This is a genomic window from Micromonospora sp. IBHARD003 (assembly GCF_056106285.1).
Window position 1 is genome coordinate 459748 of sequence record NZ_JBWBBX010000001.1, and the last position, 55822, is coordinate 515569.

General features: G+C 71.7%; 56 protein-coding genes, 1 pseudogene and 1 riboswitch (2 of these 58 running past the window's edge). Of the genes and pseudogenes, 28 read left to right on the forward strand and 29 right to left on the reverse strand.

All coding sequences use genetic code 11. From position 1 onward, the window contains the following. Positions 1-1141 carry the 3' portion of an MFS transporter gene (locus ACTWOL_RS01840; RefSeq protein ID WP_474293584.1) on the forward strand. 464 nt of this gene lie to the left of the window's left edge, so only the last 1141 of its 1605 coding nucleotides appear in the window; the start codon falls outside the window, past its left edge; the stop codon is at positions 1139-1141. A 27-nt stretch (positions 1142-1168) separates the two neighbouring features. Here ACTWOL_RS01840 and ACTWOL_RS01845 read toward each other — a convergent pair whose 3' ends face one another. The 4 genes from ACTWOL_RS01845 to ACTWOL_RS01860 form a co-directional block, all read right to left on the reverse strand. After that, complete coding sequence (locus ACTWOL_RS01845) at positions 1169-1639, reverse strand: universal stress protein (RefSeq protein ID WP_474293586.1); 471 nt, start codon at positions 1637-1639, stop codon at positions 1169-1171. Positions 1640-1764: 125 nt separating this feature from the next. Next, the gene (locus ACTWOL_RS01850) at positions 1765-3600 is read right to left on the reverse strand and encodes a GMC family oxidoreductase (protein ID WP_474293588.1); all 1836 of its coding nucleotides are present in this window, start codon (positions 3598-3600) and stop codon (positions 1765-1767) included. Continuing rightward, a complete protein-coding gene (locus tag ACTWOL_RS01855; RefSeq protein WP_474293590.1) occupies positions 3597-5075 on the reverse strand; it encodes a hypothetical protein in 1479 nt (492 codons plus the stop codon). Before ACTWOL_RS01855 ends, ACTWOL_RS01850 begins: the two co-directional genes overlap by 4 nt. After that, a complete protein-coding gene (locus ACTWOL_RS01860) occupies positions 5072-5758 on the reverse strand; it encodes a FadR/GntR family transcriptional regulator (protein WP_474293592.1) in 687 nt (228 codons plus the stop codon). The genes ACTWOL_RS01855 and ACTWOL_RS01860 overlap by 4 nt, the downstream gene beginning before the upstream one ends. Positions 5759-5982: 224 nt before the next feature. On the opposite strand from ACTWOL_RS01860, the gene ACTWOL_RS01865 reads away from it, so the two are divergent. The 14 genes and pseudogenes from ACTWOL_RS01865 to ACTWOL_RS01930 all read left to right on the forward strand — a co-directional run bounded on the left by ACTWOL_RS01865 (position 5983) and on the right by ACTWOL_RS01930 (position 19914). Then, complete coding sequence (locus ACTWOL_RS01865) at positions 5983-6471, forward strand: DUF1269 domain-containing protein (protein WP_474293594.1); 489 nt, start codon at positions 5983-5985, stop codon at positions 6469-6471. 79 nt (positions 6472-6550) lie between these two features. Beyond that, positions 6551-7648, forward strand: a complete 1098-nt coding sequence (locus ACTWOL_RS01870) for a baeRF3 domain-containing protein (RefSeq protein WP_474293596.1) — start codon at positions 6551-6553, stop codon at positions 7646-7648. Between the two features lie 242 nt (positions 7649-7890). Continuing rightward, positions 7891-8340: a lamin tail domain-containing protein gene (locus tag ACTWOL_RS01875; RefSeq protein ID WP_474293599.1), complete on the forward strand. Its 450-nt coding sequence runs from the start codon at positions 7891-7893 to the stop codon at positions 8338-8340. 313 nt (positions 8341-8653) lie between these two features. Beyond that, positions 8654-10108 carry an MFS transporter gene (locus ACTWOL_RS01880; RefSeq protein ID WP_474293601.1) on the forward strand — a complete coding sequence of 485 codons (1455 nt, stop codon included), beginning with the start codon at positions 8654-8656 and terminating at the stop codon, positions 10106-10108. A 273-nt stretch (positions 10109-10381) separates the two neighbouring features. Further along, on the forward strand, positions 10382-11374 hold the full coding sequence (gene dhaK / locus ACTWOL_RS01885) for a dihydroxyacetone kinase subunit DhaK (RefSeq protein WP_474293602.1): 993 nt from the start codon (positions 10382-10384) through the stop codon (positions 11372-11374). A 36-nt stretch (positions 11375-11410) separates the two neighbouring features. Further along, a complete protein-coding gene (gene dhaL, locus ACTWOL_RS01890) occupies positions 11411-12031 on the forward strand; it encodes a dihydroxyacetone kinase subunit DhaL (RefSeq protein ID WP_474293604.1) in 621 nt (206 codons plus the stop codon). Continuing rightward, on the forward strand, positions 12028-12426 hold the full coding sequence (locus ACTWOL_RS01895; RefSeq protein WP_474293606.1) for a PTS-dependent dihydroxyacetone kinase phosphotransferase subunit DhaM: 399 nt from the start codon (positions 12028-12030) through the stop codon (positions 12424-12426). The genes dhaL and ACTWOL_RS01895 overlap by 4 nt, the downstream gene beginning before the upstream one ends. Positions 12427-12484: 58 nt before the next feature. Beyond that, positions 12485-12705: riboswitch (cobalamin riboswitch) on the forward strand. Positions 12706-12735: 30 nt separating this feature from the next. After that, positions 12736-13437, forward strand: coding sequence for an energy-coupling factor ABC transporter permease (locus ACTWOL_RS01900; protein ID WP_474301073.1), 702 nt, complete (start codon positions 12736-12738; stop codon positions 13435-13437). Further along, positions 13434-13739: pseudogene (locus tag ACTWOL_RS01905) on the forward strand (energy-coupling factor ABC transporter substrate-binding protein); the annotation flags it as partial. The gene ACTWOL_RS01900 and the pseudogene ACTWOL_RS01905, both read left to right, overlap by 4 nt. 138 nt (positions 13740-13877) lie before the next feature. After that, positions 13878-14627 (forward strand): cobalt ECF transporter T component CbiQ, encoded by a 750-nt coding sequence (gene cbiQ, locus ACTWOL_RS01910; RefSeq protein WP_474293608.1) that lies wholly within the window; start codon positions 13878-13880, stop codon positions 14625-14627. Beyond that, on the forward strand, positions 14624-15490 hold the full coding sequence (locus ACTWOL_RS01915; protein ID WP_474293610.1) for an ATP-binding cassette domain-containing protein: 867 nt from the start codon (positions 14624-14626) through the stop codon (positions 15488-15490). Before cbiQ ends, ACTWOL_RS01915 begins: the two co-directional genes overlap by 4 nt. 198 nt (positions 15491-15688) lie before the next feature. Beyond that, the gene (locus tag ACTWOL_RS01920; RefSeq protein WP_474293611.1) at positions 15689-17704 is read left to right on the forward strand and encodes an oxidoreductase; all 2016 of its coding nucleotides are present in this window, start codon (positions 15689-15691) and stop codon (positions 17702-17704) included. Between the two features lie 56 nt (positions 17705-17760). Then, a complete protein-coding gene (locus tag ACTWOL_RS01925) occupies positions 17761-18333 on the forward strand; it encodes a PadR family transcriptional regulator (RefSeq protein WP_474293613.1) in 573 nt (190 codons plus the stop codon). 138 nt (positions 18334-18471) lie between these two features. Beyond that, on the forward strand, positions 18472-19914 hold the full coding sequence (locus tag ACTWOL_RS01930) for an FAD-dependent oxidoreductase (RefSeq protein WP_474293615.1): 1443 nt from the start codon (positions 18472-18474) through the stop codon (positions 19912-19914). Between the two features lie 13 nt (positions 19915-19927). Here ACTWOL_RS01930 and ACTWOL_RS01935 read toward each other — a convergent pair whose 3' ends face one another. Next, entirely contained in the window at positions 19928-21145 is a 1218-nt protein-coding gene (locus ACTWOL_RS01935) for a threonine synthase (protein WP_474293617.1), read from the reverse strand. Positions 21146-21381: 236 nt separating this feature from the next. After that, positions 21382-22953: an NADP-dependent succinic semialdehyde dehydrogenase gene (locus ACTWOL_RS01940; protein ID WP_474293619.1), complete on the reverse strand. Its 1572-nt coding sequence runs from the start codon at positions 22951-22953 to the stop codon at positions 21382-21384. Here ACTWOL_RS01940 and ACTWOL_RS01945 point away from each other — a divergent pair. The 8 genes from ACTWOL_RS01945 to ACTWOL_RS01980 all read left to right on the forward strand — a co-directional run bounded on the left by ACTWOL_RS01945 (position 22942) and on the right by ACTWOL_RS01980 (position 27959). After that, the gene (locus ACTWOL_RS01945; RefSeq protein WP_474293621.1) at positions 22942-23703 is read left to right on the forward strand and encodes a LolA-like protein; all 762 of its coding nucleotides are present in this window, start codon (positions 22942-22944) and stop codon (positions 23701-23703) included. The two genes, ACTWOL_RS01940 and ACTWOL_RS01945, sit on opposite strands and share 12 nt — an antisense overlap. 80 nt (positions 23704-23783) lie before the next feature. Continuing rightward, positions 23784-24257 carry an NUDIX hydrolase gene (locus ACTWOL_RS01950; RefSeq protein WP_474293623.1) on the forward strand — a complete coding sequence of 158 codons (474 nt, stop codon included), beginning with the start codon at positions 23784-23786 and terminating at the stop codon, positions 24255-24257. 33 nt (positions 24258-24290) lie between these two features. Then, on the forward strand, positions 24291-24986 hold the full coding sequence (locus ACTWOL_RS01955; protein ID WP_474293625.1) for a glycoside hydrolase family 75 protein: 696 nt from the start codon (positions 24291-24293) through the stop codon (positions 24984-24986). 58 nt (positions 24987-25044) lie between these two features. After that, a complete protein-coding gene (locus tag ACTWOL_RS01960; RefSeq protein WP_474293627.1) occupies positions 25045-25413 on the forward strand; it encodes a VOC family protein in 369 nt (122 codons plus the stop codon). 19 nt (positions 25414-25432) lie between these two features. Then, positions 25433-26476 carry a PHP domain-containing protein gene (locus ACTWOL_RS01965; protein ID WP_474293629.1) on the forward strand — a complete coding sequence of 348 codons (1044 nt, stop codon included), beginning with the start codon at positions 25433-25435 and terminating at the stop codon, positions 26474-26476. Between the two features lie 129 nt (positions 26477-26605). Continuing rightward, entirely contained in the window at positions 26606-26989 is a 384-nt protein-coding gene (locus ACTWOL_RS01970; RefSeq protein WP_474293631.1) for a hypothetical protein, read from the forward strand. A 104-nt stretch (positions 26990-27093) separates the two neighbouring features. Beyond that, entirely contained in the window at positions 27094-27435 is a 342-nt protein-coding gene (locus ACTWOL_RS01975; RefSeq protein WP_474293633.1) for an ArsR/SmtB family transcription factor, read from the forward strand. Continuing rightward, the gene (locus tag ACTWOL_RS01980) at positions 27432-27959 is read left to right on the forward strand and encodes an SRPBCC family protein (protein ID WP_474293635.1); all 528 of its coding nucleotides are present in this window, start codon (positions 27432-27434) and stop codon (positions 27957-27959) included. The genes ACTWOL_RS01975 and ACTWOL_RS01980 overlap by 4 nt, the downstream gene beginning before the upstream one ends. 335 nt (positions 27960-28294) lie before the next feature. Here the strand turns inward: ACTWOL_RS01980 and ACTWOL_RS01985 are convergent, their stop codons facing one another. The 9 genes from ACTWOL_RS01985 to ACTWOL_RS02025 form a co-directional block, all read right to left on the reverse strand. Next, a complete protein-coding gene (locus tag ACTWOL_RS01985; protein WP_474293637.1) occupies positions 28295-28741 on the reverse strand; it encodes an SRPBCC family protein in 447 nt (148 codons plus the stop codon). A gap of 263 nt (positions 28742-29004) precedes the next feature. Next, the gene (locus ACTWOL_RS01990) at positions 29005-30234 is read right to left on the reverse strand and encodes a cytochrome P450 family protein (protein WP_474293639.1); all 1230 of its coding nucleotides are present in this window, start codon (positions 30232-30234) and stop codon (positions 29005-29007) included. Continuing rightward, positions 30231-31520, reverse strand: coding sequence for a cytochrome P450 (locus ACTWOL_RS01995; protein WP_474293641.1), 1290 nt, complete (start codon positions 31518-31520; stop codon positions 30231-30233). The genes ACTWOL_RS01990 and ACTWOL_RS01995 overlap by 4 nt, the downstream gene beginning before the upstream one ends. Further along, positions 31517-32059, reverse strand: a complete 543-nt coding sequence (locus ACTWOL_RS02000) for a GTP-binding protein (protein WP_474301074.1) — start codon at positions 32057-32059, stop codon at positions 31517-31519. The genes ACTWOL_RS01995 and ACTWOL_RS02000 overlap by 4 nt, the downstream gene beginning before the upstream one ends. 160 nt (positions 32060-32219) lie before the next feature. Next, positions 32220-32579 (reverse strand): DUF742 domain-containing protein, encoded by a 360-nt coding sequence (locus ACTWOL_RS02005; protein WP_474293643.1) that lies wholly within the window; start codon positions 32577-32579, stop codon positions 32220-32222. Next, positions 32576-33031 carry a roadblock/LC7 domain-containing protein gene (locus ACTWOL_RS02010; RefSeq protein WP_474293644.1) on the reverse strand — a complete coding sequence of 152 codons (456 nt, stop codon included), beginning with the start codon at positions 33029-33031 and terminating at the stop codon, positions 32576-32578. Before ACTWOL_RS02010 ends, ACTWOL_RS02005 begins: the two co-directional genes overlap by 4 nt. Next, positions 33028-34323 (reverse strand): ATP-binding protein, encoded by a 1296-nt coding sequence (locus ACTWOL_RS02015; protein ID WP_474293646.1) that lies wholly within the window; start codon positions 34321-34323, stop codon positions 33028-33030. The genes ACTWOL_RS02010 and ACTWOL_RS02015 overlap by 4 nt, the downstream gene beginning before the upstream one ends. A gap of 156 nt (positions 34324-34479) precedes the next feature. Beyond that, entirely contained in the window at positions 34480-35349 is an 870-nt protein-coding gene (locus ACTWOL_RS02020; protein WP_474293648.1) for a class II fructose-bisphosphate aldolase, read from the reverse strand. A 2-nt stretch (positions 35350-35351) separates the two neighbouring features. Further along, positions 35352-36236 carry an SIS domain-containing protein gene (locus tag ACTWOL_RS02025; protein WP_474293650.1) on the reverse strand — a complete coding sequence of 295 codons (885 nt, stop codon included), beginning with the start codon at positions 36234-36236 and terminating at the stop codon, positions 35352-35354. A 260-nt stretch (positions 36237-36496) separates the two neighbouring features. Between ACTWOL_RS02025 and ACTWOL_RS02030 the strand changes: the two genes are divergently transcribed. Continuing rightward, positions 36497-37276: a DeoR/GlpR family DNA-binding transcription regulator gene (locus ACTWOL_RS02030; RefSeq protein ID WP_474293652.1), complete on the forward strand. Its 780-nt coding sequence runs from the start codon at positions 36497-36499 to the stop codon at positions 37274-37276. A 213-nt stretch (positions 37277-37489) separates the two neighbouring features. Here the strand turns inward: ACTWOL_RS02030 and ACTWOL_RS02035 are convergent, their stop codons facing one another. Next, positions 37490-39007 (reverse strand): right-handed parallel beta-helix repeat-containing protein, encoded by a 1518-nt coding sequence (locus tag ACTWOL_RS02035; protein ID WP_474293654.1) that lies wholly within the window; start codon positions 39005-39007, stop codon positions 37490-37492. A gap of 181 nt (positions 39008-39188) precedes the next feature. On the opposite strand from ACTWOL_RS02035, the gene ACTWOL_RS02040 reads away from it, so the two are divergent. Beyond that, the gene (locus ACTWOL_RS02040) at positions 39189-39551 is read left to right on the forward strand and encodes a DUF952 domain-containing protein (protein WP_474293655.1); all 363 of its coding nucleotides are present in this window, start codon (positions 39189-39191) and stop codon (positions 39549-39551) included. A 31-nt stretch (positions 39552-39582) separates the two neighbouring features. On the opposite strand, the gene ACTWOL_RS02045 is transcribed toward ACTWOL_RS02040, so the two are convergent. Together ACTWOL_RS02045 and ACTWOL_RS02050 are read right to left on the reverse strand one after the other, a co-directional pair. After that, positions 39583-40569 carry an MASE1 domain-containing protein gene (locus ACTWOL_RS02045; RefSeq protein ID WP_474293657.1) on the reverse strand — a complete coding sequence of 329 codons (987 nt, stop codon included), beginning with the start codon at positions 40567-40569 and terminating at the stop codon, positions 39583-39585. 122 nt (positions 40570-40691) lie between these two features. After that, positions 40692-41534, reverse strand: coding sequence for a PP2C family protein-serine/threonine phosphatase (locus ACTWOL_RS02050; RefSeq protein WP_474293659.1), 843 nt, complete (start codon positions 41532-41534; stop codon positions 40692-40694). 264 nt (positions 41535-41798) lie between these two features. Here ACTWOL_RS02050 and ACTWOL_RS02055 point away from each other — a divergent pair, with 264 nt between their 5' ends. From ACTWOL_RS02055 to ACTWOL_RS02065, 3 genes are all read left to right on the forward strand, one after another. Next, positions 41799-42728, forward strand: coding sequence for an NAD(P)-dependent oxidoreductase (locus ACTWOL_RS02055; RefSeq protein ID WP_474293661.1), 930 nt, complete (start codon positions 41799-41801; stop codon positions 42726-42728). 138 nt (positions 42729-42866) lie between these two features. Beyond that, a complete protein-coding gene (locus ACTWOL_RS02060) occupies positions 42867-43745 on the forward strand; it encodes a YhjD/YihY/BrkB family envelope integrity protein (RefSeq protein ID WP_474293663.1) in 879 nt (292 codons plus the stop codon). 100 nt (positions 43746-43845) lie between these two features. Further along, a complete protein-coding gene (locus ACTWOL_RS02065; protein ID WP_474293665.1) occupies positions 43846-46635 on the forward strand; it encodes a SpoIIE family protein phosphatase in 2790 nt (929 codons plus the stop codon). A gap of 110 nt (positions 46636-46745) precedes the next feature. Here the strand turns inward: ACTWOL_RS02065 and ACTWOL_RS02070 are convergent, their stop codons facing one another. From ACTWOL_RS02070 to ACTWOL_RS02120, 11 genes are all read right to left on the reverse strand, one after another. After that, positions 46746-47006 carry a DUF6296 family protein gene (locus ACTWOL_RS02070; RefSeq protein ID WP_474293667.1) on the reverse strand — a complete coding sequence of 87 codons (261 nt, stop codon included), beginning with the start codon at positions 47004-47006 and terminating at the stop codon, positions 46746-46748. Positions 47007-47256: 250 nt separating this feature from the next. Further along, positions 47257-48399: a hydrogenase expression/formation protein HypE gene (gene hypE / locus ACTWOL_RS02075; RefSeq protein WP_474293669.1), complete on the reverse strand. Its 1143-nt coding sequence runs from the start codon at positions 48397-48399 to the stop codon at positions 47257-47259. Beyond that, positions 48392-49516, reverse strand: a complete 1125-nt coding sequence (gene hypD, locus ACTWOL_RS02080; RefSeq protein ID WP_474293671.1) for a hydrogenase formation protein HypD — start codon at positions 49514-49516, stop codon at positions 48392-48394. The genes hypE and hypD overlap by 8 nt, the downstream gene beginning before the upstream one ends. Beyond that, the gene (locus ACTWOL_RS02085) at positions 49513-49845 is read right to left on the reverse strand and encodes a HypC/HybG/HupF family hydrogenase formation chaperone (RefSeq protein WP_474293673.1); all 333 of its coding nucleotides are present in this window, start codon (positions 49843-49845) and stop codon (positions 49513-49515) included. The genes hypD and ACTWOL_RS02085 overlap by 4 nt, the downstream gene beginning before the upstream one ends. Positions 49846-49926: 81 nt before the next feature. Continuing rightward, on the reverse strand, positions 49927-52386 hold the full coding sequence (gene hypF, locus ACTWOL_RS02090; RefSeq protein ID WP_474293675.1) for a carbamoyltransferase HypF: 2460 nt from the start codon (positions 52384-52386) through the stop codon (positions 49927-49929). Next, positions 52383-53078: a hydrogenase nickel incorporation protein HypB gene (gene hypB / locus ACTWOL_RS02095; protein WP_474293677.1), complete on the reverse strand. Its 696-nt coding sequence runs from the start codon at positions 53076-53078 to the stop codon at positions 52383-52385. The genes hypF and hypB overlap by 4 nt, the downstream gene beginning before the upstream one ends. A 2-nt stretch (positions 53079-53080) precedes the next feature. After that, a complete protein-coding gene (gene hypA, locus ACTWOL_RS02100; RefSeq protein WP_474293679.1) occupies positions 53081-53473 on the reverse strand; it encodes a hydrogenase maturation nickel metallochaperone HypA in 393 nt (130 codons plus the stop codon). Between the two features lie 158 nt (positions 53474-53631). Continuing rightward, positions 53632-53748 carry a DUF6893 family small protein gene (locus ACTWOL_RS02105; protein WP_474293681.1) on the reverse strand — a complete coding sequence of 39 codons (117 nt, stop codon included), beginning with the start codon at positions 53746-53748 and terminating at the stop codon, positions 53632-53634. A 16-nt stretch (positions 53749-53764) separates the two neighbouring features. Further along, positions 53765-54292, reverse strand: coding sequence for a hydrogenase maturation protease (locus ACTWOL_RS02110; protein WP_474293682.1), 528 nt, complete (start codon positions 54290-54292; stop codon positions 53765-53767). Then, on the reverse strand, positions 54289-55698 hold the full coding sequence (locus ACTWOL_RS02115; RefSeq protein ID WP_474293684.1) for a hypothetical protein: 1410 nt from the start codon (positions 55696-55698) through the stop codon (positions 54289-54291). Before ACTWOL_RS02115 ends, ACTWOL_RS02110 begins: the two co-directional genes overlap by 4 nt. Next, positions 55695-55822, reverse strand: the 3' portion of a protein-coding gene (locus tag ACTWOL_RS02120) for a DUF6084 family protein (protein ID WP_474293686.1). Its footprint extends 673 nt past the window's final position; only the last 128 of its 801 coding nucleotides appear in the window; its start codon lies off the right edge, out of view; the stop codon is at positions 55695-55697. Before ACTWOL_RS02120 ends, ACTWOL_RS02115 begins: the two co-directional genes overlap by 4 nt.

Sequence of the window (55822 nt, forward strand, 5' to 3'; positions counted from 1 at the left end):
CTATCTGACCTGGCGGTTGGTCTTCGCCGGCGAAGTCGTCGTGGTGGTGGTCATCCTGTGCTTCTTCCGCTGGATCGAGGACCATCCCCAGCCGGGCCCGAAGGTCCGGCTGGACGTCGTGGGCGCCGCGCTGTCGGGCGCAGGCCTGGCCCTCCTGGTCCTGGGCGTACTGCAGAGCAGCACGTGGGGGTGGCTGAAGCCGCGCAGTGCACCGTTCACGGTGTTGGGTTTCTCGCCCACTTTGTTCGTCATCGCGGCCGGAGGTGTCGTCCTGGGACTCTTCCGCGCCTGGGAGCATCACCGGCAGGCCCAGGGGCGCGACCCACTCGTCCGGCTATCGCTCTTCGGCATCCCGGCGCTGCGGTCCGGGCTGTGGCTGCTGCTCTGCCAGAACCTCGTGCTGCTCGGCCTGTTCTTCGTGATCCCGCTGTATCTCCAGGTCGTCCAGGGGCTCGACGCGTTCCAGACGGGTCTGCGGCTGCTCCCGGTGTCGGCGACCATGCTGGTCGCGTCCATGAGCGGCCCTCTCGTCGGCCGATTCGCCGGGCCGAGGACGATGGTCAGGGGCGGCCTCGCGGTACTGCTCGTCTCCATCGTGTGGCTGATCGCCGGGATCGAGCCCCGGCTCGACGACGTGCATTTCGCGGTGGCCATGGCGCTGCTGGGACTGGGCATGGGGCTGCTCGCCTCACAGCTGGGCAATGTGGTGCAGTCGAGTGTCGGGGAAGCGGAGCGCAGCGAGGCCGGCGGACTGCAGTACACGGCACAGAACCTCGGGTCCTCGCTGGGCACGGCGTTCATCGGTGCCCTTCTGATCACTGCTCTGGTGAGCGTGTTCACGACCCGGATCACCGACGATCCCCGGATTTCGGACGCCGTGCGCTCGCAGACCGGTGTGGCCGTCGAAGCGGGGGTCAGCTTCGTGAGCACGGATCAGGTGCGTTCGGCGGCCGTGGCGGCCGGGCTGCCGCCCGGTGAGGTCGACGCGGTCGTCGGCGCGTACGCCGACGCCCAGATCGGCAGTCTCAAGGCCGCGATCCTGGCCACGGCGGGCGTGGCACTCGCCGCGTTCGCCTTCACCCGCCGGCTGCCCGACGAACGGCTCACAGGGGCTGCGGGCGGTGGCGGTGAGGGCGCCTGAAGAGGTGGTCGAAACCAACCTGTGGTGTCAGGTGCCGCCCGCCGCCCCGGTGGTCTTCTCGGTCGCCGGGCGGACGATGACGACGGGACAGGTGGCGTGCTGCGCGACCTGCTGGCTCACGGAGCCGAGCAGCATACGGGCGAAGCCACCGCGGCCCCGGCTTCCCACCACCAGCAGTTCCGCTCCGTCCGAGGCGCTGAGCAGCACCTCGGTGGGGTTGCCGTGCATCAGGTGGTGGTGCACCCGGGTGTTCCCTGTGTCGCCCAGCACGGTACGGAGCTCCTCGGCGAGGGCGGTGCGGGCGTTCTCCTGGTCGAGGTCGGCGTCCACCGCGGGGGCGGACCAGCCGTGCTCTCCCGGTACCTCGTAGGCCCCGACCGCCTCCACCGTGGCTCCGATGAGGCCGGCGTGCCGGACCGCCCAGCGCAGTGCGGCGTGCGACGAGGGTGAACCGTCGACGCCCACCACGACGCGCAGGCCCGGTTCGTGCGTGCTCATCCTGTCCACCTTTCTCGCGGTCCCCGCATCCACGCTGCGCGACGCGGGCGCGGTCCGCCAGGCGAGGGCCGCCATGAGGTACCGGAAGCAGCAGCGGCGAAGGGCGTCAGAAGCGGCGCCGAGGCTCACCGCCCGAGTTGTGCCTCGGTGATCGCGAGCGCCGCCGCCATGATGCTCAGCTGCGGGTTGACCTCGGGACACCCGGGCAGCGCCGACGCGTCCGCGATCAGCACTCCCGCCACGCCGCGCAGCCGTCCCGTACCGTCGGCCGGGAACCGCTGCGGGTCGGCGCCCGCGGCCACGGTTCCGGTCGGGTGGTAGGCGGACAGATGCAGTTGCCCGGGGCCGACCCGTGCGAGCACGTCGTCGAGTTCCCGCAGCGTTCCGGCCCGGGGGGCGACGGGGATCCCGGTGAGGACCTCCTCCGCCCCCGCGGCGAACAGCAGCTCCCCCATGGCTCGTACGGCCCGCATCAGCCTGCCCGCGTCACGGCGGTCCAGGTCGTAGCGGAGCAGGGTGCGGTCGCGGCCGATCACACGGCCCGAGGGACGGTCGGCGATCATGGCTCCCAGGGTGGCGAGCCGGTCCGCTCCGTCGAGTTCGTCCCGCAGTTCGCGTCCGAGGCCGGGCAGGACGAACGAGCCCATGCCCGGCGGGGTGGCGGTGGCCTCGATCAGTACGCCGTCGTGGTGGTGCTCCTCCACACCGACGCTCTGCAGGACGCCCTCCCATGCGGTGACCGGTTCCGCGAAGCGTCCGGCGACGCTGGTGGCGGGGTGGACGCTGAGATTGCGGCCGGTCCGCGGATGTCCGCCGAGGCCGGAGCGGCGCAGCAGCGGCGGCGACTCCAGAGCGCCCGCGGCGACGACGACCAGCGGGGTGAGGATCTCGAACGCGCTGCCGTCCTCGCGGCGTACGTGGACGCCCGCCGCACGCGAGCCGCCGGGGCGGTCCCGGTCGACGAGGATCCTCCGTACCCGGGCGCCGGTGACGATGCGCGCCCCTGCGGCGCAGGCGTCGGGCAGCACGGAGAGCTGGACGCTCTGCTTGGCACCGGTCGGGCAGCCGACCACGCACTGGCAGGAGCCCTTGCAGCCGGGGGCGTTGCGGCGCAGGGGGGCCGCCTCCCAGCCGAGCCGTTCGGCTCCGGCGAGAGCGAGCCTGCCGTTGTTGCCGAGGACGTCGAGGGGCTGGGTGGCCACCTGCAGGGTGCGTTCGGCTTCGTCCAGCCAGGGATCGAAGCCCTCGGCCGGCGCGAAGCCGAAGTCCTTCGCCCAGCGCGTGAGGACATGGCCGGGTGTGCGGTAGCAGGTGCCGGAGTTGACGACGGTGGTACCGCCGACCGCCCGGCCCACCGGCAGCAGCAGCGGCTGCCGGCCGAGGGCGACGGTGGCGCCGCCGTCCCGGTAGAGCTCGGCGAACCGGTCGAGCGGAGTACGCCGTCCGAACGACTCGGTGGTGTGGTGGTGTCCCTCCTCCAGGACGACCACGCGCAGTCCCGCGCGGGCCAGGGTCCGCGCGGCCATGGCGCCGCCCGCCCCGGAGCCGATCACCACGGCGTCCGCGGTGGACCGAGCGGGCCACTCGCCGGACGGGGTGCAGTCGAGCGGAGGGTCCTTCCGCGTCAGCAGGGGTGCCGGGAGGCCCTGCTGGAGCATCCGCTCGGTGCCGGCTGCGAGCAGGACGGGCACTTTGAGCACATCGAGCAGCGGCGCGAGTGCCTGCCGGGAGCCGAGAGCGGCGAGTACGGATTCCCGCTCGGCGCCGGTCAGTGCGGTGAGTCCGCGTCCGGTACGGACGACGGCGTAGGCGTCGACGGCCCTGGCGGCTGCCCGCACCCCGGCGCGGGCGGGCAGCGGCATCGTCCCGAGGACCGTCTCCAGCCGCCGGGGCACGCGCGCGGGCCATTCGGCGGTTCCGTCGTCGGCGATCAGCGCCGCCACAAAGCCCCCGAGACTCATCGGGTCCCCACCTCCGCGTGTGCCGTGCCCGTCAGTGTCCATTCGGCTTCGGTGCGCCAGCCGCCCCACCACCAGCGCTCCAGCAGTACGTGGGCGTCGGCGCGTTCGCTGTTGCGGCAGACCGCGTGAGCGCCGTCCGGGTCGGTGTAGTCGAGCGCGAGGGTGCGCTCGTCGGGCTGGGTGACCTCGACCCGGACACGGCGCAGCCCCGCGCGTCCGGTGACCGTCCAGGTGGGCAGTCCGATGGCGGCGCGGAAGCGCCCGAGCCCGGCCCAGCCGAGTGCGGGGCGTTCGGCCCGCCGCGGCCAGGTGCGCCCGCCCCGGCGCAGTCGCAGGAAGACCGTCGGCGGCAGCCTGCGCAGTCCGGGGCGCATGGAGACGGCCGCGACGATCTCCAGGACGTCTCCCCCGCCGAGGTCCGCGTGCAGCCAGGACCAGCGGCGGGCGTTGCCGTGGCCGTAGATCCGGGCGGATGCGCCGGGGGCCGCGCCGAGTGCCAGGGTGGTGTCCCCGTACGAGAACGTCCCTTCGTACGAGGCTCGTGCGGCCGGGAGGATCTGGGCGGCGGGGAGCAGCGGGCGGCGCCAGGACCAGCGGGGGAAGGTGAACAGCGGGGTGTCCGTGGCCTGTTCGGCGAGGTCCCAGCTCAGGGTGCCGGCGGAGCCGGTGAGCCGGCCGGGTCCTGCGGTGATCCCCTCGGCGGCGAATCCGGATTCGTCCCCGGTCCACTTGGCGGGCCCGAAGCGGGCGTGGCGCACCGGCTCGTCCTCGGGGAACACCGCGGCCCAGCCGTGTGCGTAGGGCTCGGACCCGTCGCTGGGCGCGACGAGTTCGTGGTGGAGCCAGATGCCGGTTCCGGTCGCCGGGTCCGTCAGGGTGGTGTACCAGACCTCGGTGCGGCCAGGTTCGCCCCGCCAGCGCGGTGCCATCAGGGGGGCGCCGTCCTCGCGGCGCGGGAAGCGGAAGCTCGCCAGGAACGGTACGAGGCCGGTGGCCACGGGGAAACGCAGGGTGCCCGTGCCGATGCGGGCCCCGTCCTCGTACAGCGCGAAGGGCAGCACGGTCATCGAGGCGAGCGGCCGCCGCACGGTGACGGACTTCCAGCCGTCGAGGGTGAGCCGGCGGCCGCCGGCGGTGAATGTGAGGCGGTAGCGGATGCGGCGCCGGGCGAGCGGCGAGATCTCCAGCTCGCCCTCGGTGTGCGGGTCGTCCGCCCAGCCCGCGATACGTATCCGGCCGGTGGTGCGTGCCTGGGTGGTGCCGAGGAGCCGCATGACGCGGTCGGCGGACACCCGCAGATCGAGGCGGACCCGGCGGGTGCGGTCGTCGCCGTCGAGCCTGACGGTGCCGAGCATCGTCTCGCCGAAGAGTGTGCCCCTGGCTCCGCCCCGGGTCCCGGTGCCGGAGTCGCCGGTTGCGGAAATGCCGGTCCTGCCGGGCGTCGTCGTACTGCCGCTCCGCGTGCTGCCGCTCATGCGAGGCCCTCCAGCATGATCCGCTCGGTCACGGTCAGATACTCCTCGGCGGCGCGCCGCGCCGTGCCACGGTCCCCGGCCGTCACCGACTCCACCACGGGCGCGAGCCGTCCGTGCGCGACGGCGGCGTCCGTGAAGGGGCCCACGAGGGCGGCCCGTACGGGGAGATAGGCGTTGAAGAGGGTGTTGGTGAGCAGGACGTAGACCCGGTTGCCCGTGGCGCGGGAGAGCGCCCGGTGCACCTCGATGTCGGCCAACTGCACCTCGTCAGGGCTCCCGGCCGCCCCCACGGCGGCCAGCAGGGTGCGCAGTTCGGCCCGCTGCCCGTCGGTGGCGCGGTCCGCCGCCCGTTCGGCGATCAACGCCCCGATGCTGCGGCGTACTTCGAAGATCTCACCGATCCAGTCTGGGCTGTGCCGGACCAGCATCGGCAGCAGATCGGCCCCGCCGAGCCGCAGATAGTCACGCACTCTGGTGCCCACACCGTGCCGGGTCTCCAGGAGGCCGGCCTGGGCGAGACGGCCGAAGGCGTGCTTGAGGGTGGTGCGGGTGACTCCGTAGCCGTCGGCCAGTTGCCGTTCCGGCGGCAGCAGGCTGCCGGCGGGGTGGCGTCCCGTGAAGATGTCCTCGCGCAGGCGGCTCTCGAGGACGTCGACGATCGTTTCGCGGGGCAGTGCCTCCACGCGGTCCCTCCCGTTGACTCAATTCCAGTGGCTCAGTGGATGAGCCACTCAACCAATAGGCGTTGGCAAAAGTCAACGGCCATGCCTTCCCGACGCGCCCGTCACCCCCGGGAGACAGCACACACGGAACGCGATAGATGGGACATACACCCGGAAGCGGTCACCCTGAATCGGACATATGGTTCAGACATACCGGTGCTGCTCCGAAGATCGAGGAGGCGCTGATGTCCGAGCTTGTCGTCATCGGCTACGACAGCCCCGAGGTCGCGCACGAGGCCCTCGGGACGGTGCAGGGGATGCAGAGCGACGCGGTCGATCTCACCGGAGTCGCGGTCGTCTCGGTCGACGAAGCCGGCGAGACCCACGTGGACACACCCCGCCGGGACGACAAGATCGCCCTGTCCGCCACCGCCGGTGCCCTCTGGGCCATGGTCCTCGGACTCCTCGTCGCCACGCCCGCCCTCGGCGTGGTGGGCGCGGCGGTCGGCGGCCTCTTCGGGAAGCTGCGCGCGATGGGGGTCGACGACACCTTCCGCGAGCACGTCCGGTCACTCCTGGAACCCGGTTCCGCGGCGGTCGTGGTCATGGCTTCGAGGATCGGCGACGAGGAGTTCGCCGCGGCGATGCGGCCGCACGGGGGCACCGTTCTCAAGACTTCGCTCGACGAGGAGACCGAGAGAGAGCTCGCCGAGCAGCTCACCGGCTCCGCGTAGGCACACCCGGCGTCCGGCCGGCCCTTCGGTGCCGGTCAGGATGCCCGCATCATGTCCCGCATGCTCAGAAAGGGTTCCGATGCACCCCTCTCTCAGCTCCGAAACCCTCGCCCGGCTGCGGCGGCAGCGGCCCTACCCCGCGGTGTCGCTGCTCATGCCCACACACCGCCGTGAACCGGGCAACGCCCAGGATCCGGTACGGCTGCGCAATCTGATGACCGAGGCCAAGGAGCAGCTGGAGGCCGATCCCGCCATCACCCGGGCCACCCGCCTCGCCGTCGGCGAGGAGCTGGACCGCGCCATGGCGGAGATCGACCTCGTACACGCCGAGGACGGTCTCGTCGTCTTCGCGGCCCCGGGAGAACACCAGGTGTGGATGCTCGGCCGGGCCGTGCCCGAACGCGTGGTGCTGTCCGACACGTTTCTGACCCGCAACCTCGTCTCGGCCCAGGCCGCCGAGCGCCCCTTCTGGGTGCTGACCGTTTCCTCCGACCACGTCACGCTGTGGAGCGGCGCGGAGGACCGGATCACCGAAACCCGGACCGGCGCGTTCCCGATGACCCGGACCTTCGAGAACTTCGACGCCGAGCGCAGGGAGCGGATCGGGGACGTGCCGAGCACCTTCACCGACGAGTCGACCCGCCAGTTCCTGAAGGCGGCGGACTCCGCGATGGGCACGGTGCTCAAGTCCGATCCCCGTCCGCTGTACGTGGCCGGCGAGGCGGCGGCGCTCGCCCTGCTCGACCACGCGGGCACGGTCGCCAAAGGCAAGGCGGTCCATGTCCCGCTCGCCGGCCTGACCCACGGGCCGGCGGAAGCCGTCTGGCACGCGGTGCGCCCGTACGTCGAGGACCGGGCGCGCCGTGAGGTCGACGGTGTGCTCGCCGAGCTGGACCGGGCGCGTGGCCGGCGAGCCTTCGCCGCGGGACTGGACGAGATCCACCAGAACGCGATGTCCGGCCGGGTGGCACTGCTGGCCGTCGAGGAGAACTACTGGGAGACGGTGCGCGACTCCGGCGGCCATCTGCTGCCGGCGGAGCCCGGCGAACGGGACGCCCTCGACGACATCGTCGACGAGATCGTGGAGAAGTCCCTGGACACGGGCGCGGAAGTGCGTTTCGTCCCCGACGGGACCCTCGCGGGCGTGGGCGGTATCGCGAGCGCTCTGCGCTACTGAGGCGAGCCTCCTGGGCGACTGAGCCGCCGGGCGCCGATGCGCGCCCGGCGACCCCGCGTCACCGCGGCACTTGGCAGCCCCGTCCCTCGCTGCCCGGCTGTCCCCTCCGCCCCGCCCCGTGCACTGACGTACGAAGTTACCCGTTTTCCCGACTCCGTCCCACCGTGTCCGTCAAGCCCCTAGGCTGAGCGCCTCGCCGGGCCCGATTTGGGGGGTGCCCGGCCGGAACACGAGGGACATCCATGCTCCGCATACGCACCTTCGCCGCTGCCGCCATGTCGGCCGCGGCGGGGCTCCTGTTGCTGCCGTCTCCCGCCCAGGCGGCCGGCTCGGTCCATCTGTACAAGATCTACTACGACAGCCCGGGCTCGGACCGCGGCGGCAACACCAGTCTCAACGCCGAGTACGTGCAGATCCGCAACACCACATCGGCCGCCGTCAGTCTGAAGGGCTGGACCCTGACGGACGCCTCGAACCACAGGTACACCTTCGGTGCCTTCACCCTCGGCAAGGGCAAGATCGTCACGATCCGCACCGGCAAGGGCACCAACACCACCACGAACCGCTACCAGGGGCGCGCCTGGTACGTGTGGAACAACGACAAGGACACGGCGACCCTCAAGCGGTCGACCGGTGCCACGGTGGACACGTGCGCGTACAACTCGACCCGGGTCGACTACAAGATGTGCTGAGGTGAGCTGATCCGTTCACCCAGGTCCGTTCAGGGCCGAGGGCCTGCCGGTCTGTCCGGCAGGCCCTTTCCGCTGCGCCCGCGCCGCCGGGCGGGACGGCTCCCCCACCCGCGTACGCGACGCGCCCCCGAGCCTTGCCGGCGGTCGACGGAGGGATGACGTCTCGGCGACGCGCCCGCGTGGCACGTTGATCCGTTCCTCCCCGTGGCCTTGACTCGGCGCTGGCCGTCCGCCGCCGACCCGCGGCACCGGCCCTTGCGCCGTCGACCGAAGCAAGCACAGACCGGCTTGGGGGGCGTTCACCGTGCCCTTGGTGACCAACGGAGCTCCCGGCAGCCTGCCGTCACTCGGCGCCGCACTCGACAACTCCGCGATGTCACGGCTGCATCTGAGGTTCTGGCTGCTGGCCGGCCTCGGGATCATGCTCGACGGGTTCGACTTCTTCATCATCGGCGTGGCGAATCCTCTGATCGCCAGGGACTTCGGCGTGGGCGCCGCCGAGCAGGGACTGCTCTCGGCGGCCGCGATCGTCGGCGCCGCGCTCGGCGCCGCGCTCCTGGGCCCCCTCGGCGACCGGCTCGGACGCAGCCGGATCTTCCGGATCGACCTGTGGTTGTTCGTCGTCTTCTCGGTCGCGTGCGCCTGTGCCTGGGACGTCTGGTCCCTGATCGTGTTCCGGCTGCTGCTGGGGGTGGCCGTGGGACTGGACTACCCGATCGCGGCGAGCTACCTGGCGGAAATCCTGCCCACCCGCGCCCGCGGACGGTGGCTCGTCGGCGCGTTCAGCCTGCAGGCGGCGGGCATCCTGCTGGGGTCGGCCGTCGGAGTGGTGGTGCTGCTCCTGCTGCCCGACATCCACTCGTGGCGGCTCATGCTGGGATTCGGGGTACTGCCCGCCCTGCTCATCATCGTGCTGCGCCGGAAGATGCCCGAGAGCCCTCGCTGGCTCGCCCGCAACGGCCACGAGCAGGAGGCGTGCGAGGTGGGCCGGGCGATGACGGGGCACGAGATCAGGCTGACGCGGAGGGACCGTGAGCGCCATGCGCCGCCGCCGGAAGGGCTCCAGGCCTTCGTCCAGCCTCAGTTGTTCTCGCGCCGGCTCGTGCGGCGTACGGTCTTCACCGCCGTGCCCTGGTTCCTGATGGACATCGCGACCTACGGCGTGGGCATCTTCACCCCGACGCTGCTCGCCGGCTTCGCGCTGGGCGGTGCGAACGCCACCTTCATCGCCGACGACATCGCGTCCACCGAGGGCACGGCCGCCCTGGACGTCTTCCTGGTCATCGGATTCCTGCTGGCGATCGTGCTGGTCGACCGGGTGGGCAGGATCCCTCTCCAGCTCGCCGGCTTCGCGATGATAACGCTGGCGCTGGCCCTGCTGGGGGTGTCGGACCAGTTGCCCGGCGGCTCCCCGTCCCACCTCGTCGTGGTCTTCACCGCGTTCGCCGTGTTCAACGTCTTCATGAACATGGGCCCCAACGCGACGACGTTCGCCCTGCCCGCCGAGGTCTTCCCCGTGGACGTACGGGCCGCGGGCCACGGCTTCGCGGCCGGCTGCGGAAAGCTCGGCGCCGCACTGGGCACGTTCCTCTTCCCGGTGCTCCTCGCGGACATCGGCCAGAGCGCACTGCTGTACGGGATCGCGGCGACGAGCGCGCTCGCCTTCGTCGTCACCCTCGTCTTCCGTATCGAGCCGGCCGGACACTCGCTCGACGAGCTCACCGGTGAGGAAGCGACCGCCGTCGCACCGCGCGTCACACCGCCGTAGTCCCCCGTGGTGGCGGCTGCGGTTCGCCGGCCTCCGGCGCGGCGGCCCGCGGTGTGCGTAGCCGGCCGGGAAGCTGGGCAGGACCGACTGGTCCCCATCCGGACCGCACAGGAGCGGCAGCCGGCCGGGCCGAGGGTGCCGGTCCCGGGCGGGTCCCTGCGGGGCGACGATACGGCGCCCCCTGGCGACACAAGATCAATAAGTCGCGGCGCACGGCCTGACCTGGGAAAATACTGATACGGCGATCGACGTACGTCTCACCTGGAGGTAGCGATGAAGATGCTCATCAATGTGCCGGAGACGGTCGTCGCGGATGGGCTGCGGGGCATGGCCGCGGCGCATCCCGGACTGCGGGTGGACGTCGAGAACCGGGTGGTGGTGCGCGCAGACTCACCCGTCGCCGGGAAGGTGGGGCTGGTGTCCGGGGGCGGGTCCGGGCACGAGCCTCTGCACGGCGGGTTCGTGGGTCTGGGGATGCTCGCCGCGGCATGCCCGGGTGAGGTGTTCACCTCGCCCGTACCCGACCAGATGGTGCGGGCCGCGGCGGCGGTCGACAGCGGCGCCGGGGTGCTGTTCGTGGTCAAGAACTACACCGGAGACGTCCTGAACTTCGACATGGCGGCGGAACTGGCCGAGGACGAGGGCATCCAGATCGCGAAGGTGCTGGTGAACGACGACGTGGCGGTGACGGACAGCCTCTACACGGCCGGCCGGCGCGGGACCGGCGCGACGCTGTTCGTGGAGAAGATCGCGGGGGCGGCGGCCGAGGAGGGCGCGCCGCTGGAGCGCGTCGAGTCGGTCGCGCGCGAGGTGAACGCACGGTCACGGAGCTTCGGTGTGGCGCTGACCGCGGTGACGACGCCGGCCAAGGGATCCCCGACCTTCGATCTGCCGGCCGGTGAGCTGGAGCTCGGCATCGGTATCCACGGCGAGCCCGGCCGGGAACGCCGTCCGATGATGACGTCCCGGGAGATCGCGGACTTCGCGGTCGACGCCGTCCTGGAGGACCTGAAGCCGTCCAGTCCCGTTCTGGTACTCGTCAACGGGATGGGGGCGACGCCGCTGCTGGAGCTGTACGGCTTCAACGCCGAGGTGCACCGGGTGCTCGGCGAGCGGGGCGTGCCGGTGGCCCGTACGCTCGTCGGAAACTACGTGACGTCGCTCGACATGGCCGGCTGCTCGGTGTCGATCTGTGCGATGGACGAGGAACTGCTGCGGCTGTGGGACGCGCCGGTCGAGACCCCGGCGCTTCGGTGGGGCCGCTGATCCATGGAAGCTGTGAAACCGGGAGAAGGAGTGCCTGTGCTCGACACCGGGTTCTTCCGCAGTTGGATGTACGCCGTGGCCGACGCGATGAACCGTGAGGCCGCGCAACTCACCGAACTCGACGCGGCGATCGGCGACGCGGACCACGGCACCAACATGCAGCGCGGTTTCACCGCCGTCAGGGCCGCGCTGGAGACGGACGCACCGGACACCCCGGCTGCCGTACTGGTGCTGTCCGGACGGCAGTTGATCTCCACGGTCGGCGGGGCGGCGGGGCCGTTGTACGGAACGCTGCTGCGGCGCGCGGGCAAGATGCTCGGCGACGACCCGGAGGTGTCACGGGAGCAGCTCGCGGACGCGCTGCGGGCCGGCGTCGCGGCGGTGGCCCAGCTCGGCGGTGCGAGGGCCGGGGACAAGACCATGCTGGATGCGCTGGAGCCGGCCGTGGAGGCTCTGGACGAGTCGTTCCCTGCCGCGCGGGAAGCTGCCGGTGAGGGTGCCCGGGCGACCGTGCCGATGCAGGCGCGCAAGGGCCGGGCCAGCTATCTCGGTGAGCGGAGCATCGGGCACCAGGACCCGGGAGCGACGTCCGCGGCCCTGCTGATCGCCGCCCTCGCGCAGACCGCGGCCGACACGGGTTCCGGGGAGGCCTCGTGAGCTTCGTGGGCATCGTCCTCGTCTCGCACAGCGCGGAGGTCGCCGCCTCCGTCGCCGCGATGGCCAGGGGGCTGTCGGGCGGTGGCGAGGCTCCCATCGCGGCTGCCGGAGGCACGCCCGACGGCGGACTCGGCACCAGCTCGGAACTGATCACGAGGGCGGCCGCGGAGGTGGACCGGGGCGCCGGGGTCGCCGTACTGGCCGACCTCGGCAGTGCCGTGCTGACCGTGAAGACCCTGCTGGCCGAGGGCGGCGAACTGCCCGAAGGCACCCGGCTGGTGGACGCGCCGTTCACCGAGGGCGCGATCGCGGCGCTCGTCACGGCCTCCGCCGGCGCCGGCCTGGACGCCGTGGTGGCGGCGGCGACGGAAGCGTACGGCTACCGGAAGGTGTAGGGCTTTTCGTGCGACCGGGGGGCGTACGCCGGGCGCCCGCCGGGCGGGTGCATCCGTGCGCGCTTGTGATGATCCAGGTCAAAGCATTAGTGTCGCAACGCCTTGGTGAACGGGAAACCGGTGGAGTACCGGTGCGGCCCTCGCCACTGTGATCGGGAAGTCCGGCTCCATCCGAGGAGGAAGCCACTGGACGGCCGCGGGTGACCGTTGCCTCCGGGAAGGCCGAGCCGGGCGGCAGGACCCGTCAGCCAGGAGACCGGCCGGGGCGCGTTGTCCATCCACGAGGTGCTGGAGAAGGTCTCCCCAACCATGCATATAGCCGAGGGGTATCTGCCCCCGTTGCACGCGGCCGCCTGGGGCGCCGCGTCCGCCCCGTTCGTGATCCACGGAGTGCGGGCACTCACCCGGGAAGTCAAGGCCCATCCCGAGTCGACCCTGCTGCTGGGCGCGGCCGGTGCCTTCACGTTCGTCCTGTCGGCCCTCAAGCTGCCCTCGGTGACGGGCAGTTGCTCCCACCCGACCGGGACCGGACTCGGCGCGATCCTGTTCAGACCTCCGGTGACGGCCGTGCTGGGGACGATCACCCTGCTGTTCCAGGCACTGCTGCTGGCGCACGGTGGGCTCACCACGCTCGGCGCCAATGTCTTCTCCATGGCGATCGTCGGTCCGTGGGCCGGATACGGGATCTACCGGCTGCTGCGGCGGTTCGAACTGCCGCTGATGGTCTGTGTGTTCGCGGGCGCGTTCGTGGCGGACCTGTCCACGTACTGCGTCACCAGCGTGCAGTTGGCCCTGGCCTTCCCCGACCCGGGAAGCGGTGTCATGGGCGCGCTCGCCAAGTTCGGCGGCATCTTCGCGGTCACCCAGATCCCGCTCGCGGTCAGCGAGGGCCTGCTCACCGTGCTGGTGATGCGGCTGCTGGTGCAGTCCAGCAAGGGTGAGCTGACCCGCCTCGGTGTGCTGCTCCAGGGCGGAGAGCGGGACAACACCAAGGAGGGCACGGTCCGATGAGCCGCAACGCGAAGATCAATACCCTGCTGCTCGCGCTGGTGGCGGCGCTGGCCGTGCTCCCGCTCGTACTGGGGCTCGGCGACCACAAGGAGGAGCCGTTCACCGGCGCCGACGCCGAGGCCGAGACCGCCATCACCGAGCTGCAGCCCGACTACGAGCCCTGGTTCGCCCCGCTGTACGAACCGCCGTCCGGCGAGATCGAGTCGGCGCTGTTCGCCCTGCAGGCGGCACTCGGCGCCGGGGTACTGGCGTACTACTTCGGGCTGCGCAAGGGGCGCCGGCAGGGCGAGGCCCGGGCACAGGCGCGCACGGCGGCGCCCGGGCACACCGGAGCGGACGAGACGGCGGCCGCGGCCTCCACCACCGGGAGCACGCCCACCGGGGGAGCGTTCACCGGGGGCGCGGACTCCCCCGCCGACCGGACCACGGCGTGACGGCCGGTGCTGCCGATCGACGCGGCGGCGCACAGCAGCCGCTGGCGCCGCCGCCATCCCTGGGACAAGGCCGTCCTCGGTTTCGGCCTGACGGTCTGCGCCATCTCGCTGCCGCCGTGGCCCGGCGCCGTACTGGTCGCGGGCGCGACCCTCGCGGTGCTGCTCGGACCGGCCGGGGTGGCGCCGCGGCTGCTGTGGCGGGCCTGGCGGGTGCCGCTCGGATTCTGTGTGACGGGCGCGGTGCCGCTGCTGTTCGCGGTGGGCGGGCCCGACGGACTGGTGGCGCTCGCACCTGACGGGCCGCTGCACGCGGTGCGACTGCTGCTGAGGACGTCCGCGGCCTCGCTCGGGGTGCTGCTGTTCGCGTTCACCACACCGGTGTCGGACGTGCTGCCCCGGCTGGTGCGCGCCGGCGTACCGGCGCCGGTGGTCGATGTGGCCCTGGTGATGTACCGGATCGGTTTTCTGCTGCTCGACGCGGTGCAGCAGATCCGCCAGGCGCAGGCCGCACGTCTCGGCCACACCAGCCGTGCGGCGACCTGGCGTTCCCTCGCGGGCCTCGGGGCGACCGCGTTCGTCCGCGCCTTCGACCGCGCCCAGCGGCTCCAGACGGGGCTCGCCGGGCGCGGCTACGACGGGACCCTGCGGGTCCTGGTCCCCCAGACGCCGGTGTCCCCGCGCTTCCTCGCCGTCTCGGGCGCCCTTCTCGCGTCGATCGTGGCACTCACCCTCGTACTGGAAAGGTCCGTTCTATGACTGCGCCCCCGGGTCACCGGGCCTTGTCCCCCGTCGTGGAGCTGGTCGGTGCGGGCTATGCGTACGCCGACGGCCCCCGGGTGCTCGACGGCGTGGACTTCGCCGTGCCCGGGGGCCGCTCCCTGGCGCTGCTCGGGCGCAACGGCGGCGGGAAGACGACCCTGCTGCGGCTGCTGAGCGGCGGGCTGCGCTGCGGACGGGGAAGCCTGCTGCTGGACGGCGAGCCGGTGGCGTACGACCGGGCCGGACTGACCCGGCTGCGCACGACCGTGCAGTTGGTGGTGCAGGATCCGGACGACCAGCTGTTCGCGGCGTCGGTGGGGCAGGACGTGTCGTTCGGGCCGATGAACCTGGGGCTCTCCGAGGACGAGGTCCGGGCCCGGGTCGCCGAGTCGCTGGAGGCACTCGACATCACGGCCCTCGAGGACCGTCCGACCCATCTGCTCTCCTACGGTCAGCGCAAGCGCGCCGCGATCGCCGGAGCCGTGGCGATGCGGCCGCGGGTGCTGATCCTGGACGAGCCGACCGCGGGCCTCGACCCGCACGGCCAGGAACGGCTGCTCGAGGTACTGAGCCGGCTGCGGGACGGCGGCACGACGGTCGTGATGGCGACCCACGACGTGGACCTGGCGCTGCGCTGGGCGGACGACGCCGCCGTGCTCACTCCCTCCGGGCTTCGGACGGGGCCGGCCGGAGCGCTGCTCGCCGACCGGCAGCTGCTGGAGGCGGCGCGGCTGCGCAGGCCCTGGGCGACGGCGGTGGCGGATCTGCTGCGCGCCCACGGGCTGCTCGACGCGGACGGCGAGGGACCACGGACCCCGGAGGAGCTCGATCGCTGGGCCTCGGCGGTACCGGGGATGTAAGGGGTCGATCCGCCGGGGAACGGGCCGGAGCGGACGTCGGGGGCCGGGACGCGAGTGCGTCCCGGCCCCCGACGTGCTGGCCCTTTCCGTCCCGGGCGACGTAGCGCAGCTCACGCCCCCAACATTATGCAACTAGTTGCACAAGGCTCCCCGGACCGTCTACAACTGGGACGACGACATTGCGCGAGGAGGCGCCGGATGACCCCGTACCCGCATCTGCTGAGCCCGCTCGACCTCGGGTTCACGACACTCCCCAACCGTGTGCTGATGGGCTCGATGCACATCGGCCTGGAGGAGGCGGAGAACGGCTTCGAGCGCATGGCCGCCTTCTACGCCGCCCGCGCACGCGGCGGCGTCGGCCTGATCGTCACTGGCGGTATCGCCCCCAACGACGAGGGGCGGCCCTACGACGGCGGTGCCAAGCTCACCACCGAGGCGGAGGCCGCACAGCACCGCACGGTGACCGACGCGGTGCATGCGGCGGGCGGGCGGATCGCGATGCAGATCCTGCACTTCGGCCGGTACGCCTACCACCCGCAGCTCGTCGCGCCGACTGCGCTCCAGGCGCCGATCAGCCCGTTCGTCCCGCACGCCCTCAGCGACGAGGACGTCGAGCGGACGGTCGAGGACTATGTGAGGGCCGCAGAGCTGGCGAAGTCCGCCGGATACGACGGCGTCGAGATCATGGGCTCCGAGGGCTACCTCATCAACGAGTTCATCGCGAGCGCCACCAACAAGCGCGACGACCGCTGGGGCGGCTCGTACGCCAACCGGACCCGCTTCCCCCGCGAGATCGTCCGCCGTACCCGTGAGCGCGTGGGTGACGACTTCATCATCATCTACCGTCTGTCGATGCTGGACCTGGTACCGGGCGGCTCCTCGCTCGACGAGGTGGTGGTGCTCGCCAAGGAGATCGAGGCGGCCGGTGCGACGATCATCAACACCGGTATCGGCTGGCACGAGGCCCGCATCCCGACGATCGCGACCTCCGTACCGCGCGGTGCGTACAGCTGGGTGACACAGAAGCTGATGGGCTCGGTCTCGGTGCCGCTCGTCACCAGCAACCGCATCAACACGCCCGAGGTGGCCGAGGCGTTGCTGGCCGAGGGGCGCGCCGACATGGTCTCGATGGCGCGGCCGTTCCTGGCCGACCCGGAGTTCGTCGCGAAGGCACGTGAGGACCGGGCCGAGACCATCAACACCTGCATCGGCTGCAACCAGGCCTGCCTGGACCACACCTTCAGCGGCAAGATCACCTCCTGCCTGGTCAACCCGCGCGCCTGCCACGAGACAGAGCTGGTCCTCTCCCCCACCCGGCTGCGCAAGCGCCTGGCCGTCGTCGGCGCCGGGCCCGCGGGGCTCTCCTTCGCGGTGTCGGCCGCAGAGCGCGGGCACGAGGTGACGCTGTTCGACGCCGCCGCCGAGATCGGCGGGCAGCTGAACATCGCCAAGCGGATCCCGGGCAAGGAGGAGTTCGAGGAGACGCTGCGCTACTTCCGCAGCCAGCTCGAGCTGCACGGCGTCGACGTCCGGCTCGGGACGTTCGCCACACCGGAACTGCTCTCGGGGTACGACGAGATCGTCATCGCCAGCGGCGTCACGCCCCGTACCCCCGAGATCGAGGGCATCGACCATCCGAGCGTGGTCAGCTACCTCGATGTGCTGCGCGACGGGGCCGAGGTCGGCGAGCGGGTGGCCGTCGTCGGCGCGGGCGGCATCGGCTTCGACGTCGCGGAGTTCCTCACCGACGGCGGCGAGGGCGCGAGCCTCGACCCTGAGACCTACTTCCGCCAGTGGGGCGTGGACACCGCGTACGCGGCGCCGGGCGGCCTTCGCACCCCCGAGCGGCCCGCACCTCCGCGCTCCGTGCACCTCCTGCAGCGCAAGACGAGCAAGGTCGGCTCGGGGCTCGGCAAGACGACCGGCTGGATCCACCGCACCGAGCTCAGGCACCGCGGGGTGACGATGATCGCCGGGGTGACCTACGACCGCATCGACGACGAGGGCCTGCACATCACCGTGGACGGCACGTCCACCGTGCTCGCCGTGGACACGGTCGTGCTGTGCACGGGGCAGGAGCCCCGGCGTGATCTGTACGAGGAGCTGAGCGCGTCCGGGCACACGGTCCACCTCATCGGCGGCGCGGACATCGCGGCCGAACTCGACGCCAAGCGCGCCATCGACCAGGGCACGAGGCTGGCAGCTGCGGTCTAGTAGGTCCTATCCGGGCACCTTCGTCCGGATCGGGCACCGCTGCCTAGGATGCGGTCATGTCACTCCCGCACGCGATCCTCACCGCCCTGCTCGAGAAGCCGTCGTCGGGGCTGGAGCTGACCCGCCGTTTCGACCGCTCGATCGGCTACTTCTGGCAGGCCACCCACCAGCAGATCTACCGGGAGCTCGGGAAACTGGAGGAGGCAGGGCACATCCGTGCCCTGCCCACCGCACTGCCGGCCCGTGGTCAGAAGAAGGAGTACGAGGTGCTGCCCGCCGGCCGTACCGAGCTGGCCGCGTGGGTGGGCAGGACCGAGGATCCGAAGCCCGTCCGGGACGCACTGCTGCTGCGGATGCGGGCCGCGGCCGTGGTGGGGACCGAGGGCCTCGAGGCCGAGCTGCGTCGCCATCGCGAACTGCACGAGCGGCAGTTGGCCGAGTACGCCGACATCGAGAAGCGCCACTTCCCGCCGGAACGGGACTCCCTCGAGGACCGGCTGCGGCATGTGGTGCTGCGGGGCGGCATCGATCTGGAGCGGTTCTGGATCCAGTGGCTGACCTATGCCCTGGAGGAGCTGGGACGGCCGCCCGGGGAGGGCGGGACCACAATGCCGCCCGGGCCAAGGTGACGGAGGGTCCACGGTGACGGCCGGGCGGCCGGACTGATCACCGGTGGTGGGCAATCGGCCCGCCGCACGTCGCCGTCCGCCCTGCACGGGGATACTGGTCACTTCGGACCGACCACGAGCGACCTCACGGGGGCCTGGGTGAACCACGCACACAGCACGAGCAGTTGGGGTGATGGCACCGGTGCGGACGGACCGCGCCGGCGGCATGCCGTCGTCATCGGCGGCAGTCTTGCGGGGTTGCTCGCCGCGCACGTACTCGCGGAACACGCGGACGAGGTCACGGTGGTCGAACGCGACCGCTTCTCCGCCGGTCCCGAGGCACGCGCAGGTGTGCCCCAGAGCCGCCACCCCCATGTGCTGCTGGAAGGCGGACAGCACGCCCTCGACACTCTCCTGCCCGGATTCATGAGCGAGTTGAGGGCGGCGGGCTCCCCGCGCGTGGGCATGCCGTCGGACATGGTGCAGTGGCAGAGCGGACGGTGGTTCCGGCGGACGCCCGCGACCACGCACATCTACACCGGTTCACGGGGTCAGCTCGAGCATCTGGTGCGCCAGCGGGTGCTGGCCAATCCGGTGGTCACGGCGATCGAGTCGACCGAGGTGACCGGGCTGCTCGGAGACGCCTCACGGGTGCGCGGAATACTGCTGCGCGAGCGGGGCGCGGGCGCCGCGGCCGGGGCGGGCGTACCACCGCGGCAGCTGGAGGCCGACTTGGTCGTGGACGCGTCGGGACGCAGCTCGCGCGCCCCGCAGTGGCTCACGGCGATCGGGGCCGAGTCCGCGCACGAGGAGACCATCGACACCGGCCTCGCCTACGCCTCGCGCATCTACCGCAACAAGAGCGCGCACCTGGGCACCGACGCCCTCGGCTACTACGTCATCCCCAATCCGCACCAGGTGTACGGAGGCGGCGTCCTGCCGCTGGAGGACGGCAGCTATCTGGTCACGGTCTCGGGTCTGCGGGGCGACGAACCGCCCACGGACGACGTGGGGTTCACGGCCTACGCGCAGCGCCTGCCGCATCCGCTCGTGCACCGGTGGATGCTCGAGAACGAGCCGCTGTCTCCGGTGTGGGGCTTCCGGTCGACCGCCAACGTCCGCCGCCGCTACGACCGTCCGGGCCGCCGTCCGGCCGGTTTCCTCGCGACGGGCGATGCGCTGTGCACGTTCAACCCCGTCTACGGTCAGGGCATGGCCGTCGCCGCGATGAGCGCGGTGGCCCTGCGCGACGCGCTGGCCGACCCCCGGCGCACCTCCACGACACTCCGGGTCCAGCAGGCGGTGTTCGCGGCGTCGCGCCAGGCGTGGGACATCTCCGCGGGCGCGGACAAGAAGATGCCGGGCGCGACCGGGAACGCACTCACCGCCGGGGCGCTCGACCGGCCCGTGGGCTGGTACCTCGGCCGCATCCAGGAGCGCTACCAGGGTGACCCCGTCGTGGGCCGCGCCTTCCGCTCCGTGCTCACCCTGAAGTCCCCGCTCACCTCGCTGTTCGCGCCCGAGGTCGCCCGCGCGGTGCTCTTCGGCGCCATCACGGCGACGCCCCTGGAGCCGCCGATGACACGCGAAGCGTCCTCGTGACCGGCGCACCGACTCAGGTGGGCGGGCGCAACAGGGGCGCGATCTTCTCCCAGTCCGGGTCCATCGGGGCATGGCTTCCCGTGGCGGTGGCGATGTCCTTGAAACCGCTGGAGGTGGCGATGCACACGACCGGTCCTTCGGCGCGCTCCGGCAGGGTGCGCAGTCCCGCGAGTCCGGCGGCGGCGGAGAGTTCGACCCACATTCCCTGGGCGGCCAGTTCATCGCGGGCCGTGGTCATGGCGGCATCGGAGACGGTGAGAGCGGCGCCGTCGCTGCCGCGGACGGCCAGGACACCGCGGTAGCCGCCCGTCTCGCAGTCGATGGCGTACGCGCCGGTCGCCCCGACCGGGACCCGGGTGGCGGGGCGTTCGGTGCGCAGCGCCTCCGCGAGAGCACCCGCGGCATCGGGTTCGCAGCTGTAGAGCCTCGGTGTGCGGTCGGCGAGACCGAGCACGGTCAGCTCGTGGAAGCCCTTCCAGACACCGAAGAGCAGTTCGGCGTACCCGGTGGGCACGAACACGGAACCGGGCACCTCACCCAGTTCGAGGAAGATCTCGTAGGCGATGGTCTTGTAGCCCTCGGGTCCGAACGCGTGCCCGGTGTGCGCGGTGTCGGTGAGATTGCTGACGGGCTGGTAGCCGAACTCGTCCACGATACGGCGCATCAGCGGGCGTACGGCCGCCACGGGGACGGTGAGCACGGTGGCGCCGTACGCCCGCACGAACGAGGCGACGGCAGGCGGCGCGTACGGGGACGTCAACACGACGCACGGCAGTCCGGCACGCGCCGCGTACGCCGCCGCGGATGCGCCGTGGTTGCCGGAGGAGGAGACGACGACGCCGCGGGCGCCGGAGAGCACCGCGGCGCTGACCGCGACACGGTTGAGGCGGTCCTTGTGGCTCCATGTGGGGTTGCGTGACTCGTCCTTGACGAGTACGCCGTCGGGCAGGGCCACCAGCGGGGTGTTGCCCTCGCGCAGCCCGGGCGCGACGAGCGGCGGGAGCAGCGGGGCCCAGCGGTCGAGCCCATGCGCGGCGGGCCGCCGGAAGAGGGTCCCAGGCGTCCGGTCGTACGCGTAGTCGATGTCGAGCGGATACGCCATGTCCTCGGTGGACGTGCGCGGGCATCCGGCGAAGAGCACCGGCTGCAGGGGATGGCGTACCCGCCTGTCGTACAGGGACCGCTGGGCGGTGGCGAGCGACGGGCCTGTCGCCGGTGACGTCTCTTCCATGCTTCTGGATCTTGTCAGAATCGCCGGAGACGGCGCCCGGCGAAGTCCGGCGTGTGACCGGAAAGGTGCACCTGCGCCCGCGATGCCGGGACGGCTCCCCGGCTGCCGGTGGGAGGTACGGGAGGGCCCTGAGTGCTGGTTACGCGCCGCCTCGACCGCATCAGCGACCCACCGAAGAACCGGGCGTGGGCCCGGGCGCTGCCTGAATACAGGCGGCCGACGCCTCGGGCTCCTGACTACCGGGGCGGCGTGCCCCGCCAGACGGTGGTGGTGTTGCAGAACTCCTTGATGCCGTGCCCGGACAGCTCCCGCCCGTACCCGGAGCGCTTCACACCGCCGAAGGGCATCGCCGGATGGGACGCCGTCATGCCGTTCACGAAGACCCCGCCCGCCTCAAGATCCCTCACGAAGCGCGCCACTTCGCTCTCCTCACGGGTCCACACGTTCGAACTCAGGCCGAACGGCGAGTCGTTGGCCATCCGTACGGCCTCGTCCAGGTCCCTCACCCGGTACACCGTCGCCACCGGGCCGAAGGTCTCCTCCCGGTGGATCCGCATCTCGGGAGTGATCCCGGCGAGGACGGTCGGAAGGTAGAACCATCCCTGCGTGCGGTCCTGGGGCCGGCCCGCGCCGCACAGCGCCTCGGCGCCGAGCCGCAGGGCGTCGTCGACGAGCTCCTCCAGATCGGCACGGCCCTGCTCACTGGCGAGGGGGCCGATATCGGTGGACTCCTCGATGGGGTCGCCGACCGTCAGGCCCTCCATCCGTGCGGTGAAGCGCTCGGTGAAGGTGTCGTAGACGTCCTCGTGGACGATGAAGCGCTTGGCCGCGATGCAGGACTGGCCGTTGTTCTGGACGCGTGCGGTCACGGCGACCCTGGCCGCCTTGTCGACGTCGGCGGACGGCATCACCACATAGGGGTCGCTGCCGCCGAGCTCCAGTACGGTCTTCTTCACCTCGTCCCCCGCGACCGAGGCGACGGACCGCCCCGCGGGTTCGCTGCCGGTGAGTGTCGCGGCGGACACCCTCGGATCCCGCAGAACGCCCTCCACCGCGGCGGAGCCGATCAGCAGGGTCTGGAAGCAGCCCTCGGGGAAGCCTGCCCGGTGGAAGAGGTCGCCGAGGTACAGGGCCGTCTGCGGGACGTTCGACGCATGCTTGAGCAGCCCGGTGTTGCCCGCCATGAGGGCGGGCGCGGCGAACCTCACGACCTGCCAGAGGGGGAAGTTCCACGGCATCACCGCCAGGACGACACCGAGGGGACGGTAGCGGACGTAGACCTGGGCGGCGCCCGAGTCCTCGGCTTCGCGGTCCGGCACGGGCTCGTCGGCGAGGAGCCGCTCGGCGTGTTCGGCGTACCAGCGCATGGCCTTCACGCACTTGGCCGCCTCCGCCCGGGCGGCCGTGATCGGCTTGCCCATCTCGCGGGTCATGGTCCGCGAGATGTCCTCCTGGTCCTCTTCGAGAAGTCCCGCGGACCTGCGGAGCAGCCGCGTGCGCTCGCCGAAGCCCGTGGTGCGGTATTCCAGGAACGCCTCGTGCGCGACGGCCAGGCGTTTCTCGATGTCCTCGGCCCCGAGTGCATCGAAGGTCTTGAGCGTCTCACCGGTCGCGGGGTTCACCGACGCGATGGGCATGGCTGTGTCCTCCTTGGACTCCCATGTACGACCCTGCCGCGCCCCGCACGGTGGCGCAACGCGGCGCTCCTCCCCGGTGCGAAGAGCGCGAGAGGCGCCGGGTGCCGCTGCGACGTAGGCTCGACGGGTACGGGACGCGGCGCCAGGGAGGCGAACGGCGTGGCCGGACACCGGTGCGGGACACGGGGGCCGGTACGGGTGTGTGTGGCGGTGGTGGCCGCGGCGGCGCTCGTGGGCGGGGGCACGGCGTACGCGGGCGACGACATCGAGTCACTCAGCGCGCGGCAGATCGCCGACCGGGCCGAGGAAGCGGTGCGCAGTGCCTCGTCCGTGCACATCACGGCGACGGGCGAGCTCGCCGAAGGCCCCCTCCCGTCGAGCGAACTCGACATCACCGTGGACCGCGACGGGAACTGCGCGGGTTCCGTGAGCATGGGCGACGAGGGCTCCGTGGAGATCGTCAAACGGGGCGAGACGGTGTGGCTGAAGCCGGACGAGGCGTTCTGGAAGAACCAGGTGCCGGGGTTCGGCAAGGCCGCGTCGGAGCTGTTCAAGGGCCGTTATCTGCGCGGTACGACGAACGACGGCATGCTCAAGGGCCTGGCCGAGGTGTGCGACCTCGACCGGATCCTTGATTCGGTCGTCAAGTCCCCCGGCCCGCGGGCCACGCTCACCAAGGGCAGCAAGACGGAGGTCGACGGCGTCGACACCATCCCGCTGACGGCGAAGGGGGCGGGGCGGACGACGACCGTCTACGTCGCCGCCGAGGGCAAGCCGTATCCGTTGCGCTTGGTCAAGACCGGCCCGGGGCCGCACCGGGCGAGCGTCACCCTCTCCGACTACGACCGGCCGGTCCCGTCGGCCACTCCTCCGGCGGAACAGTCCGTCGACATCTCCACCCTGATCGAGCGGCTCGGCTGAGCCGCACGGCTGGTCGCGGGCCCCTACGGCAGGCCCATCAGCGATGGCGGCGGCGCGCGGCTGACACCACACTCGTCGGCATGGCCAACCGCAGCGCCGGCCTGCTGCTCTTCCGGGCCGCGGGCCCGGACGTGGAAGTACTGATCGCGCACATGGGCGGTCCCTTCTGGGCGACCCGTGACGCGGGCGCATGGTCGATTCCCAAGGGCGAGTACGGCCCCGACGAGGAGCCGGAGGCGGCCGCGCGCCGTGAGTTCGAGGAAGAGCTCGGTCTGCCCGCGCCCGAAGGGGAGCGGCTCGCGCTCGGTGAGAGCCGCCAGCCGGGCGGCAAGCTCGTCACGGTCTGGGCCGTCGAGGGCGACCTCGATCCGGATCGTGTGGAGCCCGGGACGTTCTCCATGGAGTGGCCCCCGCGGTCCGGCGTGCTGCGCGAGTTCCCGGAGGTGGACCGGGTCGGCTGGTTCTCTCCGGAGCGGGCGGCGGAGCTGCTCGTTCCCGGCCAGCGCATCTTCCTCGACCGCCTCGCCCATCACATACGCCACGGCCACCGCTGACTGCGGCGGCCGTTACCGACCGGAGGAGTTCCCTTGTCCCCTCGTTTCAAGACCTTCGCCGCGGCCGGAGCCGCCCTGCTCGCCGCGCTCCCAGGGACCGCCAACGCCCGTGCCTCCTCCGAGGGTTCGGTGTCGGCGGCCGAGCTGCTGGCGAGGGTCCGCGACTGCGACAGGATCTCGGACGGTCTGTACCGCAGCGACGCCGACGAGCCGGCGACCATACCCGTGTGCGGCACGGAGGACGTGGTGTTCTGGCGGGCTGACATGGACATCGACTGCGACGGGCGGCCCACCGAGCGCTGCAACGACAGCAACGACCCCAATTTCCAGGACCAGACCGCCTATGTGCAGTCCGACGGACGCTACCTCAGCGCGGAGCGGCTGCCGTTCGTGGTCGTACCGGCCCCGAGCCCGCGGTGGACGCCCTCGTCGTACGGGATACGCGGGGGCACGGTCGCCGCCGTGATCTATCGCGGCAGGGTGCTGTACGCGGTGGTCGGGGACACCGGTCCGAGGGGCATCATCGGCGAGGCGTCGTACGCGACGGCCGAGCGGCTCGGCATCGACCCGGGGCCGGAGGGCGGGGGCGTCGAGTCAGGGGTCACCTACATACTCTTCCGCGACTCGAAGGTCTCCCCGATCGAATCCCACCAGGCAGCCGTCACACTGGGTGACCGGCTGGCGCGCAGGTTCGCCGATGGCCCGATGCCGGACGAAGGGGGAGGATGAAGTCGGCGCGGTGCCGGGCCGTGAGCACCCGGACTGTGGGAGGAAGGTGAAGCGGGGCATGTTGGGAGACAGCAAGGCATTCAGCGGCTTCTCGGCCGACGACATCGCCAAGGCGAGGGAGTTCTACGGCGAAACGCTCGGGCTGCGGGTGTCCGAGGAGCACGGACTGCTCACTCTCCACCTCGCAGGGGACACCAGAGTGCTCGTGTATCCGAAGGACGACCACACGCCCGCCGCGTTCACGGTGCTCAACTTCCCGGTGGACGACATCGACGGCGCCGTCGACCGGCTGGTCGAGCGCGGAGTGGTGTTCGAGCGTTACGAGGGCTTCGGACAGGACGACCGGGGCATCGCCCGTCATGCGGGGCCCGCCATCGCCTGGTTCAAGGATCCCGCGGGCAACATCCTGTCCGTGCTCCAGGAGTAGCGGGCAGTCCCGCCACGCCATGGATCCCGTGGAGGCACTGGACAGGATCGCGTTCCTGCTGGAGCGGTCCGGGGCTCCGACGTACCGGGTACGGGCCTTCCGCACCGCGTCGGCGGCGGTCGTGTCGCTGGGTGAGGAGGGGGTGGGCGAACGTGTCGCGTCCGGTTCGCTGGAGACCGTACGGGGTCTCGGGCCCAAGACGGCCCAGGTGGTCCGGGAGGCTCTGGCCGGTGAGGTACCGGCGTATCTGCGACGGCTGGAGGAGGAGTCGGGCGCGCGGTCGGCCGACGGGGATGCCAGCCGGGCGCTTCGGGCAGCGCTGCGCGGCGACTGCCATCTGCATTCGGACTGGTCGGACGGCGGCAGCCCGATCGAGGTGATGGGCAGGACCGCGGCGGCACTGGGGCACGAGTGGGCGGTGCTCACCGACCACTCCCCCCGGCTCAAGGTCGCGCGCGGGCTGTCGGCGCAGCGACTGTGGGAGCAGATCGACGTGGTGGCCGAACTCAACCGGACATGGGCGCCGTTCCGGTTGCTGACCGGGATCGAGTGCGACATCCTGCCGGACGGCTCGCTCGACCAGGACCCGGAACTGCTGGACCGGCTGGATCTGGTGGTGGCGTCGGTGCACTCCCAGCTCCGTATGCCGGCCCGGCCGATGACCCGCCGGATGCTGGCGGCCGTCGGCAGTCCGCTGGTGGATGTCCTCGGCCACTGCACGGGCCGGCTGCTGACGGGGCGTGACGGGGGCCGGGGCAGACCGGAGTCGGAGTTCGACGCCGGGCAGGTGTTCGCGGCGTGTGCGGAGTCGGGGACGGCCGTGGAGATCAACAGCCGTGCGGACCGTCTCGATCCGCCCCGCCGGCTGCTGCGCGAGGCGGTCGCGTCGGGGGCGCTGTTCTCGGTCGATTCGGACGCTCACGCGCCGGGACAGCTGGACTGGCTGTCGGCCGGCTGCGCCAGGGCCGAGGAGTGCGGTGTGCCCGAGGGCCGGGTCATCAACACCTGGACGGCCGACGCATTGCTGCACTGGACGAGGACGCGGGAGGTCCCGGTGGGCTGAGCGGCCGGGCAGCCGGGTCCCGGAAGCACCACCGGCTCCCGGTGTCCGGGCCGTGCTCTTCGGGCCATGAGGTGCGACCGTGGAAGGGGAACGTTCGTGCGCCCACGGGGAGAGAGGACGGGGATCACCGTGAAGGTCACCGACAAGCACGAGGAAGTATCGGTGCAGCTCACCGGCGCGCCGGAGGACGCGGACGCCGTCTTCGGCGCACTGGTCGCGGCGTACCCATGCGACCGTGACGCCGAAGAGCACCCCCACGAGGTCGGACACGGCCATCCGACGATCTGGTCGGCCACCTACGACGTGGCACCCGCCGACACCACGGGAGCGGTGGCGGCCACCGCGCTCGGGGCGCCGGTCGCGGCTGAGCTGTCCGGCTCGTATCCGGCGGTCGACCGGCTGGCCAAGGCACTCACCTCGGGTTTCGCGGTCGAGGTGGAGCATGCGGTGTCGGGCGACGGGGAGAAGCAACTGCGGCTGCGGCTCGAGTCGGCGGCGGGCGCGGGCGTCTGAGCCGGCCCGCTGGGTTCCGTCCGGCTGCTCCTGCCCATGGGCGGCGCGCCCGGGAGCCCCTACATGCCTTGACAGGCATATAACCCAGGGCGCATATTCGGAGGGTGACAGACGCCATCTGGCCGGCCCTGGTGGACCCCCACCGCAGGGCCGTACTCGATCTGCTGCGCGAGCGTGACCGGACGGTCGGCGAGCTGGTCGAGGCGCTCGGCCAGTCCCAGCCGAATGTGTCCAAGCATCTGAAGGTGCTGCGGAACGCCGGGCTCGTCCGCGTGACCCGACGCGCCCAGCAGCGGATCTACGCGCTCGAGCCCGCACCGATCTCCGAGCTGGACGCCTGGCTGGCGCCGTACCGGCGGCTGTGGAACGACCGCCTCGACGCACTCGGTCAGTATCTGGACGCGGACGTCGACGACGGCACCGACCGTTCGGAGGAACAACCATGAACCGCGGAACCTTCATCAGCCACGAGGGCCGCCCGGCCGTACGCTTCACCCGCTCCTACCCGCACCCGGTCGAGCGGGTCTGGGCCGCCGTGTCCGAGCCGGAAGGGCTCGCCCACTGGTTCCCTTCACAGGTCCGGCTGGAGCCGCGCGCCGGCGGCCGTATCGAGTTCTCCGGAGATCCGCACCAGCCCCCGACGACCGGTACGGTCCTCGCCTGCGAGCCGCCGCATCTGCTCGCCTTCACCTGGGGCGAGGACGAAATCCGTCTGGAACTCGCCGCCGACGGCGCATCGGGCTGTGTGCTGACGCTCATCGACGTCCTGGCGGCCGAGAACACCGCCGCCCGTAATGCGGCGGGGTGGACGGTGTGTCTGGCCGAGCTCGACAAGCACCTGTCGGGCGTCGACTCCACGGGCCCGCACGGCACATCGGCCCAGCCCTGGCAGCCGCTCTACGACGCCTATGTCGCGCAGGGCATGCCGTCGGGTGCGGAGATCCCCGGTTCGGCCCGTCAGGACGAGTGACACACACGGCCGGCGATGGCCGGCACGATCTGCCCCGGGCTGCTCAGGGGTGATTCCATACGAGCGTATAGCGCCAGAACAGCCTCCGTCGCAGCCGCGCTCCGGGAAGGACGTCTCTGGCTTCACGGACGATGTCGTCGAAAGTCATGTCCGCTGAGCGAGTAGGGGCCGTCATGGAGACAGGCCGGGGCGAGCCCGCAGGACAGGAGGCGAAAGGATCTTCATCCACCCAGTCCATCAAGTCCCGGCAGCAGGCACTCCCTGTTCCTGGAGAAAGATCAACCGCTCCCGGACCGCCGGACTCAGTCCGAAGAGACGAGTTGAAAAACACCTGCTCAGGAAGCCTCGACGGCCGCCTTGATGCGCCGGGCGAACGCGTCGGCGTCCTTACGGGCGGCGCTCAGCGCGAACCGTTCGATCAACTTCCCCAGGCCATGGCCCTCGAGGGTGTTGAAAACCCGCAGCCTGGTCCGTTCGGTGTCGACCGCCTCCAGGTCGTAGCCGCCCTCGGGCGCCGTGACCACGTTCTTGGAGACCTCGGTCCAGCGAATCCTGCGCGGCGGCTCGAACTCGCTGATCCGGAACTCCCTGGAGGTCGTCATCCCGGCGTCCTTGACCCGGCTGCGGTAGACGGTCCCCACGGCCGTCGGGCCGTCGGTCGTCTTCGCGATCTCCTGTACACGCGGACTGAACTTCGGATCGTTCTCACCGTTGGCGAGGAAGGCGAAGACCTCCTCGACGGGCCGGTCGATCACGACGGTCGCCTCGAACTGTCCGGCCATGGTCTCTCCCTGCTCGCTCGTGCCCGGGCCCGGCAGTCCTCAGCCTCGCAGACCGCGGGGCCGGGCACCCGCCAAGGGCCCGGGCATGGGACGTCCATCGCTCCCAGGACACTCGCCCGCGCCCCGGGGAAGCCGACCGCGCCCCGGCATACGTCCGGGCGCTCGGGACTGCTCCGTTCGGGCTGTCCCGTACGAGCTGCTCCGCACGGTGAGAGCGGCCGTGCGCACGGCATGGGCCGTACGCACCCCCGGGCCGTCCTCGTTCAGGCGCCCAGCCGCACCGGCAGCTCCTCCACACTGTTGCCGACGAAGCTGGCGTGCCGCGTCAGCTCCGCCTCCGGGACGGCCAGGTCCAGTGCGGGGAAACGGGTGAACAGCCGCTCCAGGGCGATGGTCGCCTCCATCCGCGCGAGCGGGGCACCGAGACAGTAGTGCGGCCCGTGACCCAGTGAGAGGTGACGGGAGGTGGCGCTGCGGGTGACGTCGAATCGCCCGGCGTCCTCACCGTGGGCCGCCTTGTCACGGCCCGCGGCCGAATAACCGGCGAGCACCGGTGTGCCCTTGGGGATGACGGTGCCGTCGACGGTGAGGTCCTTCGTCGGGTAGCGGAACGGGAAGTAGCTGACCGGGCTGTCCCAGCGCAGGGTCTCCTCCACCACGTCCGCCCAGTCGGCCTTGCCGTCCTGCACCAGGGCCAGCTGGTCGCGGTGGGCGCACAGCGCGCGCACCGCGTTGGTGATCAGGTTCAGTGTGGTCTCGTGCCCCGCGATGATCATCAGCAGCAGGGTGCCGATGAGTTCCTGCTGGCTGAGCCGGTCCCCGTCCTCCTCGCGGGCGGCGATCAGGGCACTGGTGAGATCGTCGCCCGGGTCGGCCATCCGGGCGGCGGCGACCGCGCTGAGCACGGCGACCAGCTCCCGGTTGGCCGCCATGACCTCCTCGGGGCCGATGTCGGTGGCGACGATCTGGTTCGACAGATGGTGCAGCCGCTCCTGGTGCTCCGCGTCCACCCCCAGCAGTTCGCAGATGACGCCCATGGGCAGCGGCATGGCGAAGTGCCTGCGCAGATCGGCGGTGCCGTCACCGGCGGCGGACTCGAGCCCGTCCAGCAGGGAGGCGGTGACCGTCTCGATGCGCGGCCGCAGCTCCTCCACCCGGCGCGCGGTGAACGCCTTGCTCACCAGTGACCGCAGGCGCCGGTGGTTGGCACCGTCGGCCGTGGTCATGCCCTGGACGGTGGCGAAGGTCTTCAGCGGCCAGCCGTCCGCGATCCGGCCCTCGCGCAGTTCGGTGAAGTGCTCGGCTCCCTTGGCCACGTCGGGGTGGGCGAGGAACTCCTTCAGCGCGTCATGTCCCAGCACAGCCATGCCCGCGACGTCCCCGGGCAGGACGACCGGGGTCACGGCGCCCTGGGCGAGCAGCCGGGCGTTGTCCGCGTGCGGGCAGCCACCGGCCGGGTCCATCCGGTGCGGAGGCATGGCAGACGTGTTCAACGGTGGTCTCCTGTCTGTGGTGCCGCCGGATCCTGCGGCGGGTACGCCGCCCCTGGCGCGAGGGGCAGCTGCGGATCGGTGAACCGAACGGGGAGCGCGGCGAGGGCCTTGGTCCAGGGGGAGGAGATCCAGGCCAGATCCGCTTCCGGCACGGCCAGTTCCAGATCGGGCAGCCGGTGCCGGATGGTGTCCACGGCGGTCCGGGTGATCAGCCGTGCCAGGTCCTGCGCCGGGCAGGTGTGCGGTCCCGCGCCGAACGCCAGATGGGCCCGGTTGCCGGCGACGGGGCTGCCGCCGGGCGGCAGTACGTCCGGGTCGGCGTTGGCCGCGGCGAGTCCGAGGACGAGCATGTCGCCGGCTCTGATCTGCTGCCCGCCGAACTCCATGTCCCGGGTGGCGTAGCGCGCGGGGAAGTTCTGCGTCGGCGGGAAGCGCCACAGCACCAGGTCGAGAGCGTCGTCCACGCTCAGATGACCGCCCGCGAGCGAGGAGCGGAAGTCGGGGTCGGAGAGCAGGATGCGCAGGGTCGTGGCGATCCAGTTCACCGTGGTCTGGTTGCCCGCCACGAATATCACCACGAGGTTGTACAGCACCTCGTCGTCCGTGAGCCCCGCCTGGTGGTGCAGCAGCGCCGAGGTGATGTCGTGGCCCGGGTGCCGCCGCTTCTCCTCGATGAGTTCGAGCAGAATGGCGGTCATCCGCCGCTGGGCGTTGACCGATTCGGCGTTCACGGCGACCATGCCGGCGATGGCCTGGACGAACTGCCGGCCGGTACCTTCGTCCAGACCGAGCAGACCGGTGATGACCTGCATGGGAATCCGGCGCGCGTAGTGGGGCACGAGGTCGGCCTCGCGGCTGCTCGCGAACGAGGCGATGACCTGTTCGGAGGTGGCGCGGACGCTGCGGCGCAGCTCGTGTCCGTTGATGCCGTCGAGTGCGTCGGAGACGGCGGCGCGCATCCGGCGGTGCTGCTGCCCGTCCGCGTACAGCAGCGAGGGACGCCAGCCGACCATCGGCAGGATCGGGGAGTCGTGCGGCACCCGGCCTTCACGCAGCAGGCCCCAGCGGCGCGGGTCGTGTGAGAAGTCCTGCTCCTCGCGGGTGAGCCGGAGCAGTTCGCGGTGACCGAGTACCAGCCACGCCTCGATGCCGGGTGCGACGGTCACCGGCGCCACGGGGCCGTGTTCCTCGCGGAGCTTCTCGTACAGGGCGGGCATGGCGTCGCCGCCGAGGTGCGACCCGTACAGCGCCGTCGCGGCGGGGCAGCGTGCGGGCCGCGTGGTCATGCTGACTCCGTTGTGTCGATGAGGTGGCGTACGAGGGCGATCAGGGCGCGTACGGAGGAGGCGGGGTCACGGGCGTCGCAGTCCACCATCGGGGTGCCGGGCAGGAGGTCGAGCGCGGTGCGCAGCTCCTCCTCGGTGTGCCGGGGGCAGCCCGGGAACACGTTGGCCGCGACGGCGAACGGCAGTCCCAGGTCCTCGAGGTTGCCGAGTGCGTCGAAGGACGCCTCCAGGTCGCGGGTGTCGATCAGCGCGAGCGCACCGAGCGCTCCCTTGGCCAGATCGCGCCAGGCGGGCAGGAAGCGCGGCTGGCCCGGGGTGCCGAAGAGATAGAGCACCAGCTCCCCGTCGATCGTGATCCGGCCGAAGTCCAGGGCGACGGTGGTGGTCGTCTTGGTGCGGTCCGCCGTGGTGTCGACACGGGCGCCTGCCTGGGTCATCACGGCTTCGGTGGACAGCGGTTCGATCTCCGACACGGTCCCGATCAGGGTGGTCTTCCCGACCCCGAGCGGGCCGACGACGAGGATCTTGGCCGCGCCCACGACGCCGGACCCGAGGTACTTCCCCGGGGGTGCGGTCGGCCCGGCCGGCGCCGGTGCCCCGGACGCGGCGGGGATCCCGGGTCGCACGGGCGCACCGGATCGTCCGGCGGTCCCGGGCTCCCCCGCTGCCCGGGGTTGCCCGGGCGTCCTGTCCGCTGCCTCAGAGGCGGCTTTCGAGGCCATGAAGGACCTTTCTCAGCATGGTGACATCGGCTCGTTCGGCGGGCGGGACCGGCGGACGGATCACGATCAGACCCCACCCGAGGAGGTCGGCGAGGAGCACCTGGACCACCGAGGACGGCTGGCCGAGGTGGGCGGCCACCTCGGCGACCGACAGCAGTCCCTGACAGTGCGCCAGGATCCTCAGGTGCTCGGGCTGGAGTGGCGGCGGGTAGGCCGCGTCCGTCGCCATCACCAGGGTCTCCCAGGCGAGCGGTTGCCCGCCCGTGCCCGCCCGTCCGCCGGTGATCACGTACGGCCTTACCGCCGGGGTCGTCCGTTCCTCCGGGAAGTCGGTCATGACGAGGGGTCCACCGACCCCACGGGTTCCCTCGGCTGGGCGCTCAGGTGCACGCCGATCTGCGCCACGAGCAGTTGCATCTGCTGGGCGACCAGACCGACGTCGGCACCCGTGCCGGTCGCGACGCCGAGTTGTGCGCCCACCCCGGCATGGGTGAACAGCACGAATCCGTGCTCGGACTCCAGCATCAGCTGCCGCACTCCGGCTCCCTTGCCGAACACCAGCCCTGCCGTTGACCGTCCTGTCATGGTCAGCGCGGCGCAGGCCGCCGAGAGCGATTCGGCCTCCGCGACGCTGAGTTCGGCCACCGGTCCGGAGAGATTGCCGGCGGACGCGTGCCCGAGCCGCAGCCCGTCCTCGGAGACCACGACGGCGTGCCGGACCCCCGGGATATCCGTCAGCGGTCGCAGCATCCAGCCCAGGTCAGGCAGTTTCGTGATGGCTCCGGTCACTGCCGGCCTCCCTCGTGGTCGGGTCCTTCGGGCGTTCTGCTGGTCTCGGCCTCGGCTCGTCCGCGCCGGGTCCCGGAGAGCACACCGGCGATCGAGGCACGGGCGTCCTCCGGGGTCCATTCACCGCCGGGGTCCGGTGTGCTCGTGCCCTGCGGCGGTGCCGGCAGGGTCTGGCGCACGGCGGCCTCCTGGGCCCCCCGCCGGCTGCGGCGCCTCGGGAGAGCGGCGTTGGCGGTCGTCCCGGGAGCGCCGGCCGCAGCATCCTGAGACCCGGGCGCCGTGACCGTGGCGGGACGCATCGGGGGACGCGGCGGCGCCGCTTCGGTGAGCAGCCGCAGCGGTACGAAGGTGACGGCGCGGGTCCCGCCGTACGCGGACGCCGTGGTCAGCTCCACGTTGAAGCCCAGTTCCCGGGTCCAGCGGCCGACACAGGCGAGCCCCAGACGCGGTACCGCTCCGAGCCGGGTCAGATCCAGGTCGTCGCGCAGTCGTGCCGTCGCCTGGTGCAGTACGTCCGGCGGCATCCCGAGACCCGCGTCGTCGACCTCGACGACCGCCCCGGCGCCGACCTCCCTGATGGTGACGACGACCTGGCTGCTGGAGGGGGAGAACACCGTGGCGTTCTCCAGCAGTTCGGCGATGGCGTGCATAAGGCCCTCGACGGCGGGCGGCACCACATGGAGCATCTGGCCGCCGTGCACCTCGACCCGGCCGAACTCCAGGATGCGCGACTGGGCGCCGCGTACGCAGTCGTAGAGGGAGACCGGATGGCTCTCCCGGCGCGCCGGCCACACACCGCACATCACCAGCAGGGTCTGCGCCTTGCGGGTCATCTGGGCGGCGGCGTGGTCGGCCTTCATCACCTCGGCCATCACGGACGGGTCGTCGATGGTGCGCTCGATACGGTCGAGGACCCGCTGCTGCACCGTGGCCATGGCGTGGACCGAACGTGCGACGGACTCGAAGGCCGTCTGCACGGAGTCGCGCAGGGCCCGCTCCCTGCGCACCGCCTCGTCGTCGCCGAGTGCGGCGACGACCGAGGCAAGGGACCGGGCGAAATCCTCTCCCGTGTCGGATGCGGGGGCGAGCGGCCCCGGGACGCCGTCCAGCCGGCGGCCCGCGCGGAGCCGCTCGACGACGGCGGGGACGCGTACGGTGGCCAGATGCTCGACCTCGGAGTCCCGGGCTGCCGCCAGGCGCCGGGCATGTCGAAGTGAGCGGCGCAGGGCGAAGACCCAGACGAGAAGTGCCGCGGCGGCGCAACCGCCGGCGACGCTCAGCAGGGTGACCATGTTGTGACGACTCGGCAGACCGCGACCACGGAGTACGAGCCCCTTCCGGAACATGTCATCGAAACAGCTCCACGACGATCGGGAGCAGTCAGATCTTACGATCAAGTGAGTGTGTTCGAACGCCAGTTGGGCAAGGAGATTCCGGATGAGGCGTTGTCACCCTCCGGCCGGCCCTTCCGCACACAACACACCGATCATCCGGGCGACCGTCACGGCCATCGCCGACCGGCCGGCCGAGAGGTAGGCACGGGCGTCGACCACGTCGGTGTGGGTCGCCAGATGGGCGCGGATGGCTCCGGTCATGGCGAGGTTGAGCGCCGTACCGATATTGATCTTCGCCATGCCTGCGCGGACCGCCGCCGACAGCTCGTCGTCCGGGACGCCGGACGATCCGTGCAGCACCAGTGGTACGTCCAGCACCTCGCCCAGCCTGGCGAGGAGTGCGTGGTCGAGCACCGCCGTACGGGTTGTCATCGCATGGGTGCTGCCGACGGCGACGGCGAGTGCGTCCACACCGGCCGCCGCGACGAAGGTCCGTGCCTCGTCCGGGTCGGTACGGGCTCCGGGCGCATGGGCGTCCCGTGGCGCGGCGCCGCCCTTGCCGCCGACCTCGCCCAACTCGGCCTCGATCCAGAGTCCGTTGGCGTGGGCCCAGTCGGCAGCGGCACGGGTCGCGGCGAGGTTCTCCTCGTACGGCAGCCGCGACGCGTCGTACATCAGGGAGCTGAAACCCGCGTCGGCCGCCTGGCGCAGCAGTGCGTCACTGGTGACATGGTCCAGATGGAGTGCGACCGGTACGGTGGCGGCCCGCGCGGCCTCGAGGGCGGCTCGGGCCAGCGGACGCACCCTGCCGTGGCGGTACTTCACGGCGTTCTCGCTGATCTGGAGGATGACCGGGGAACCGGAGGACTCCGCCCCGGCGACGACGGCTTCGGCGTGCTCCAGCGTGATGACGTTGAACGCCGCCACGGCGCGCCCTCGCGCCACCGCTTCGGAGACCAGGGTTGAGGTCTCGGCCAGCGGCATCGTCAGGCTCCGGCGAGGATGACGGAGCGGCTGAGGTGCCGCGGGCGGTCCGGGTCGAGTCCTCGCGCGCCGGCGACGGCGACGGCCAGACGCTGGGCGCGTATCAGCTCGGCCTGCGGGTCGAGGTCCCCGGCCAGCCACATCGCGCCGGTGGCCCGTACCTCGCCTGCCAGTCCGGGCGGCGCCGCGCCGATCATCCAGGTGGCGGTGCCGCGGGCGGCGATGCTGATGGGGCCGTGCCGGTACTCCATCGCCGGGTACGCCTCGGTCCACGACAGGGACGCCTCCCGCATCTTGAGCGCCGCCTCGTTGGCGAGCCCCACGGTCCAGCCCCGGCCGAGGAAGGTGAACTGCCCGCAGCCGGTGAGCCCTTGGGGCAGCGGTTCGGCCAGCGCGGCCCTGGCGTCGTCCACGACGGCGGCGGTGTGCAGTCCGGTGTGGGCACGCAGCAGAGTGAGCGCCGTGGTGGCGAAACGCGTCTGGACGACGGACCTCTCGTCGGCGAAGCCGAGGTCGACGACGTCGTCGGCGGCGCTCGTCACGGGCGCGGCCGGGTCGGCGGTGACGGCAGTGGTACGGGTCTTCCCACGCAGCCTGCGCAGGAGCCGGAGCACCTCGGTGGTGGTGCCCGAGCGGGTGAGCGCGACGACGCGGTCGTAGTGACGCCCCTCGGGAAACTCGGAGGCCGCGAAGGCGTCCGACTCGCCCCGGCCGGCGTCCTCGCGCAGTGCGGCCGCGGCCTGGCTCATGAACAGCGAGGTCCCGCAGCCCACGAATGCCACCCGCTCCCCGTCCGCTGGGAGCGCCCCCGCGCTGCCCTCGGCCAGCTCCGCGGCACGCTCCCAGCACTCCGGCTGGGTGGCCAGCTCGTCGGCGACATGGCTCATATGCGCGCTCCGTTTCTGGATGCACTTTCTTGCAAAATATCGCGCCTCTTCAATCATCTTCAAGCAATCGCGCAGAGGTCGGGGCACGGTCACAGGCGTCGCAGCCCGGCACCGTGGCCGTGCCGGGTGCCCGGCCACCCGCGGTCCTGCTGTCGGCCGCCGGCTGTGGGTTGCCGTGGTGGCTGCACCGGAGCGCGCCGTGCCGGTATCCACGGGACAGCCCTTAGGGTCACGTCGAGCGTTCGAGGAGAGGAGCCGCGGTGTCGCGCGACGCCCGTTGGAAGGAATTGCTGGAGCTGCTCGTCGAGCGGGGCCGTCTGGAGGTCGACGAGGCCGCCGCGGCGCTCGGCGTCTCGCCGGCGACGATCCGGCGGGACTTCGACCAGCTCGCCGAGCAGCAGATGCTCGTCCGCACCCGCGGTGGCGCCGTCGTGCACGGGGTGTCGTACGAGCTCCCGCTGCGCTACAAGACCTCCCGGCGGGCCGCGGAGAAGCAGCGCATCAGCGCGGCGGTGGCCGCGCTGATCTCGCCCGGCGAAGCGGTGGGTTTCACCGGCGGGACCACGACCACCGAGGTCGCCCGGGCCCTCGCCGCCCGGCCCGATCTGGCATCGGGTTCCCCGGCTCTGACGATCGTCACCAACGCCCTCAACATCGCCAATGAGCTGGCGATCCGGCCGCAGTTCAAGATCGTCGTCACCGGTGGCGTGGCCCGTCCGCAGTCGTACGAGCTCATCGGGCCGCTGGCGGACGGTGTGCTCGGCCAGATCACCATGGACGTGGCGGTCCTCGGCGTCGATGCCTTCGACCTCGCCCACGGCGCGGCGGCTCATGACGAGGACGAGGCCGCGATCAACCGTCTGCTGTGCGAGCGGGCCCGGCGCGTGGTAGTCGCCGCGGACTCGACCAAGCTGGGAGCCCGCGCGTTCGCCCGCATCTGCGGCACGGACCAGGTGGACACCCTGGTGACCGATACCGCCGTACCCGACGAGGCCGCCGCCGGGTTCGAGAAGGCGGGGGTGACCGTCATCCGGGCCTGACCCGGCGACGCGGTACCGGCCGCCGGGTCAGGGCATCCAGATGGCGGCGCGCCGGCAGGACGAGGAGGTCTCGGCTGCCGGCGGCGAACGCAGGAGGGCCGGTGAGTGCCGACGGTCCCGGTGACGTCCACGTGCGCCCGCCCCCGGCGCACGGGGGCGGGCGGTGGGGTAGGCCCATGCACGACCGTTCAAGCCGCTTGAGCAGCGGACGTGTCAGCCGAAGCAGCTCGGTACGGGGTTGCCGCTGTCCTCACAGTTGGTGGGCACGTTGTCGATGATCTTGACCTTGCCCTTCGTGACGACGGTGCCGTTGTTCTGGATACCGCCGGCAGGATCGTCGGAGATGTTGCCCTTCACCTTCGAGTTGGTGAGGGTGAGGAGGCTGTCTGCCTCGACGTAGATGCCGCCGCCGGCGTTGCCGGGAGCCAGGTTGTCGATGATCTTCGAACCGCGGATCGCGACCTCTTCCTCGGAGTCCCCCAGGTTGACGTAGACGCCGCCCCCGCCGCTTTCGGTGGTGGCATTGTCGATGATCTTGCTGTCCTCGATCACCGCGGGTGCTTCGAGGTTGATGCCACCGCCACCACCGCTGGTGGCGGTGTTGCCCTTGACGGTGCCATTGCGCACGTAGAGCGCACCGTACTGGTTGTAGATGCCACCGCCGTAGTAGCCGCGGTTGTAGGTGATGGCGGTCTTCTCCACTTCGGTCACACCGCCGTAGTTGTTCAACGCGCCGCCGTAGTAGCCGTAGTTGTAGGAGAGGTAGCTGTCGCTGATCTTCGTCGTGCCGTACTCGTTGACGATGGCCGCATAGCCGTCGGAGATGTTGCCGGTGACCTTGGTGGTGCTCATGTCGAGTTTGCCGTAGTAGCTCGAGACGGCGGCGCCCTCGGTGCCGGAGTTCTTGGCGAGGATGCTGTCGCGGATCGCGGTGACGCCCTCGTTGTAGACACCGCCGCCCTCATAGGAGCTGGTGTCGCTCACGGTGTTGTTCTCGAAGGTGACGTTTTCGACGTCGAGCCGCCCCCCGGGTTTCACGTTGACGCCCCCACCGTCGGCGTCATCGGCCTTGCCGCGGGTGATGGTGAGGTCGCGGAGCTTCAGGTCGCCACCGACGCCGACCTCGAAGATCCGGAACGGGTCGGCATTGGCGGCGCGCGCGATGGTCGCCCCGTTGCCGATGATCGTGATCGGCTGCGTGATCTCGGGCAGGCCGTTGCCGTCCTCGTGGGCGGTGAGCGTATAGGTGCAATTTTCCGCCAACTTCAGGCGACTGGGCCCCTCGACTTCGTTTGCCCGCACGATCGCCGAGATCAAATGGTCCGGGTCACATTCCACGAATACGGCCTTCTCGTGATCCCCCTCGTGCGAACCACGCCCGTGGCCATCCTCGTGGCCATCACCCTTCTTCTTGTCATGGCCCTTCTTCTGGCCCTCGGAGCCCCCCTCATTCCCCTCGTCGCCCTTGGACCCGGAGCCTTCCTTCTTGCTCCCGACGGATACCTTGCCCTGGGAGTCCGAGTGGTCGTCGTGCCCCTTGCCGGCGTCCTTGCCCACGGAGGCGGGCTTCGTCTCCTCGGAGTCCGCGAACGCGACACCAGTCGTGCCGCCGACCATCGTGGCGAAACCGGCCGCGGCAAGAGCGGCGACTTGCCAGTGGCGGCTCGGCGCCCTGGTCCTTGCCCGGGACTCGGCACAAGTGCCCGTGCTCACACCCTGTGATCCAGACATTCGACGTTGTTCTCCTTCTGCGTGACAAGCCGTCAAACCTCCATCCCGGAGGGAAAAGTGCAGGTATCGAATCACAGAAAAAGGAGATAAATAAGACAATAGACCCGCGATGGGTGTGTCGGCTGCCGGCGGCTCAGGTGCGAGGCCCCGAAAGTGCGCTCCGCACGGCTATAACTGAACGATGATCATCCATGTGGTCCCGCTCGACGACTGGCTCGCCATCCCCGAACGCCCCTACGCTCCGCGGTCCTTCGCGGCGGAGGGCTTCATCCACTGCTCCCCCGACGAGGCGACGACGCTCGCGGTCGTCAACGCGTACTACCGCGACACGCCGGGGCCACTGATGGCCCTGCTGATCGACGAGAACCGGCTCAGGTCCCCCGTGCGGCGCGAGCCCGCCGGTTCGGCACCGCCGCCGGGCGTCTCCCCGGACACGCTGTTCCCCCATGTGTACGGTCCGATCGACCGTGAAGCGGTCGAGGGACTGCTGGAGATCCGGCGTGACCCGGACGGCAGGGCCGTGGAATTCGCCCCCTGGGCGTAGGGCCTTTCGTTTGGATCTTGCCGCACGGGAGTCAGCTTCCTGAGTCCTCCGGCGGTCGCCCTCTGCGGGCCACCGTCTGCGGCGAAAGCCGTTCGACCAGATCCTCCAGCTCGGCACAGGCCTGCTCGATCTTCCGCCGGATGGTGCGCTGCTCGGTCACGATCGCGGAGAGCAGCAGGCCGGTCAGCGCTGCGGAACCGTTGAGAGCCTGCAGGGTGCCCATCACCGCGAACAGACTGTGCCCCGCGAAGGTCCCGAGGCGGTCCGTCGCCGCCGAGATCGCCAGGACGGACACGATGAGCACACAGGGGGCTGCGCCGGGCAGCTGGAACCTCAGCGCCGCCCAGACCAGCAGAGGGAAGACGAGGAAGAGCAGCGCGACCGTGCTCCGGGTGGCGACGAACGCGACCACTGCGGTGCTGAGCACGAGCACGACGGCCTCGGCCCAGCGGGCGGGGTGCATGTCCACCGGCCACCGGATCGTGCGGGCCACGAGCAGCAGGGGCGTGATCACCAGGACCCCCATGGCGTCACCCGCCCACCAGGCCGACCAGACCGGCCAGAAGTCCTCGGGGTCGAGGCCCGACAGCACCAGCACACCGGCCGCCGCCGTCGCGCTGACCAGCATCCCCGCGAACGCACCCAGGAACACCAGGGCGAGCCCGTCCCTCAGGCGGTCCAGCTCGGGCCGGAACCCGAAACGGCGCAGCAGCAGATAGGCGCACACCGGCGCGAGGGTGTTCCCGGCGAGGATGCCGAACACGAGGGGGCGGAAAGGAGTGATGGTCAGGATGACCATGAGCGTGCCGAGGGCGATCCCGGGCCAGACCCGCAGCCCGAACCAGATCAGCGAAGCCAGGGCGATACCGGTGGGTGGCCACAGCGGCGTGACAACCGCTCCCTCGACGGAGAGCTGCAGGGTCAGCCCGAGGCGCGCCGCGCCGTAGTAGGCGAGGGCGACGGCGAGCATCAGCAGCAGCACCGCGCCGTAGTGCCTCAGAACCCTGGTACTGCCCACACCTCATCACACAACGTCCCCCGTCCGGACGCACGTCCTGGAGCCGGCGCCGCCGCGCTGGGAGCAGCGGGCCGCACCGTGACCGGCACGGAAGGCGTGCCACGGCACGGCGCCGGGGCGCGTCAGCCGGATCCGCGCGTGGCGGGCGCGTCGTGCTGCAGGACGAGTACGGCGGCGTCGTCCTTGTGGCCGGTGAGCTCGGCTGCCGCCATCACCTCGGCGGCGAGCTCGTCGGCGCCGGCCCCTGCGGCGGTGCCGACCCCCACCAGCCGGGTCACCGTGTCGAGCCCGGTGTCGAGGGACACGGTCGGCCCCTCCATCACTCCGTCGGTGAGCAGCACGAAGGCCCCGGCCCCGGTCAGCCGCCGGGTGGTCACCGGGTACCCCTCGCCGGGCTGCACACCGAGCGGCAGTCCGCCTTCGTCCTGTGCGGCACCGCTGCGGCCGTCCGTCGTGGCCCAGACCGCCGGGACGTGCCCGGCACGGGCGCTCTCGATGGCCCAGGCGGTCGGGTCGAAGCGGACGAAGGTGCAGGTCGCGAAGAGATCGCGGGCCACCGACACCAGCAGGTCGTTGGCCCGGCTGAGCACCTCGCCCGGGTCGGTGGACGCGGTGGCCACGGCGCGCAGCCCGATGCGGATCTGCCCCATGAAGGCGGCGGCCTCGACGTCGTGACCCTGGACGTCCCCGATGGAGAACCCGAGCGAGCCGTCCGGCATGACGAACCCGTCGAACCAGTCGCCACCGATGTCCAGACCGTCGCGGGCGGGGGCGTAGCGGGCGGCGGTCCGCAGTCCCGGCAGCGACGGCAGCCCGGAGGGGAGCATGTCCCGCTGCAGAGCCTCGGCCAGCTCGACCCGGGCCCGCTGGAGTTCCGCGCCCTGCTTCGCCTGCGCGGTGAGACGCCTGAGTGTGATCAGGAGGTCGTCGGCGCTCGCCGACGCCGGGGGACGACGCCGCGTCATGGACTGCTCCGTTGCACCTCGGTGCTGTACGTCCGCATGCGCTGTTCGTCCGCATCCGCGCCGCACACAACTCGACGCTCATCATACTTCCGGGCCCCGGGAGTCGCCTGCGAAGCAGCGAACGCTCCTTCGCCTAGGGTCGTTCCGGCGGCGACCGGTCGTTCGGCGGAGGCCCGTCGAATGGAAACCGGCCGGACGGAGACCCGCCGGACGGCCCCCGGGATGGGTGTACGCGCCGGGGAACCAGATCAGGAGGCAGCTCAGGTGACCACGCCCCAGCCCACACCCTCACCCGCGGACGACAACGGCGGGGCGCGCCCGACGGTGGCCGTGCTCGGCACCGGAATCATGGGTGCGGGTATGGCCCGGAGCATGCTGAGGGCCGGACTGCCCGTGCGGGTGTGGAACCGTACGCGCGCGAAGGCCGATGCGCTGGTGGCCGACGGGGCGCACAGCGCCGCCACTCCCGCCGAGGCCGTCACGGGGGCGGACGTGGTGCTGACCATGCTCAACGACGGCCCGCGCGTGCTGTCCGCCATGCGGGACACGGACGGCGGCCTCGCCCGTGGCACGGTGTGGGCCCAGGCCGCCACGGTCGGCGACGCGGCCACGGCCGAACTGTCCGGCTTCGCCCGCGAACACGGCCTGGTCTTCGCCGACACGCCGGTGCTCGGTTCGCAGCCCGCCGCCGAAGCGGGTGAACTGCTCGTCCTGGCCGCCGGCCCGTCCGCCGCCCGGGAGGCGCTCGAGCCGGTCTTCGCCGCCATCGGCCGCCGTACCGCCTGGGTCGGTGACGACGGCTCCACGGCCGCGGCGAGCCGTCTCAAGCTGGTCCTCAACAGCTGGCTCACCGGCCTCACCCACGCCGGAGCCGAGTCCCTCGCCCTCGCCCGGGGCCTCGGGGTCGACCCCGAGGACTTCCTCCGTTCCCTCGAGGGAGGGCCGCTGGACAGCGGCTATCTGCGCATCAAGGCCGCGATGATCGTGAGCGGCGACTACTCCCCCACGTTCACCGTGTCCAACGCCCTCAAGGACTCCCGTCTCATCAACGAAGCCGCCGAGCGAGCCGGAGTCCGCCTCGACCTCGCCCAGGCGGGGCTCGCACGCTTCGAACGTGTCGAGCGCGCCGGTCACGGAGGCGACGACATGGCCGCCACCTATCTGGCGTCCTTCGCAGCCGGGAACGCCGGATAGGTGACGGAATACGTGGCGGACAGTCGGCGGGCGGGGCCGTGGCGAAGAGGGCCCCAGCCCCTTCTCACCCGGTCCCGGGACACCCGTTCGGCGGTGCCCGGGGACTGGCCACCTCCCCCTAGCGGGTAGCCACGCCTCATGCCCTTCAGATTCGGGGCGCCGGACGACAACGACGAGGCGCGCCACGGTCACTGGTTCGCCCGGCTCTACCGGCGTGCGCAGACCTCGGTGGTCGGGCTCGCCTGGAGCCGCGGCCGCGAGATGGAGCTGATGCACCGCGCCATGGGCTTCGCCGCTCTGGGCTTCCTGACCCTGGTGCCGTTGCTGGTCGTCGTCGCGGCCGCGGACCTGCCGAGCGGCCAGGGGTTCGCGAAGTGGCTCGTCCAGGGCCTCGGGGTGTCCGAGGTGTCGCAGGAAGAGGTGGAGGAGCTGTTCGGCCCCTCGGGGCAGGCCCTCCAGCGCACGACCGCACTCGGATTGGCCGCCCTGGCCGCGTTCGGGGTCACGTTCGGTTCCGCGGTCCAGACCGGCTACGAAAGGGCGTGGGACCTCCCGACGGCGCGCTGGCACACCATGTGGCGCCATGTCGTGTGGCTCGCCGTACTGATCGTGGCGCTGCTGGTGTTCGTCACCACGCCCACCCCGGCCAACGCCTCCGCGCTGGAGACCGTGGGAGTCGCGACCAGCGACGTGGTCGGCGCGTTCTTCTTCTTTTGGTGGTCGCAGCGGCTGCTGCTGTGCGGCCGGATCCGCTGGCGGGCCCTCGCGCCCGGAGCGGCGGCCACCGCACTGGGTCTGCTCGGGCTGCGGATCTTCTCCCAGCTCGTCTTCTCGCCGCTGATCGCCGCGAACGCCGTGACCTACGGCCCGTTCGGGACCGTGCTCGTGCTGCAGTCCTGGCTGGTCGGGGTGGGGTTCGTGGTGTACGGCGGCGCCTTGGTCGGCCGGCTGTTCCACGAGGCGCGGGTGCGGCGCAGGATCGATGCCGAGCTGAACCGCCGGCGACCGGGGCCCTGACCAGTGCGGTGACCGGACACCGGCCGGACTCCCGCCACGGCCCGCCGCCCACGGCTCGCGCGGTCGCCCCGGAGGGCGGCCCAGTGCTAGAACTGTGAACATGATCGGACGTTCCCGCCGGTCCCGGCTGCCGGCGGTCCAGCCGCCCAGCCGCCTGCGGGCACACGATCAGGGCGTGCGGGCGACGGCGCCGAGCCGCCGTCCGCCTTCACTGCTGGGTGTCCAGAGCCTCGCCGCCCAGGTCTTCCTCCTCCAGGCGATCGTCGTCATCCTGCTCGTCATCTCCGGCACGGCGGCGCTGGTCCTGCAGGCGCGCTACGACAGCCGCCAGGACGCCGAGAACCGCTCGCTCGCCGCCGCGGAGAGCTTCGCGCACGGCCCGGGTACGGCGCTCGCGCTGAAGTCGCCGAACCCCACCGCGATCCTGCAGCCGGCCGCCACCCAGGCTCAGCAGGCGGCGGGTATCGACTTCATCTCCGTACTGGGCGTGGACGGGGTCCGCTACACGGACCCGGTGCCGGCGCTCATCGGCACGCGCATCGAGGGCGATGTCTCGCGAGCGGCCAAGGGCAAGCCGTTCACCGAGACCTTCCAGGGCCAGCCGCGGGACGCGGTCAGGGCCGTCGTTCCGGTCACCGACGCCAAGGGGCAGGTCGTCGGCATGGTCAGCGCCGGTATCCAGGTCGCGAATGTCGGCGACCTGCTGGACCGGCAGCTGCCGGTCGTGCTGGCGTCGGCCGCGGGCGCGCTGGCGCTCGCCACCGGTGGTGCGGCCCTGGTCAGCCGGCGACTGCGACGCCAGACGCACGGTCTCGACCCGGCCGAGATGACCCGGATGTTCGAACACCACGACGCGGTGCTGCACGCGGTGCGCGAGGGCGTGCTGATCGTCGGCGGCGACGGCCGTCTGGTGCTCGCCAACGACGAGGCGCGGCGGCTGCTCGATCTGCCCCCGAAAGCGGACCGCAGGCCCGTCTCCGAGCTCGGTCTCGGCGCCGGCATGACCCAGCTGCTCGTCTCCGGCGAGGAGGTCTCCGACGCGGTCTTCCTCTCCGGTGACCGGCTGCTCGCCGTCAACACCCGGCCGACGGCCCCCTACGGCGGTGTACCGGGCGTCGTCGCCAGCCTCCGGGACACCACGGAGCTGCGGGCCCTGTCCGGCCGGGCCGAGATCGCCAGGGAACGGCTCACCCTGCTCTACGAGGCGGGGGTGCGGATCGGCACGACACTGAACGTGGGGCGCACGGCGGAGGAGCTCGCGGAGGTGGCCGTCCCGCGGTTCGCCGATTTCACCAGCGTGGAACTGCTCGACCATGTGCTGCGCGGTGAGGAGCCGACGAGCGCGGCGACCGAGATGCGGCGCACCGCGCTGTACGGCATCCGCGACGACTCTCCGCTCCAGCCCGTGGGCGACCTGATCCGGTTCGTGATCCCGGCGACTCCGATGGCCATGGCCCTGGAAGGCGGCCAGGCCGTGCTCTCGCCGGACCTCAGCGAGCAGCAGAACTGGCGGACGCAGGACCCGGAAGGGGCGCGGCAGGCGCTCGCGTACGGCATCCGCTCACTGATCACGGTGCCGCTCCAGGCCCGTGGCGTGGTGCTCGGGATGGCGAACTTCTGGCGGACCGGGAACCAGCCGTACTTCGACGAGGACGACGTCTCGTTCGCCGAGGAGCTCGCCGCGCGGGCGGCCGTGGCGATCGACAACGCCCGCCGGTTCACCCGCGAACACGCCATGTCGGTCACGCTCCAGCGCAGCCTGCTTCCGCGTGATCTGCCGCAGCAGGAGGCCCTGGAGGTGGCCTGGCGCTACCTGCCCGCGCAGAGCGGGGTGGGCGGCGACTGGTTCGACGTCATTCCGCTGCCGGGGTTCCGGGTCGCCCTCGTCGTCGGCGATGTCGTCGGCCACGGTATGTACGCCGCGGCGACCATGGGCCGGCTGCGCACCGCAGTGATCAACTTCTCCTCCCTCGACCTGCCGCCCGCCGATCTCCTGGCGCACCTCGACGACCTGGTGATCCGGATCGACGCGGACCAGCGGGCCGAGGACGACCACGACCGCGGACCGGTGACGGGTGCGACCTGTCTCTACGCCGTCTACGACTCGGTCAGCGGGCGCTGCACCCTCGCGCACGCCGGGCATCTGCCGCCCGCGCTGGTCGATCCCGTGCACGGCGTCACCTATCCGGAGCTTCCGGTGTCACCGCCGCTCGGCATCGGCGGGCATCCGTTCGAGGAGACCGAGCTGGAGCTTTCCGAGGGCAGCCGGATCGTCCTGTTCACGGACGGGCTCGTCGAAGACCGCCGACGTGACATCGACGAGGGGCTCGAGCTGCTGCGCCACGCCATCTCCGAGCCGGGGCTGACCCCCGAGGAGACCTGCCGGGCGGTGACGGAGGCCATGCCGCGCAGCAGCCAGTCGAGTGACGACATCGCCCTGCTCGTCGCTCGTACGCACCGGCTCCCCGCGGACCGGGTCGCGGTCTGGGACGTGCCACTCGATGTGGCGGAGGTGTCCCGGGCGCGTGCCGAGGCGGGGCGCAGGCTCGCCGAATGGGGCATCGGGGACGCGTCGTTCGTAGCCGAGCTGGTGCTCAGCGAACTGCTCACCAACGCCATCCGCTACGGTGCCGAACCCGTGCAGGCACGGCTGCTCTACGGCAACACGCTCATCTGCGAGGTGTCCGACGGCAGCAGCACCTCGCCCCATCTGCGCCGGGCGGCGGCGACCGACGAGGGCGGACGCGGGCTGTTCCTGGTGGCCCAGTTCTCGCAGCGCTGGGGCACGCGCTATGCGGCGGGAGGAAAGATCATCTGGGCGGAGATGGGGCTCGGGGGCGAGTTCCCGGAGGAGACCATGATGGTGCTCGACGACGAACTCGCCCTGTGACGGCGGCGGTTTCCGAGGGGTACCTCCCGGCGGTAGCCGGGAGAGCGCCGTGCAGGGCGCCGCGAGCCGGTGAACCCGTCCGGTCACAGCCACCGACCATAGCTTTGTGGCTACGAGGCGACGGGCCGGGCCTCGACGCCCGATGCGGGCTGCTGGTGGCCGCCGCTCGCGAGCATCCGTACCTCTCCGCGGTCACTGATCTCCGCCTGCACGATGCCGGTGTCGTCGGCGTAGACGGGATGGCCACCGGGTCCCTTCCGCTCGGTGCGGTGGACGACGACGGCGTCCTCGTCGGCCGCTTCGCGCGCGTCCACCACGGCGGCGTGTGCGAAGACCAGCTCGTAATCCTTGCGGTTTCCGTTCCGGTTCATGGCGCCCTCCTCTGCCGACAGCCGGGCATATTGCCGATATGTCACCCGAATGACCATTATCGAGCAATTCACTCTCCGCGCGAGCGCCAGGCGACCGCCCCGGCACCGAGGGTGACCACTCGGGAAGGGTTCGCGTCCGGTCCGTGGGGTGAGGTACATCCGGGTGGTGTCTCCCGGCGGTGGCCGGGAGGGCACCGAAGCGGTCGTCACGGGCCGGTCCGTCCCGTCCTCCCGGCAAACCCGCCGGGCTTCAGCAGATACGCGGCAGCTGCTCTCCGAGCGGAAGGTCGACGACCCTCGTACCGCCGAGCCCGGTGCGTGCCACCACCATCCCGTGGTGGGCGTCGACCACCTCGCCGATCACGGCGGCGTCCGTGCCGAGAGGGTGCGCCCGCATGGCCGCGAATACGGCGTCGGCGACCTCGGGGCGGACGAAGGCGACGAGCTTGCCCTCGTTCGCGACGTACATCGGATCCAGGCCCAGTACGGCACAGGCGCTGGCGACCGCCTCCGGGACCGGAACGGCACGCTCCCTGACGACCACACCCGTGCCGGAGGCCACCGCGATCTCGTTGAGGGCGGCGGCCAGCCCGCCACGCGTCGGGTCCCGCAGCACATGCAGGGCGGACGGGTCCTCGGTGGCCGCGAGCATCGCCTCGACCAGGCCCCCGAGCGCGGCGCAGTCGCTCTGGATCCCGACGCCGAACTCCAGGCCCTCGCGCACGCTCATGATGGCCACCCCGTGGACGCCGACGTGCCCGCTGACGATCACCACGTCACCGGGGACGACACGCTGCGGACGCAGGTCGACGCCCTGCGGGATGAGTCCGATGCCGGAGGTGTTGATGAACACGCCGTCCCCGTGGCCGGCCTCCACGACCTTGGTGTCGCCGGTGGCGACCTCCACCCCGGCCGTTCTGGCCGCCGCGCCGAGCGCCTCCGCCACCCGCGCCACGACGGCGATCTCGACTCCCTCTTCGAGGATGAACCCGCACGACAGATAGGCGGCCTTCGCGCCGCTCATGGCGAGGTCGTTCACCGTGCCGTTGACCGCGAGGTCGCCGATACTGCCGCCGGGGAAGAACAGCGGCCGGACCACGAACGAATCGGTGGAGAACGCCAGCCGCGCACCGCCGAGTTCGAGCGCAGCGGAGTCCCCGAGGCCGGCCAGCGCCGGTCCGCCGAACGCGGGCGCGAAGATGTCCCGGACCAGCTCAGCGGACATCGCGCCACCACCGCCGTGGCCCATGACCACACGCGGCTGGTCACGTACGGGCAGCGGACACGTCCACGCCAGTACGTCCGGGGCCCCGGACGCGACGGTGACCCCGCACTGTTCCGCCGCGGCGGCCGTGGAATCGGTGCGGTGCGGGGCACGGGTGCTCTCAGACAACGGGGCTGCCTTCCAGTGACGGGGCCGGCAGATCGAGCCGCCGGTAGAGGTAGTAGGCGGCGCATGCTCCCTCGCTGGAGACCATGGTGGCGCCGAGCGGGGTGCGCGGCGTGCAGACGGTGCCGAAGGCCTCGCACTGATGGGGCTTCAGCAGCCCCTGCAGGACCTCGCCGCTGCGGCACGCGGCCGGTTCGCGGGTGTCGATGCCCGACACCGAGAAGCGGTACTCGGCGTCGTAGTCGCGGTAGCGCGGGGAGAGCCGCCAGCCACTGTCGGGGATCACCCCGATACCGCGCCAGGCACGGTCGGTGACCTCGAAGACGTCGTCGAGCATCGCCCGCGCCGCGGGGTTCCCCTCGGGCCTGACGGCTCGCGGGTAGGCGTTGACCACGGTGTGCTCGCCCCGCTCCAGCTGCAGGACGGTGCGCCGTACCCCTTCCAGGATGTCCAGCGGTTCGAAGCCGGTCACGACGATCGGGACCCGGTGGCGCTCGGCGAGTCCGGGGTACTCGCCGACTCCCATCACGCTGCACACATGGCCGGCGGCGAGGAAGGCCTGCACCCGGCACTTCGGGGACCGCATGATCGCCTCGATCGCGGGCGGGACCCGGACATGGGACACGAGCAGGCTGAAGTTGGGGATACCGAGTCTGCGCGCCTGGTACACCGTCATGGCGTTGGGCGGAGCGGTGGTCTCGAAGCCGATCCCGAAGAAGACGACCTCGCGGTCCGGGTTCTGCTGGGCGACCCGCAGGGCGTCGAGCGGCGAGTAGACGACACGTACGTCCCCGCCCTCGCCGCGCACCTGGAACAGATCACGGCCCGTGCCCGGGACCCTGAGCATGTCGCCGAAGGAACAGAAGATCACCCCGGGCCGGGAGGCGATCTCCAGCGCCTTGTCGATCACCTCCAGCGGGGTCACGCACACGGGGCAGCCGGGGCCGTGGATCAACTCCACCTCGTCGGGGAGGAGTTGGTCGATGCCGTGCCGGATGATCGTGTGGGTCTGACCGCCGCAGACCTCCATCAGCGCCCAGGGCCGGGTGACGGTGGCCCGGATCTCGTCGAGCAGCCGCCCGGCGAGTGCGGGGTCCTGGAACTCGTCGATGTACTTCACCGCTGTCCCTCCTCCGGTACGCCACCGGTGTGCGGGGCAGCCGGACCGGTGCCGTGCGCCCCGTCGGCGGCCGCCAGTTCCCACGGGTCGCCGAACTCCTCCTGCAGCATCCCGAGCTTCTCGAACAGTTCCAGGGTCTGACGGGCCGACTCCTCGTCCAGCCGCTGCAGGGCGAACCCCACGTGGACGATGGCGTATTCACCGACCTGCAGGTCCGGCAGGTACTCCAGGCACACCTCCTTCACCACGCCGCCGAAGTCGACGGTCGCCATACGGGTTCCGTCCCGGTCCTCGATGCCCAGCACTCGGCCGGGTACCGCCAAGCACATGCGTGTCTCCTCTTGGTTCGGGGCTCGGTTCTCCCCCTGCCTTCGGCGGACGGGCCCCCGGTCCTCGCTGTCGCCGGCCCGTCACCCGGCGGCCCCGGTCGCGGTGCGGGCGGCCACGACGAGCTGGCCGAGCGCCAGCCCTCCGTCGTTCGGGGGGATCCGGTGATGGCGCAGCACGGTGAAGCCGTCGTCCCGCAGTCCACGGGCACAGGCCGACGACAGCAGCGCGTTGGCGAAGACCCCGCCGGACAGCGCCACCGTGGTCAGGCCGTGCTGCTCGCGTGCCGACGCACAGACCGTACGGACGAGCCGGGCGACGGCCGTGTGGAACCGGGCCGCGACGGACGCGGCCGGGGTGCCCTCCCTGACGTCCCGGGCCACGGCGGCGAGCACGGGGGCGGGGTCGGCGGCCAGCGGGGACGGGCCGCCCGGCTCCGGCGCGTGCAGGGTGAAGTCATAGCCGCCGGCGTGCTCCAAGGGAGCACTGACCGCGGCCGCCTCGAGTTCGACGGCGGCCTGTGCCTCGTAGCCGGCGCGGTGGCACACGCCCGTGAGGGAGGACACGGCGTCGAACAGCCGACCCATGCTGGAGGTGGGTACGCAGTTGAGGCCGCGTTCCAGTTGTCGTTCCAGCAGGGCGAGTTCGCGGTCGGGGCAGGCCCTTACGCAGGGCAGGTCGGAGGCCCATCCGATGCCCGCCGCCCACAGATGGGCCAGTGCCATGCGATAGGGCCGCTGGACGGCGGCGTCGCCGCCGGGCAGCGGTACGTAGGCGAGATGGGCGTAGCGCGTGAAGCCGCTGTAGTCCGCGAGCAGGAACTCCCCTCCCCACACGGCGCCGTCGTCCCCGTAGCCGGTGCCGTCGAAGGCGACACCGATCACCTGTCCCTGACCGTCCAGGCCGTGCTCGGCCATCGCGGACGCGATATGGGCGTGGTGGTGCTGGACGTGTACGAGGGGCCGGTCCCCGGCATGGCGCCGGGCCCACTGGCCCGAGCGGTAGCCGGGATGTGCGTCGGCGGCCAGCATCCCGGGGCGCACTCCGGTGATCCGCTCCAGCTGCTCCTCGGCACAGGCGAAGGCGTGCTGGGTGGCGAGGTCGTCCATGTCGCCGATGTGCGCCGAGAGCCAGGCCTTGCTGCCGCGGCCGAGACAGAAGGTGTTCTTGAGGTCGCCGCCCACGGCGAGTGCGGGCACCACGGGGACCGGGAGCGTCACCGGAAGCGGGGCGTAGCCGCGTGAGCGGCGCACCGTCAGGGGTTCGCCGTCGCAGACGCGCACCACGGAGTCGTCGCAGGGGACATGGATCGGACGGTTGTGGAGCAGCCACGCGTCGGCGAGGTGGGCCAGCCGGTCGAGTGCCTCCGTGTCGTCGGTGACGATCGGCTCCCCGCCGAAGTTCCCGCTGGTCATGACCAGCAGCTCGGGTCCGGCCTGCTGTTTGTCCGGGCCCTGGGCGCCGTTCGCGCCCAGACCGAGGAGCAGATGGTGCAGCGGCGTGTAGGGCAGCATCACACCAAGGTCGGGGCTGCCGGGCGCGACGCCGTCCGCGATGCGGGGAGCGCCGGACCGGGGCAGGGGCTGCCGGCGCCGCCGCATCAGGACGATCGGATGGACGGTGCCGGTGAGCAACTCCCGTTCCGCCGCCCCCATGTGGACGAGGTGCTCGACCGCGGCGGGATCCCGGGCCATCAGTGCGAACGGCTTGTCGCCGCGCGCCTTGCGCCGGCGCAGCAGAGCGACCGCGGCGGAGTTGGTCGCATCGCAGGCGAGGTGATAGCCGCCGAGTCCCTTGACGGCTACCACCGCGCCCTCCGACAGCAGCCTGCGGGCGTGGACCACCGGATCGGCGGCGACCGGCCCGTACAGACTGCGGTCGGCGGGGTCGACGGCCTCCACCAGTTCGGGCCGCATACCCGGGGCCGCGGGTGCCACGACCAGCCGCAGCCGCGGCCCGCAGGCGGGGCAGGCGACCGGCTGCGCGTGGAACCGGCGGTCGTGGGGATCGGTGTACTCGCGCGCGCAGTCGGCGCACAGGGGGAAGTCGGCCATGGTGGTGTGTGCGCGGTCGTAGGGCAGGCCGGTGACGATGGTGAAGCGCGGGCCGCAGTGGGTGCAGTTGATGAAGGGGTGCCGGTGGCGGCGGTCGGCCGGGTCGGCGAGTTCGGCCAGGCAGTCGTCGCAGGTGGCGGTGTCCGGGGAGACCAATGTCCGTACGGGTCCTTCGGTGTGCGAGGGGACGATGGCGAACCCGCTGCCGCCGGTCGCCGGGACCTCCTCGTCGTGTACGGACTCCACCAGCGCGAGCGGCGGGGCGTCCACGGCGATGCGGGTGCAGAACCGCGCGACGGCGACGGGCTCGCCCTCGACTTCGGCGACGACCCCGTCCCCGGTGTTGGTCACATGTCCGGCCAACTCGAGTCGGGTGGCGAGGGTGTAGACGTACGGCCGGAACCCCACGCCCTGCACCACGCCGCGGACGGTGACCCGCCGGCGTTGCACCGATGCCGTGAGTGCCGTTCCGGGCGGCGGGGAGCTCATGGACGCGCCTGTGCCAGGACCGGGGCGTGGACCGGGCTTCCCTCCGCCGCCGCCAGCGCCCGGTCGAGCAGGGCGCCGGTGCCCTGCCCCGTCCGCGCGGAGGTGAGGAGTACGTTCACACCCGGGTTGACCTGCTGCACATGGGAGCGGAAGGCCGCCTCGTCGAATCCGACGGCGTCCGCGATATCGGTCTTGGTGACGATCACGAGGTGGGCGAGCCCGAAGGCCGTGGGGTACTTCAGCGGTTTGTCCTCGCCCTCGGTCACCGAGGCCAGCACCACCCGCAGCGACTCCCCGAGGTCGTAGGAGGCGGGGCAGACCAGATTGCCGACGTTCTCCACGAAGAGCAGCCGGGTGTGCTCGGGGAGCCAGCCGTGCAGATGCCCGGCGAGCATCCCCGCCTCCAGATGGCACAGCCCATCGGTCAGCACCTGCTTCACGGGGGCACCCGACCGGGCGAGCCGCTCGGCGTCCCTCTCGGTCGCGAGGTCGGCCGTGAGCGCCGCGACCCGTACGCCGCGCTCCTGGGCCAGCAGCAGCTCGGCCTCCAGCAGAGCGGTCTTGCCGCTGCCGGGGCTGGACAGCACGTTCACCACAGTGGTGCCCTGAGCGGCCAGACCGGCGCGCAGCGTCTGCGCCGTCGCATCGTTCTTGGCGAGCACCGCCTGCTGCAGATCAACGACACGGCACATGATCAGCTCTCCTCGGGGATCGGTTCGCGGATGCGGCCCTGCGCCGGTTCGCCGGCCCACTCCACACCGGTGATGCGCAGCTCACGGCCCGAGGTCAGCTCGGAGGCCGCCTGACCGCAGAGAGGGCAGCACAGCTGCGGCGGCATACCGACCGCCCACTCGTCCGCGCACCGCGCGCAGCGGGCCCGGCCGGGGGCGGACTCGGTGATCAGCTCGGCCCCCTCCAGGAGGGTGCCGGCGCAGGCCAGTTCGAAGCAGAAGCCGAGGGCGTCGGGGACCACTCCGGCCAGTTCGCCGACCTGGAGGCGTACGGTCCTGACGGCGGTGGCGCCACCGGAGCGCGCAGCCTCTTCCACCTGGTCGACGACGGCCAGTGCGAGAGACATCTCGTGCATCGGTCTCCGTCCTGGGCCGGGCAAACCTCGTCCGGCTCATTAGAGGACCGGCTCCCGGCGCCCGGCGGATCGGCGCGCCGCCGCCACCCGGTTGCGTCCGCCGTTCGGTGCAGCACACCGGACGGCGGACCGGGGGCGGGCCACCGCCGGACGGGCCGTCACATGTGGCGGATCCGCAGATAGCGCCTGAGGTCGGGGAGGATCGAGGCGAGGGCGGCCAACGCGGAGGCCGCGGCGGCGCCGCCGATGATGGTCTTCTTCCTGTTCCTGCTCACTGGTGTTCTCCTCGTGTCAGGGCCCCGAACCGGGGGTCAGGGCCTTGGGCCGGACCAGATCCATGACCATCCGCACCGCCTCCGGCACGGCGGCGGCCACCTGTGGGCTGAGCCCGATGCCCTCTTCGAGACATGCGGGTTCGCAGCCCACGACGACGATGTGCCGCGGCGGGGTGCCGTCCGTACCGGCGCAGAGTGTGTCGAGCAGCGCGAGTACGGCGTCGGGTGACATCCCGTGGCCGTCGAGGCTGCCGGCGGCGGGGGCCGCGAGGCCGCCGGGCGCGCCCGGCTCGATCAGATAGAGCGTGCCCGGCTCACCGCCGCGTGCGGTGGCGTCGACGAGGACGAGAGTGTCGTAGCCGTCGAGCAGGCGGTACGCGAGGTGGACGCCGCGGATTCCGATGTCGGCCACCTCGACATGAGCGGGCAGCGGATGCTCCGTCAGCAGGCGCACGGTCTCCACGCCGAAGCCGTCGTCGCCGAGGAAGATGTTGCCGACCCCCGCGACGAGGGTCCTGGCGCCGTGCTGCGCGGGGGCGTTCACGCATCCTCCAGGGGTTCGACCTCGTCGGGCTGGAAGTACAGGAAGCGGCCCTGCTCGCGGCGGATGTCGGCGCCGGGGTCGCCCTCGACGGTGACCGCCAGGTGCACACCGCCGTCCACGTCGTGCAGTACGGCTTCGACCTGCGCGGTGCGGCCCTGCACGAAGAGGTCCTGGGCGTCGGTGTGGCGCAGGCCCGGGCGCAGCACCACCCGGCTGCCCGCGCTCACCGCCCGCCCGCCGACCAGCACGTGGTCGTGCTCGGGGTCGACCCGCGTATCGCCGCCCGGGTCCCACCACGGTGTGTCGGGTCTGGCCACCGGGTCGTCGGGGGAAACACCGCCGGACGCCCCGCCGGTGACCTCGCGCAGGCTGCGCACCGCTCCGTGGAGGCGCTCCAGCACTTCGGGGGGCATGGTGTCGGCCAGGTCGATGACGGCCGCTGCCCGTTCGTCCGTGCCGCGGGCCTCGCGCTTCTCGTCGTCGGTGAGGGCGGCGGTGCGAAGGGCGAGGATCTCGTCGATCTCGGTGGCGTCGTACAGAGCCCCCGGGCTCTCCGGTGCGATGGCCGGATGGTCCTCGAGGATGATCGGTGACGAGAGCACCAGATCCCTGTGCCCGGTGTCGCCCGCGAGCACCGGCCAGGTGTGCAGATTGCGGCAGGCCGCCACCGCGCCGCGAGCCCACTCGGGCGGGTCGGTCATCGAGAGGAACGCGCCCGCGTCGAGGCACAGCAGCAGATGGCTGGCGACCAGTGAGTACGGCAGTGCCGCGTCGCGGTCGCCGCCGGGCTGCGGCATCCAGGGGCTGGTGTTCTCGACCACGGCGGTGAGCCGCAACGCCCGGTAGGGGCCGGCGAGTTCGGCGGTGGAGAGCCGCACGACGCCGCTGATCTCCTCGCGGCGGCGCACGAGCCGTCCCAGGGTGCGTCCGGCGCCGTCCCGTACCGGCTCCGTGTCCTCGCGCGCGGGCCGGGTGAAGGGGAAGGACACACCGTCACCGGCCAACTCGGACACGGGCACCGTCAGTTCGACGCGCTCCTCCACGCCCTCGTCCCAGGGAACAAGGACCCGGTCGTCGAGGTGCAACTCGCGTACGGCCTCCCATCCCCCGCCGGTACGGGACTGCTGCACGGTGCGCCGCTGTGTGTGCAGGAAGCGCACCTCGACCGCGAGGACGGCGCCGGGCTTCGGCTCCATGAGGCATTCGGTGTGCTGGAATTCGTGTTCCTCGCAGGCGGCACTCCACTCGGGCGGCACGAGCACGCCGAACTGCCACCGCAGCCGGTTCTTGGCCGCCGATGCCCGGTACGGGTAGAGCACGTAGCCCTCGAAGAGGACGGCGTCGGCCACCTGCCGTGCGGTGGCGAGCCTGGCTTCGGTCGCCGGCGGGAACGTGGCGGTCGTCATGGTGCGGTCCTCTCGCCTGCCCGGCCGTGCTCCCGGCCGCCGGTACCGTCGGCGCCGGCCGCACCCCCGGCCTCGTGGGCCTCGTCGAGGAGCGACCGCACGGTCGCCTCCCAGGACGGCAGCG

Bases quoted from the DNA above. Each gene is read 5' to 3' on its own strand.
- ACTWOL_RS01845 (WP_474293586.1), bottom strand. From the start codon at position 1,639: ATGAGCACGCACGAACCGGGCCTGCGCGTCGTGGTGGGCGTCGACGGT.
- ACTWOL_RS01850 (WP_474293588.1), bottom strand. From the start codon at position 3,600: ATGAGTCTCGGGGGCTTTGTGGCGGCGCTGATCGCCGACGACGGAACC.
- ACTWOL_RS01855 (WP_474293590.1), bottom strand. From the start codon at position 5,075: ATGAGCGGCAGCACGCGGAGCGGCAGTACGACGACGCCCGGCAGGACC.
- ACTWOL_RS01865 (WP_474293594.1), top strand. From the start codon at position 5,983: ATGTCCGAGCTTGTCGTCATCGGCTACGACAGCCCCGAGGTCGCGCAC.
- ACTWOL_RS01870 (WP_474293596.1), top strand. From the start codon at position 6,551: ATGCACCCCTCTCTCAGCTCCGAAACCCTCGCCCGGCTGCGGCGGCAG.
- ACTWOL_RS01875 (WP_474293599.1), top strand. From the start codon at position 7,891: ATGCTCCGCATACGCACCTTCGCCGCTGCCGCCATGTCGGCCGCGGCG.
- dhaK (WP_474293602.1), top strand. From the start codon at position 10,382: ATGAAGATGCTCATCAATGTGCCGGAGACGGTCGTCGCGGATGGGCTG.
- ACTWOL_RS01900 (WP_474301073.1), top strand. From the start codon at position 12,736: ATGCATATAGCCGAGGGGTATCTGCCCCCGTTGCACGCGGCCGCCTGG.
- ACTWOL_RS01915 (WP_474293610.1), top strand. From the start codon at position 14,624: ATGACTGCGCCCCCGGGTCACCGGGCCTTGTCCCCCGTCGTGGAGCTG.
- ACTWOL_RS01920 (WP_474293611.1), top strand. From the start codon at position 15,689: ATGACCCCGTACCCGCATCTGCTGAGCCCGCTCGACCTCGGGTTCACG.
- ACTWOL_RS01925 (WP_474293613.1), top strand. From the start codon at position 17,761: ATGTCACTCCCGCACGCGATCCTCACCGCCCTGCTCGAGAAGCCGTCG.
- ACTWOL_RS01935 (WP_474293617.1), bottom strand. From the start codon at position 21,145: ATGGAAGAGACGTCACCGGCGACAGGCCCGTCGCTCGCCACCGCCCAG.
- ACTWOL_RS01950 (WP_474293623.1), top strand. From the start codon at position 23,784: ATGGCCAACCGCAGCGCCGGCCTGCTGCTCTTCCGGGCCGCGGGCCCG.
- ACTWOL_RS01960 (WP_474293627.1), top strand. From the start codon at position 25,045: ATGTTGGGAGACAGCAAGGCATTCAGCGGCTTCTCGGCCGACGACATC.
- ACTWOL_RS01965 (WP_474293629.1), top strand. From the start codon at position 25,433: ATGGATCCCGTGGAGGCACTGGACAGGATCGCGTTCCTGCTGGAGCGG.
- ACTWOL_RS01980 (WP_474293635.1), top strand. From the start codon at position 27,432: ATGAACCGCGGAACCTTCATCAGCCACGAGGGCCGCCCGGCCGTACGC.
- ACTWOL_RS01985 (WP_474293637.1), bottom strand. From the start codon at position 28,741: ATGGCCGGACAGTTCGAGGCGACCGTCGTGATCGACCGGCCCGTCGAG.
- ACTWOL_RS01995 (WP_474293641.1), bottom strand. From the start codon at position 31,520: ATGACCACGCGGCCCGCACGCTGCCCCGCCGCGACGGCGCTGTACGGG.
- ACTWOL_RS02005 (WP_474293643.1), bottom strand. From the start codon at position 32,579: ATGACCGACTTCCCGGAGGAACGGACGACCCCGGCGGTAAGGCCGTAC.
- ACTWOL_RS02015 (WP_474293646.1), bottom strand. From the start codon at position 34,323: ATGGTCACCCTGCTGAGCGTCGCCGGCGGTTGCGCCGCCGCGGCACTT.
- ACTWOL_RS02020 (WP_474293648.1), bottom strand. From the start codon at position 35,349: ATGCCGCTGGCCGAGACCTCAACCCTGGTCTCCGAAGCGGTGGCGCGA.
- ACTWOL_RS02025 (WP_474293650.1), bottom strand. From the start codon at position 36,236: ATGAGCCATGTCGCCGACGAGCTGGCCACCCAGCCGGAGTGCTGGGAG.
- ACTWOL_RS02035 (WP_474293654.1), bottom strand. From the start codon at position 39,007: ATGTCTGGATCACAGGGTGTGAGCACGGGCACTTGTGCCGAGTCCCGG.
- ACTWOL_RS02040 (WP_474293655.1), top strand. From the start codon at position 39,189: ATGATCATCCATGTGGTCCCGCTCGACGACTGGCTCGCCATCCCCGAA.
- ACTWOL_RS02050 (WP_474293659.1), bottom strand. From the start codon at position 41,534: ATGACGCGGCGTCGTCCCCCGGCGTCGGCGAGCGCCGACGACCTCCTG.
- ACTWOL_RS02060 (WP_474293663.1), top strand. From the start codon at position 42,867: ATGCCCTTCAGATTCGGGGCGCCGGACGACAACGACGAGGCGCGCCAC.
- ACTWOL_RS02065 (WP_474293665.1), top strand. From the start codon at position 43,846: ATGATCGGACGTTCCCGCCGGTCCCGGCTGCCGGCGGTCCAGCCGCCC.
- ACTWOL_RS02070 (WP_474293667.1), bottom strand. From the start codon at position 47,006: ATGAACCGGAACGGAAACCGCAAGGATTACGAGCTGGTCTTCGCACAC.
- ACTWOL_RS02085 (WP_474293673.1), bottom strand. From the start codon at position 49,845: ATGTGCTTGGCGGTACCCGGCCGAGTGCTGGGCATCGAGGACCGGGAC.
- hypF (WP_474293675.1), bottom strand. From the start codon at position 52,386: ATGAGCTCCCCGCCGCCCGGAACGGCACTCACGGCATCGGTGCAACGC.
- hypB (WP_474293677.1), bottom strand. From the start codon at position 53,078: ATGTGCCGTGTCGTTGATCTGCAGCAGGCGGTGCTCGCCAAGAACGAT.
- hypA (WP_474293679.1), bottom strand. From the start codon at position 53,473: ATGCACGAGATGTCTCTCGCACTGGCCGTCGTCGACCAGGTGGAAGAG.
- ACTWOL_RS02115 (WP_474293684.1), bottom strand. From the start codon at position 55,698: ATGACGACCGCCACGTTCCCGCCGGCGACCGAAGCCAGGCTCGCCACC.